The sequence below is a fragment of the Yersinia entomophaga genome, from assembly GCF_001656035.1.
GTDB classification, from domain to species: Bacteria; Pseudomonadota; Gammaproteobacteria; order Enterobacterales; family Enterobacteriaceae; genus Yersinia; species Yersinia entomophaga.
In genome coordinates, this window is the sequence record NZ_CP010029.1 from 3,032,288 (window position 1) to 3,089,958 (window position 57,671).

Here is a 57,671-nt window from a genome sequence, read left to right on the forward strand (position 1 = left end):
CGGATCGTAATCAGGAACAGGACGCCGAAGGTAAATTCAAAGAAGTTAAAGAAGCCTACGAAATCCTGACCGATGCGCAAAAGCGCGCTGCTTACGATCAATATGGCCATGCGGCTTTTGAACAGGGCGGTATGGGCGGCGGCGGCGGATTTGGCGGCGGCGCTGATTTTAGCGATATCTTTGGCGATGTATTTGGTGACATTTTTGGCGGCGGTCGTCGTCAGCAGCGCGCCAGTCGTGGTTCCGACCTGCGTTACAATATGGATTTGACGTTAGAAGAAGCGGTTCGTGGTGTAACCAAAGAAATCCGCATTCCAACGTTAGACGAGTGTGATGTTTGCCACGGCAGCGGAGCAAAACCAGGCAGTTCTCCGATCACTTGTCCGACTTGCCATGGTGCAGGTCAGGTACAGATGCGTCAAGGCTTCTTCACCGTGCAACAGGCGTGTCCTCATTGCCACGGCCGGGGCCAAATTATCAAAGATCCGTGCAACAAATGTCATGGTCATGGCCGCGTTGAAAAATCCAAAACCCTTTCGGTTAAGATCCCGGCGGGTGTGGATACCGGCGACCGTATCCGTTTAGCGGGCGAAGGTGAAGCTGGTGAACACGGCGCACCATCAGGCGATTTGTACGTTCAGGTTCAGGTGAAAGCTCACCCGATCTTCGAGCGTGAAGGCAATAATCTGTATTGCGAAGTGCCAATTAACTTTGCAATGGCAGCGCTGGGCGGTGAAATTGAAGTACCGACGCTGGATGGCCGGGTTAAACTGAAGGTTCCTGCGGAAACGCAAACCGGTAAATTATTCCGTATGCGCGGTAAAGGCGTTAAATCAGTTCGCGGGGGCAGCCAGGGTGACTTGCTGTGCCGTGTAGTCGTTGAAACGCCGGTAAGTTTGAGCGAGAAACAGAAACAGTTACTGCGTGAACTAGAAGAAAGTTTCGGTGGTGCAGCGGGCGAGAAAAACAGCCCACGCTCTAAAAGCTTCCTCGACGGTGTGAAAAAATTCTTTGATGATTTGACCCGTTAATCATAGAACCTATGATTAGGTAGTGGAAACTAAATCCCTGGTATATACCGGGGATTTTTTTCGCCAATACTTGCAGCTGCAACGTGATGTTAATCATTAATTGCTCGGTTTATACGAGTGGTTAATGCAATAAAAACGACTATTTTCGAGTTAATAATTAGCCTAGAATTTGTAAATTATTTGCCAATCTCTTTGGTTGGTTTCTCTGTCCGATGTAGGGAGTATTCATTGTGACAAATATTATTCGCCAATTCTTACGACTAGAAGCGGCCGGGGGCATGATTTTGATCGTGGCCGCGGTGGTTGCTTTACTGATGGCTAACAGCCCACTACAGGGTATTTATCAAACGTTCTTAGACATTCCGGTCGCGGTAAAAATTGCGTCATTGGATATCAGTAAACCGCTATTGCTGTGGATTAATGATGGTTTAATGGCCATCTTCTTTTTGGTCGTTGGGCTGGAAGTTAAGCGCGAACTGATGGAAGGTTCTTTGGCTGGCCGTGATAAAGCGGTATTTCCGGCTATCGCGGCATTAGGCGGGATGTTGGCTCCGGCGTTGATTTATCTGTTATTTAACGGTGCAGATGAAGTTACCCGTCAGGGGTGGGCTATTCCAGCGGCAACGGATATTGCCTTTGCGCTCGGTGTGATGGCGCTATTGGGTAACCGCGTTCCAACCAGTTTGAAAGTGTTTTTACTGGCGCTGGCGATTATTGACGATCTGGGCGTCATTATTATCATCGCATTTTTTTATACTCAGGATGTTTCTCTGGCCGCATTGGGCGCGGCAGCCGCAGCGATTGCGCTCTTGGCTTATATGAACTGGCGCGGAGTCGGGAAAACCTCGGTTTATCTACTTGTCGGCCTGATTCTGTGGGTGAGTATTCTGAAATCCGGAGTTCATGCGACGCTGGCCGGTGTGATTGTCGGCTTTATGATTCCGTTGCATACCAAAGATAAGTCTTCACCTTCCGAATCTTTAGAGCACGGGCTGCATCCGTGGGTGGCTTATCTGATTTTACCGCTGTTTGCTTTCGCTAACGCGGGCGTATCTCTTGAAGGCGTTTCGCTTGCGGGACTGACGTCGTTGCTACCTTTGGGGATTGCCAGCGGGCTGTTTATTGGTAAGCCGTTGGGGATTTTCCTCTTCAGTTGGGTCGCGGTGAAGGTTGGCATCGCCAAACTGCCGGAATCCATTAATTTTAAACAGATTTTTGCAGTGTCAGTGCTGTGCGGTATCGGTTTTACTATGTCTATCTTCATTGCTTCACTGGCGTTCGAAGGTGGAAGCGAAGCTTTGAGCACTTACTCTCGCTTAGGTATATTGCTGGGTTCTACAGCCGCAGCGATTGTGGGATACACACTGCTACGCTTGGTTTTACCGAACAAAACGCCGGCCGTTACCGCAAAATAATTGTCGTAAATCATTAGAAGGAATAGGCCGAACTGCCGATGTAGTGCTCTTTTACAACGTCGGCAGTTTTGCTTGATGGGTTCCCGAGATCGCATTATGTTTTGATCTCAGAACAAAGGAAGTTGATCGCTCGGGAAATTGATCACCCTATCGGGCGATACGTTAAGGAGATCACTGCATGCGAATGTCACATATCAATTTTAACCACCTCTACTATTTTTGGCAGGTGTGTAAGGAAGGCTCGGTAGTTGGAGCGGCGGAAGCATTGTTTCTCACGCCACAGACCATTACTGGTCAGATTAAAGCCTTGGAAGAACGCTTGGGCGGGAAACTATTTAAACGCCAAGGGCGCGGGCTGGTACCTTCAGAGTTAGGCCAGTTGGTTTTTCGTTACGCCGATAAAATGTTCATGCTTAGCCATGAAATGCTGGATATCGTTAATTACCGTAAAGAATCTAACCTGCTGTTTGACGTCGGCGTGGCCGATGCGTTATCCAAACGATTGGTTAGCCGAGTATTAGAAACCGCCGTGGTGGATAACGAGCAGATACATTTACGCTGCTTCGAATCTACCCACGAAATGTTGTTAGAGCAGTTAAGTCAGCACAAGCTGGATATGATCTTGTCTGACTGTCCGGTAGATTCCAGCCAACAAGAAGGGCTGTTTTCCGTTAAGCTGGGCGAGTGCAGCGTGAGTTTTTATTGCCGTCAGCCAATACCGGAAGCGCCTTTTCCTGCGTGTTTGCAGGAGCGTCGTTTGTTAATCCCAGGTCGCCGTTCTATGCTTGGGCGCAAGTTACTGAACTGGATAAACAGCAAAGGAATTCAGGTTGAGATTCTGGGCGAGTTTGATGATGCCGCATTGATGAAGGCGTTTGGGGTCTATCACAATGCAATTTTTGTCGCGCCATCTATGTATGCCGATGATATCTTTTCAAATGAACAGGTTGTGGAAATCGGGCGTTTAGATAATGTGCATGAAGAATATTACGTTATCTTTGCAGAACGAATGATTCAGCATCCTGCGGTACAGCGTGTGTGTAATAAAGATTTCACGTCATTATTTAACAGTTGAAAGCTCAGTGGTTAAAGTTTAATCGCTGGGCATTTAATAGCCGAAAGTTTGACTGTTGATGATTTAACCGCTGAAAGTCGGTTTGATAGATAAGAACGTAGTCAGCAAAGAGGATGCTCTATCAGATTATCGGGTAGGATAAACTGGTAGGGCGACCTAAGATTTGAATCTGTGACCAAATTGCAGATATAAAAAAACCGGCCTAGGCCGGTCTTTTTACAAGCAGTCAACTTAATGCATTACTGCATTGCGTTGATTTGCGCTGTCAGGTTTGACTTATGACGCGCTGCTTTGTTTTTGTGGATCAGACCTTTACAGGACTGACGATCCACAATTGGTTGCATTTCATTAAATGCTTTTTGCGCCGCGTCTTTATCGCCAGCTGCAATTGCCGCATATACCTTCTTAATGAAGGTACGCACCATTGAGCGACGGCTAGCGTTATGCTTGCGGCGTTTCTCAGACTGTACGGCGCGTTTCTTAGCTGATTTGATATTAGCCAAGGTCCAACTCCCAAATATATTCTATTGAGGACAATTCAAAGGCCGAGGAATATGCCCTTTTTGCCTTCGTTTGTCAATGGATTTGTGCAAATAAGCGCCGTTTGTACGGGCGGCACTTGCTACGTTGTGATGGAGCGGGATTTTACCAGCTTCGAGCGGTGGAATACAGTCTTTCGAAAGAAAATTCCACCGGCCTCACCTATTAAGCCTTCGGCGATGGTTTTTGCAAAAGTCTTAACGGGGGGTCTGTATCCAACTGCTCGCGCATTCTACAGGATAAACTGGCGTAAAAGTGTTTTAACTGCGTATTATCGGTAAATTGCTATGACTATTGGAGTAAAGGTGCCAATCGCGGGTTAACCTTAACCGCTGTACAAGGTATAATCCGGCGATTTCCACTGTTTTGAGCCAGCTATGGAGCTAATTCGCGGTATACATAATATCCGGGCACGCCACCATGGTTGCGTGCTAACTATCGGTAATTTCGACGGTGTCCATCGTGGGCATCTGGCATTACTGGAGCAACTCAAGCGCGAAGGTCAGCGCTTAGGGCTACCGGTAATGGTGATGATATTTGAGCCGCAGCCTTTGGAACTATTCGCAGCGGAAAAAGCACCGGCCCGGTTAACGCGTTTACGTGATAAAGCCAAATATTTGGCACAGGCCGGCGTTGACTACTTATTGTGCGTTAAATTTGAACCGCGTTTTGCTGCCAATATGGCCCAGACCTTTGTGGCTCAGTTACTGGTAGAAAAGCTCGGCGTTAAGTTTCTGGCGGTTGGGGATGATTTTCGCTTTGGCGCTGGGCGTCAGGGGGATTTCCGACTGTTGCAGCAGGCTGGTGCCGAGTACGGTTTCGATGTTATCAGCACCGACAGTTTCTGTGACGGTGGCTTACGCATTAGCAGCACGGCGATTCGTCAGGCGCTGCATGATGACGATTTGTCACTGGCAGAAACGTTGCTTGGGCACCCTTACAGCATTTCTGGACGGGTTGTTCATGGTGATGAGCTGGGGCGAACCATTGGTTTTCCTACGGCGAATTTACCGTTAAAACGTTTAGTCGCTCCGGTCAAAGGAGTGTACGCGGTTGAAGTGTATGGCTTGGATCCAGAGCCGTTACCCGGCGTTGCCAATATCGGCACGCGGCCGACCGTTGCCGGCATTCGCCAGCAGCTGGAGGTTCATCTGCTTGATGTAACTATGGATCTTTATGGGCGCCACATTGATGTGGTGCTGCGCGCAAAATTGCGTGATGAACAGCGGTTTGCTTCCCTCGATGCTTTGAAGCAGCAAATCGCCAATGATGTGGTGACGGCCCGAAATTTCTTCGGGCTAAAGACACCGGTTTAATATTTCTAGCCGAAAACGGAACCGAGAATCTAATGAGTGACTACAAGAATACCCTGAACTTGCCGGAAACAGGGTTCCCGATGCGCGGCGATCTGGCAAAACGCGAACCTGAGATGCTGAAACGTTGGTATGAGCAGGATTTGTACGGGAAAATTCGTGCGGCCAAGAAAGGTAAAAAGTCCTTTATTTTGCACGATGGCCCTCCGTACGCGAACGGCAATATTCATATTGGTCACTCGGTTAATAAAATTCTCAAAGACATTATTATTAAATCGAAAGGTATGGCCGGCTTTGACTCGCCTTATATTCCAGGCTGGGACTGCCACGGTCTGCCTATCGAATTGAAAGTTGAGCAACTGATTGGTAAACCGGGTGAAAAAGTCACCGCGGCCGAGTTCCGTGCGGCCTGTCGTAAGTACGCGACAGAGCAGGTAGAAGGCCAGAAAAAGGACTTTATCCGTCTGGGCGTGTTGGGTGACTGGGATCATCCTTACCTGACGATGGACTTCAAAACTGAAGCCAACATCATTCGCGCACTGGGTAAAATCATCGATAACGGCCATCTGCACAAAGGTGCTAAGCCGGTGCACTGGTGTACCGACTGTGGTTCATCTTTGGCCGAAGCGGAAGTGGAATATTACGATAAGACTTCTCCGTCTATCGACGTGCGCTTTAACGCCGCTGATGCAGCCACCGTTGCCGCGAAATTTGGCGTTTCTGACGTTACCGGCCCGATTTCTCTGGTGATCTGGACAACCACGCCGTGGACTCTGCCAGCTAACCGCGCGATTTCACTGAATCCAGAATTTGTGTATCAGCTGGTGAAAGTGGGCGACGAGAATTTGATTCTGGCTGCCGATCTGGTGGAAAGCGTGATGAAACGCGCCGGAATCATCGAGTGGACTGTGTTGGGCAACTGCCAGGGCGCGGATCTCGAGCTGCTGCGTTTCCGTCATCCGTTCCTGGATTTCGACGTGCCGGCAATTTTGGGCGATCACGTGACTCTGGATGCCGGTACCGGTGCGGTTCATACCGCTCCTGGCCACGGCCCAGACGACTTTGTAATCGGTCAGAAATACGGTTTGGAAGTGGCGAATCCGGTAGGGCCAAACGGCTGCTACCTCACCGGCACTTACCCAATGCTGGACGGCGTATTTGTTTTCAAAGCTAACGATATGATCGTTGAGCTACTGCGTGAGAAAGGCGCTTTGCTGCACGTAGAGAAAATGTCTCACAGCTACCCGTGCTGCTGGCGTCACAAAACGCCGATTATCTTCCGCGCGACGCCACAATGGTTCATCAGCATGGATCAGAAAGGTCTGCGTAAGCAGTCGTTGGAAGAAATCAAAGACGTGCAGTGGATTCCAGATTGGGGTCAAGCGCGTATTGAGACCATGGTTGCCAACCGTCCTGACTGGTGTATTTCCCGTCAGCGCACCTGGGGCGTGCCGATGTCTCTGTTTGTACACAAAGAAACTGAAGCCCTACATCCGCGCAGCACTGAGCTGATGGAAGAAGTGGCGAAGCGTGTAGAGCAGGATGGCATTCAGGCGTGGTGGGATCTGGATCCCGCGGAAATTCTGGGTGCGGACGCCGACGATTACATGAAAGTACCAGACACGCTGGACGTTTGGTTTGACTCAGGTTCAACCCATTCTTCAGTGGTTGACGTGCGTCCTGAATTTAACGGCTATGCTCCGGATATGTATCTGGAAGGTTCTGACCAGCATCGCGGCTGGTTTATGTCATCACTGATGATTGCAACTGCAATCAAAGGCAAAGCGCCTTACCGCCAGGTGCTGACTCACGGTTTCACCGTTGATGGCCAGGGCCGCAAAATGTCCAAATCCATCGGTAATACCGTCAGCCCACAGGATGTGATGAACAAATTGGGTGGCGACATCCTGCGTCTGTGGGTGGCTTCGACGGATTACACCGGCGAAATCGCCGTGTCAGATGAAATTCTGAAGCGCTCTGCCGATTCTTATCGTCGTATCCGTAACACCGCGCGCTTCCTACTGGCTAACCTGAACGGTTTCGATCCGGTTCAGCACATGGTTCAGCCGGAAGATATGGTGGTACTGGATCGCTGGGCGGTAGGTCGCGCGCAGGCGGCGCAGGCTGGCATCATCGAAGCTTACGAAAATTATGATTTCCATCTGGTTGTCCAGCGTCTGATGCAGTTCTGTTCGGTCGAAATGGGCTCGTTCTATCTGGATATCATTAAAGACCGTCAGTACACGGCGAAAGGCGACAGCGTTGCCCGCCGTAGCTGCCAAAGCGCGTTGTTCCATATCGCCGAAGCGCTGGTGCGCTGGATGGCGCCGATCATGTCCTTTACTGCCGACGAGATCTGGAACCAACTGCCGGGCGAGCGTCCAGAGTATGTCTTCACTGAAGAATGGTATCAGGGGCTGTTTGGCCTGACCGGCACTGAAAGCATGAACGACAGCTTCTGGGACGAACTGCTGAAAGTCCGTGGCGAAGTGAATAAGGTTCTGGAACAGGCTCGTAGCGATAAGCGCATCGGTGGCTCTCTGGAAGCGGATGTGACTCTGTTTGCCGAACCTGAACTGGCGGCGCGTCTGAACAGCCTGCAAGATGAGCTGCGTTTTGTATTGCTGACTTCCGGCGCTCACGTAGCGGATTACGCTGCAGCAGGGGATGATGCACAGCAAAGTGAACTCATCAGCGGCCTGAAAATCACCTTCAAGAAAGCCGATGGCGAGAAATGCCCGCGTTGCTGGCACTACACGCAGGATATCGGTCTGGTAGCGGAACACGCAGATTTATGTGGTCGCTGTGTTACTAACGTGGCCGGTGACGGCGAAGAGCGTAAGTTTGCCTAATGAGTAAGCCGATTTGTTCGACCGGATTGCGCTGGCTGTGGCTGGCGGTATTGGTGGTGGCATTGGATTTGGGGAGCAAGCAGTGGGTGATGACTCACCTTGCGTTGGGAGAGTCGATCCCTCTGATCCCTTTCTTTAATATGACCTATGCACAAAATCCGGGGGCGGCGTTTAGCTTCCTGGCGGATAAAGATGGCTGGCAGCGCTGGTTCTTTGCGCTGATCGCCGTCGGTATATCGGTGACGCTGGCGGTACTGATGTACCGCTCCAGCGGCAAACAACGTCTGATAAACTGTGCTTATGCGCTGATTATCGGCGGTGCCTTAGGCAATTTATTTGATCGTATGGTACATGGCGTCGTTATCGATTTTATTCATTTCTACGTTAATGACTGGCATTTTCCGATCTTCAATCTGGCCGACACGGCTATTTGTATCGGTGCAGCGCTAGTGGTATTTGAAGGGTTTTTAAGCCCTTCAGAAAAAGCCGCACCAAAGAAAGGTGAGTAATATGTCAGACCGGGTACAGGATAACAGTGCCGTTTTGGTGCATTTTACGCTGAAACTGGAAGATGGCTCTACGGCTGAATCCACGCGCACACACGGTAAGCCTGCGCTATTTCGCTTAGGCGATGGCAGCTTATCCGATCAGTTGGAAGAAGAGCTGCTTGGCCTACAGATTGGTGACAAGCATGCCTTTACTTTGCCACCGGAAGCGGCGTTCGGTCTGGAAAACCCGGATCTGATTCAATACTTTAGTCGACGTGATTTTGCTCAAACCGGCTTGCCGGATGCGGGCACTATCATGCTGTTTACCACCCGAGACGGCAGTGAAATGCCGGGCGTGGTGCGTGAAGTGGCTGAAGAATCCGTCACCGTTGATTTCAATCATCCGTTGGCCGGTCAATCTATCAGCTTTGATATAGAAGTGCTGGAGATTGATCCTCAACAGGAGGAATCTCATGCAAATACTGCTGGCTAATCCACGAGGCTTTTGCGCCGGAGTCGATAGAGCTATCAGCATTGTAGAACGCGCGTTGGAGATGTACGGCGCGCCGATCTATGTTCGTCATGAAGTGGTGCATAATCGCTACGTGGTGGATAGCCTGCGCCAGCGCGGAGCCATCTTTATCGAGGAAATATCGGAAGTGCCAGATGGCTCTATTCTGATATTTTCTGCCCATGGCGTTTCCCAGGCCGTTCGGGCAGAAGCCCGCTCGCGCCAGTTGACGATGCTGTTTGATGCGACCTGTCCGTTAGTGACCAAGGTTCATATGGAAGTGGCTCGTGCCAGCCGTAAGGGCAAAGAGGCGATTCTGATTGGACATGCGGGCCACCCGGAAGTGGAAGGCACCATGGGACAATACAGTAACCCGGAAGGGGGAATGTATCTGGTGGAATCGCCAGCGGACGTGTGGACGCTGGAAGTAAAAAACGAAGATAATCTGTGCTTTATGACGCAAACCACTTTGTCGGTTGATGATACGTCTGAAGTGATAGATGCGCTGCATAAACGCTTCCCTAAGATTATCGGTCCGCGTAAAGATGATATTTGCTACGCTACCACTAACCGACAGGAAGCGGTGCGCAATCTGGCGGATAAAGCGGACGTGGTTTTGGTCGTCGGCTCGAAAAACTCGTCTAACTCGAACCGTTTAGCCGAATTGGCACAACGGATGGGCAAAGCGGCTTATCTCATTGGCTCTGCTGATGATATACAAGAAATTTGGCTGAACAATGTTTCCTGCATCGGTGTGACTGCTGGAGCCTCAGCGCCGGATATTCTGGTACGGCAAGTCATTGCTCGCCTGCAAGATCTGGGGGCGGGTCACTCAATTGAACTGAGTGGCAGGGAAGAGAATATTGTTTTCGAAGTGCCAAAAGAGCTTAGGGTTAACGTAAAGCAGGTCGACTAAGTTAGCCGAATATAAAAAAGCAGCCTTGGGGCTGCTTTTTTTATGGCAAAAGAAAACCCAAGGTAACGGTTTGGATACAGTAATGTTAAATGAGTTTCTTCTGGCTACTCCTTGAAAATGCATGAATATGCGTAAAGATGCAGCGCTGAAAATTTGCCCGTTTTCGGTTTGTTATGCAGAAATTGAGAGAATTCCATCTGATTATCCGATGCGCCGGCGCTTTTTACCTGCAATAGATGAGTAATTAAGTGCTTTCACTGATAAAAATGAGCGGATATCATTTTTTTCTAATACAGCTTAAATAGTCTGGCAGACTCAGTGGCAGACCGCTAATCTGAACCCTGATCAGGGCTGATATAAAACAACAAGAGGATTTATGACTGATTCAGCAATTCGTGTCGCTATTGTCGGTGCCGGTGGCCGTATGGGGCGACAATTGATTCAGGCCGTGCATCAAATTCCTGGAGTAACTCTGGGTGCTGCGCTGGAGCGCAAAGGTTCGTCACTGGTAGGCACTGATGCCGGCGAACTGGCCGGTATAGGGTTGCTAAATATCAAGGTGGCAGATGATGTTGCCGAAGCAATAAACAGCTTTGATATCCTTGTGGACTTTACTCGTCCAGAAGGCTCGTTGGCGCATTTGGCTCTGTGCCGCCAGCACGGAAAAGGTATGGTTATTGGTACGACTGGCTTTGATGAAGCTGGCAAAGCTGCGATTAGCGCCGCGGCGGCAGATATTGCGATTGTTTTTGCGGCCAATTTTAGCGTAGGCGTCAATCTGGTCCTTAAGCTGTTAGAGAAGGCCGCTAAAGTCATGGGTGACTACGCCGATATCGAAATTATTGAAGCTCACCACCGCCATAAAGTCGATGCGCCTTCGGGCACTGCGTTGGCGATGGGAGAAGCGATTGCGGAAACGTTAGGGCGCGATTTAAAAGACTGCGCCGTTTATAGTCGCGAAGGTTATACCGGCGAGCGTAAGGAAGGGACTATCGGTTTTGCTACCGTCCGTGCGGGGGATATTGTGGGTGAGCATACTGCGATGTTTGCAGATATTGGCGAACGGGTTGAGATCACCCATAAAGCGACCAGTCGTATGACTTTTGCTAATGGAGCAATTAAATCCGCAATCTGGCTATCAACTCAGGATAAAGGATTGTTTGATATGCGAGATGTCTTGGGTTTAAACGATTTATAATATGTAATGTACCGCTGTGATGTGGTTATTCCTATCATAACTATCTGATAGTAGAGCGATATTTTTATCGCTCTTTTTTATTTTGTTATTTTAAGTGTTAAGTGGTTATTTTATTATTAGATGGCTGTTTTTGTGTTTTTTAATGTGTTTTTCAGCGTTTTATTGAAATTTTACGACTCCTATCATTGCCAATTTGCCTTTTCTCTCTCCGAATACGTTAAAATTCACTCTATCACCCTCGCAACCGTTTACTATGTTAACTTAGTTTGTATTTTTGCCGCCATAAACCCACTATTTTGGCGAGATGGGCAAAAAACAAAGAAAAAATGGTACTTTGGCTAGACAAGAGCCTAGCTCATCATTAAAATGCGCCCAATTTGCCAAAAATTAGCTTTGAGGGCGGTTTTTGCATTGATTTAGATCGTTAATTCTGAATTAATATGCAGATAATGTGACTGTTTATTCCTTGGAGGGTGTTTTGATTAAGTCAGCGCTATTGGTTCTCGAAGACGGAACCCAATTTCACGGTCGGGCCATCGGGGCAGAAGGTTCGGCAGTGGGGGAAGTGGTCTTCAATACGTCGATGACCGGTTATCAAGAAATCCTCACTGATCCTTCCTATTCCCGCCAGATCGTTACTCTTACTTATCCCCATATCGGCAATGTCGGCACCAACGCCGCCGATGAAGAATCCTCCGCAGTACACGCCCAAGGTCTTGTTATCCGCGACCTGCCACTGATTGCCAGCAACTACCGTAATGAAGAAGGCTTATCCGAATATCTCAAACGCCGCAACATCGTTGCGATTGCAGATATCGATACCCGTAAGCTGACTCGTTTACTGCGTGAGAAAGGCGCTCAGAACGGTTGCATCATCGCTGGCGACCTGACGGATGCGGCTGTGGCACTGGAAAAAGCTAAAGCTTTCCCCGGTCTGAAAGGGATGGATTTAGCAAAAGAGGTCACGACCAAAGAAGCTTACACCTGGCTGCAGGGGAGCTGGACGCTGGAAGGCGAACTACCGGCGGCGAAAAAAGCTGAAGAATTACCTTTCCATGTAGTGGCTTACGATTATGGCGTAAAGCGTAATATTCTGCGTATGCTGGTGGATCGTGGCTGCCGTCTGACGGTTGTTCCAGCGCAGACTCCGGCGGAAGACGTGCTGAAGCTGAATCCAGACGGGATCTTCCTGTCCAACGGCCCGGGCGATCCGGAACCCTGCGACTACGCCATTACCGCGATTAAACGTTTTCTCGAAACCGATATTCCAGTCTTTGGAATCTGTTTAGGTCACCAACTGCTGGCACTGGCCAGCGGCGCAAAAACGGTAAAAATGAAGTTTGGCCACCACGGCGGCAACCATCCGGTGAAAGATTTGGATGGCAACTGCGTGATGATTACCGCACAAAACCACGGCTTCGCGGTGGATGAAACCTCATTACCTGCCACTTTACGTACAACCCACACTTCGTTATTCGATGGTTCTCTGCAAGGTATCCATCGTACTGATAAAGCAGCGTTCAGCTTCCAGGGGCACCCTGAAGCGAGCCCGGGGCCACATGATGCCGCTCCGCTGTTTGACCACTTTATCGAACTGATTGAAGCCTACCGCGCATCATCATCAGCAAGCACTAATAGCAAGTAATCAGGAGCTAAGACCATGCCAAAACGTACAGATATAAAAAGCATCCTGATTCTCGGCGCTGGCCCGATTGTTATCGGACAGGCCTGTGAGTTCGATTATTCAGGTGCTCAAGCCTGTAAAGCCCTGCGTGAAGAAGGTTATCGGGTTATTTTGGTGAACTCCAACCCGGCAACCATCATGACCGATCCGGAAATGGCCGATGCGACCTACATCGAGCCGATTCACTGGGAAGTGGTTCGCAAAATCATTGAAAAAGAACGTCCAGACGCAGTATTACCAACCATGGGCGGCCAAACCGCGCTGAACTGTGCGTTGGAACTGGAACGTCAGGGCGTGCTGGCCGAGTTTGGCGTGACCATGATTGGTGCCACCGCCGACGCCATTGATAAAGCAGAAGACCGCCGTCGCTTTGATATCGCGATGAAGAAAATCGGTCTGGATACGGCGCGCTCCGGCATCGCTCACAATATGGAAGAAGCGCTGGCCGTTGCGGCTGACGTGGGTTTCCCTTGCATCATTCGTCCGTCCTTCACCATGGGAGGCACCGGCGGCGGTATTGCCTACAACCGTGAAGAGTTCGAAGAAATCTGCGAGCGCGGTCTGGATTTGTCTCCAACTAAAGAACTGTTGATTGACGAATCTCTGATCGGCTGGAAAGAGTACGAGATGGAAGTGGTGCGTGATAAAAACGACAACTGCATCATCGTCTGTTCCATCGAAAACTTCGACGCTATGGGGATCCACACCGGTGACTCCATCACCGTTGCGCCAGCGCAGACTCTGACGGATAAAGAATATCAAATCATGCGTAACGCCTCGATGGCGGTACTGCGTGAAATCGGCGTGGAAACCGGCGGCTCCAACGTTCAGTTCTCGGTTAACCCAAAAACTGGCCGTCTGATTGTTATTGAGATGAACCCGCGCGTATCCCGCTCTTCGGCGCTGGCATCCAAAGCAACTGGTTTCCCGATTGCCAAGATTGCCGCCAAGCTGGCGGTAGGTTACACGCTGGATGAACTGACCAACGATATCACCGGTGGCCGTACTCCGGCGTCATTTGAGCCCTCCATCGATTACGTTGTGACCAAAATCCCTCGCTTTAATTTCGAGAAATTTGCCGGTGCCAACGACCGCCTGACGACCCAAATGAAATCGGTCGGCGAAGTGATGGCGATTGGCCGTACTCAGCAAGAATCCTTGCAGAAAGCCTTACGTGGTCTGGAAGTTGGCGCGACCGGCTTTGATCCAAAAGTCAGCCTGGACGATCCGGAAGCGCTGACCAAGATTCGCCGCGAGCTGAAAGACGCTGGCGCAGAGCGTATCTGGTACATCGCCGATGCGTTCCGCGCCGGTATGTCCGTAGACGGCGTTTTCAACCTGACCAACGTTGACCGCTGGTTCCTGGTGCAGATTGAAGAACTGGTTCGTCTGGAAGAGAAAGTAGCTGAATGCGGTATCAACGGCTTGAATTATGAATTCCTGCGCCAGTTGAAGCGTAAAGGTTTTGCTGATGCGCGTCTGGCTAAACTGGTTGGCGTAGCCGAAAGCGAAGTGCGCAAGCTACGCTACAAATTTGACCTGCATCCGGTTTACAAACGTGTGGATACCTGTGCGGCAGAATTCTCTACTGATACAGCCTATATGTACTCAACCTATGAGGAAGAGTGCGAATCTAACCCAACCAGCGATCGTCCGAAAATCATGGTGTTGGGCGGTGGTCCTAACCGTATCGGTCAGGGGATTGAATTCGATTATTGTTGCGTTCACGCCTCGCTGGCGCTGCGTGAAGACGGTTACGAAACCATCATGGTGAACTGTAACCCTGAAACGGTTTCCACGGATTACGATACCTCTGACCGTCTGTACTTCGAGTCAGTGACGCTGGAAGACGTGCTGGAAATCGTACGTATTGAGAAGCCACAGGGTGTTATCGTACAGTACGGCGGCCAGACTCCGCTGAAACTGGCTCGCGAACTGGAAGCTGCCGGCGTTCCTGTTATCGGTACCAGCCCTGATGCCATTGACCGCGCAGAAGACCGTGAGCGTTTTCAGCAGGCGGTGAATCGTCTGGGTCTCAAGCAACCGGCTAACGCCACCGTTGCCACTATCGAACAAGCGGTAGATAAGGCTAGCGGCTTGGGTTATCCGTTGGTGGTGCGTCCTTCCTATGTACTGGGTGGCCGCGCAATGGAAATCGTCTATGACGAAACCGACCTGCGCCGTTACTTCCAGAATGCGGTGAGCGTGTCTAACGATGCACCAGTATTGCTGGATCGTTTCCTCGATGACGCGGTGGAAGTGGATGTGGACGCGATTTGCGACGGTGAGCATGTGCTGATCGGCGGAATTATGGAGCATATCGAGCAGGCAGGGGTTCACTCCGGTGACTCAGCTTGTTCATTGCCAGCCTACACGCTAAGCAAAGAAATTCAGGATGTTATGCGTCAGCAGGTTGAGAAGCTGGCGTTTGAACTGTGCGTTCGCGGTTTGATGAACGTCCAGTTCGCGGTGAAGAACAACGAAGTTTATCTGATTGAAGTGAACCCACGCGCTGCTCGTACCGTACCTTTCGTTTCTAAAGCCACCGGTATGCCATTAGCGAAGATTGCCGCTCGAGTTATGGCTGGCAAATCACTGGCAGAGCAAGGGATAACCGAAGAAATCATCCCGCCATATTACTCGGTAAAAGAAGTGGTACTGCCGTTTAATAAGTTCCCTGGCGTTGACCCGATTCTTGGGCCAGAAATGCGTTCAACCGGTGAAGTTATGGGCGTTGGCCGTACCTTCGCAGAAGCATTTTCGAAGGCGATGCTGGGCAGCCAGTCCGGTATGAAGAAAAGTGGTCGTGCGCTGTTGTCGGTGCGCGAAGGGGATAAAGCTCGCGTGGTTGATTTGGCTGCCAAGCTGCTGAAACAAGGCTTCGAACTGGATGCAACCCATGGTACTGCGGTGGTGTTAGGGGAAGCGGGCATAAATCCACGTTTGGTCAACAAGGTACATGAAGGCCGTCCTCACATTCAGGATCGTATTAAGAATGGCGAGTACACCTACATTGTCAATACCACGGCGGGACGTCAGGCTATCGAAGACTCCAAGCTGATTCGTCGCAGTGCCTTACAGTATAAAGTGCACTATGACACCACGTTAAACGGTGGTTTCGCGACGGCAATGGCGCTGAATGCGGATCCAACCGAGCAAGTGATTTCAGTGCAGGAAATGCATGCCAAGATTAAGCAAATGAAAGGTTAATCTGGGTAAGCGCAAAATTGAAAGGCGATGGAAACATCGCCTTTTTTGTGACTGAAACAAAGTGAATCAACTCAGGGCGACTTTAATACCCAGACCAATCAGTAAACCGCCGAGAACCTTATCCACCAGTTTTTGTGCTTTCGCCAGCCCGCGCCGAACCGGAGCGCTTTGGATCAAAATGACCAGTATTGGCCACCAAACTACTGCTAATCCCAATATGATCGAGGCGTACCACAGTTTTTCGCCGATACCGGAGTTAATCTGAAGTATCTGGGTGAATACCGCGAGAAAGAATAGCGTTGCTTTGGGATTTAGCAGGTTGCAAAGGTAGCCCTGCAGAAAGGCATTCTTCATCTTGATAGTTTGTTGTGGCAAATGGCTGATATTCATTTTGCTTTCTCCGCGTGAGAGAAGCGCCTGAATACCTACCCAAATTAGGTAGACAGCACCGGCATATTTCAGGAAATTAAATAACCACGGGGTAGTGGTAATAACCACCGCCAGGCCTGCTACGCAGTAAGACATGTGAGTCGCCACGCCGCAAATAACGCCAAATGCGGTCATCATGGCGGCAGAACGACGATAGCGAGCGGCATTTTTTATGACCAGAAAGAAATCAGGGCCGGGAGAAAGCATCCCCAAAGTAGCGATAGTGGCAACAAATAATGAAGTTTCGAGCATCAGGGAATTCCGCAATGTAGCAGGGTAATAGGTGAATAATAGCGCTGTCCCAGTTCCCTGACATCACCTTAATGGGTAAGAAATTAAAATCAACGTTTCACTCTTTTGACAGGTATCGATACAGAATGATGAGCCAGGAGAATGCAATTTGTCAGGGTATACCCCATCAGCAGCAGCGGGAGATTACCCGGCTATGTATACAATGTGCCCTGTTATTGTTACAGCATGGCGCAGAAAGCATGTTGGTAGAACAACTCTCCGCTCGTCTGGGGATTGCCTTGGGAATGGATAGCGTTGAAAGCTCGATCTCTGCTAACGCGGTGGTATTAACGACTATTAGCCAAGGGAACTGCCTGACCTCGACCCGAAAAAATACCGATCGCGGCATTAATATGCAGGTTGTGACCGAAGTACAGCATATTGTTATTTTAGCTGAACACCGTTTGCTGGATGCTCAGGATGTTGCAAAACGCTTAGATCATATTCGGCCACTACGTTATCCACGTTGGCTGGTGGTAGCGATGGTCGCTTTGTCCTGCGGGTGCTTTAGTATGCTAAACGGCGGCGGTTGGGATGCCTTTTCTATCACTTTTATCGCCAGCGGCGTGTCGATGTTTGTGCGGCAAAGTTTGACAGCTCGTCATATGAATCCTCTGATTAACTTCTGTATTACGGCATTCGTTGCGACTTCGGCATCAGGTTTGCTGATGCGCTTACCTCAGTTTGAACAGGCTTCCAGCGTAGCAATGGCCGCCAGCGTTTTACTGTTGGTTCCCGGATTCCCGCTGATTAATGCGGTCGCGGATATGTTTAAAGGCCATGTGAATACCGGACTGGCTCGTTGGGCAATGGCCAGCCTGTTGACGTTATCGACCTGTATTGGCGTGGTGATCGCCATGGCACTGTGGGGGCTGCGGGGATGGGCATGAGTTTATTATGGGCTTTGCTGCAAGATATGGCGCTGGCGGCCATTCCGGCATTGGGTTTTGCGATGGTGTTTAACGTTCCGATTCGGGCATTACGTTATTGCGCACTGTTGGGCGCTATCGGTCACGGTTCGCGTATGCTGATGATGCATTTTGGTATGAATATCGAATTGGCGTCGCTGGTGGCTTCAATCCTGATAGGCGTGATTGGTATTAGCTGGTCGCGCTGGCTACTCGCGCACCCGAAGGTATTTACGGTCGCTGCGGTTATCCCGATGTTTCCCGGTATTTCTGCCTATACTGCGATGATCTCGGTGGTAGAAATATCCCATTTGGGATACACCGAGGAGTTGATGTCAACGATGGTTACCAATTTCTTAAAAGCTTCATTTATTGTTGGCGCACTATCGATAGGTTTATCCTTGCCAGGATTATGGCTTTATCGTAAGCGCCCGAGTGTATAGGCTTTTTTTCCGAGGTCAGCAGTCCCATCGCTAAGAGCTGTCTTATATGTGCTGTTAGCCTGATTATGACTATCGACGGCTGATAAGGCTTTACGTATAGTGTGAGCAATTTTTCGGGACTGGCTAACTTAGCCTACAGGGTTTAATAATGATTATCAGCCTGATCGCTGCACTTGCGGCAGATCGTGTTATTGGTATGGAAAATGCCATGCCGTGGCACCTACCGGCTGATTTGGCGTGGTTTAAACGTAACACGCTGAACAAACCGGTAATTATGGGTCGCAAAACGTTTGAATCTATTGGTCGTCCACTTCCTGGCCGTCTGAATATCGTTATCAGCAGCCAGTCGGGCACCGACAGCCGCGTCAGCTGGGCAACTTCAATCGACGAAGCGCTGGCTTTAGCCGGTGACGTTGAAGAAGTGATGGTTATGGGCGGAGGGCGGGTATATAGCCAGTTCCTCGATCGCGCACATCGCTTGTACCTGACACACATCGATGCTGAAGTTGGGGGCGATACACATTTCCCTGACTATGAACCTGATGAATGGGAATCTTCATTCAGTGAGTTCCACGATGCAGATGAAGCTAATTCACATAGCTATTGCTTTGAGATATTAGAGCGTCGCTAGTTTTTACCGAACTGGATTAATTCAATAGGAGGCCTATATGGCCTCCTTTTTTTATCAAAAAATGCCTGTCTATTATTATGGTTCTCGTTATTAAATTAGAAAATGCCAGAGTTCAATCTGGTTGATATATTTATTTTTCCTTTCAATGCTAATTCTTACTTTATATAAATGGGAGTGTTAAATGCGAAAAATAAATATGGTAACGATTCTACCTATTATTCTATATAGCCACCTGTTATCAGCCTCTGTCAATCATTGCCCAGAGCCGAGTGAAATTGATGGGGCTAATGGTATGGGGTTATATTTTACGGCAAATAGTCAGTGGCTTGGAGTATCTCAAGGCGCTGAGAATAATGGAAAAGTTTCTCATTTTTTACGGGCTACCTACCATCCTTATAATAGTAACGCTGAGACTATAGGTATTTTAACTAGCTGTAGCTATGCCCTTGAATCTGGAACTATAGATATGCATATGAAAGATTATGAGTCGATAAAAAACGGTGGCTTTTTTGTTTCTCTGAAAGGGCATGAGCCTTGGGTGAAGACGTCATCGACGTTAACGGGAGATAAATTCGTTTGTCAGTCTGATGATGTGAAATATTGTACTTTTGACCGGTTGGATTATTACCAAATATGCCAGTTTCAGACGGAAAATAATAGCTAGAGTAATGTAATGAATACTAAGAAAGGCTAACTGTTAATCACTATTATTTTGATCTATCTTTTTTGAGAGTCTCCGAGTGTCATTTATTTGTCATAAGTGAGACTTATTATTTCTATGCATCTGCTTTTATCAATTAAAAATAAGGGAAAATACTTATGGTAAATGAAGTTATGCAATTGAATGAAGATCGATTGATCAATCGTGCAGGACGAGAACTGCGTGCAGATAATATTGATAAAATAGGTTTAGTTGGAATTCTTGGCGGCGGAATCTGGCCTGCCTCAATCGAGAGCGACAGCTTCGACAACATGCTTCAAAGCAGTGCGGTTACGGATAGGAATTTTTGGCAAGAGTAGTTCGGTGCGCAATGTCATTCTGAAAAATGAGAAATGGCACAAATAAATACGTGCCATTTCATCATATTAAACGAGGTTAATTAGCCGCTGCGATGCTGACGTCAGTGCCTTTTTCGCGGAAAGATTGCTGAGTGAAATAGCGCTTATCTTCCCAGCGCAGCATAGTCAGCACGCCTCCCCAGCAACAGCCGGTATCCAGCGCGTAAATACCTTCCGGAGCGCCTTTCCCTTCCAGAGATGCCCAGTGACCAAACGCAATGGAATAATCAGGATCAACCAACCGAGGCAAATCAAACCAGGGTTTTAGCGGTGATGGCGCATTCTCTGGCGTATCTTTGCAGATCATGTCCAACTGACCATTTGGGAAGCAGTACCGCATACGGGTTAGAGCATTAGTGCTAAAACGCAAACGAGCCAGACCAGATAGCTCCTGGCTCCAATTGTTTGGCATATCGCCGTACATGGCATCCAGAAATAGTGGATAGCTGTCGCTACTCAGCACCGCTTCGACTTCGCGGGCACAGGTTTGGGCGGTTTCAATATCCCACTGTGGCGTGATTCCTGCGTGGGCCATCACCAGTTTCAATTCCTCATCGACCTGAAGCACCGGCTGGCGGCGTAACCAGTTAATCAATTCATCGGCGTCTTGGGCTTCCAGCAGCGGGGTGATGCGATCTTTGGGCTTATTGCGGCTAATGCCAGCATAAACTGCTAATAAGTGCAGGTCGTGATTGCCTAGCACCATACGTACGGCCGGGCCTAATGCGCGAACATAGCGCAGAACATCTAAAGATGCGGGGCCACGGGCGACCAAATCACCGGTTAACCAAAGAGTGTCTTGCTGAGTATTAAACTCAACTTGCGCCAATAGGGCGCGTAGTTCATCGATACAGCCGTGAACATCGCCAATCAGGTAGGTAGACATATTTTTCGGGGCCGGATTAGTGGATCAGCGTCGGGATAGCCAAACGGAAGACGGGAATTGCCGTACGGAATGCCTGGCCTAGGTGATCAACCATTTCGTAGTGCCCTTCCATGGTACCCAGCGGCGTTTCTAGTACCGCGCCGCTGGTATATTGGAATTCATTGCCCGGAAGAATCAGCGGTTGCTCACCGATAACGCCTTCACCTTGAACTTCGGTCTGACGACCGTTGCTATTGGTGATCAGCCAGTAACGACCAACCAGCTGAACCGTTGAACGCCCCAGATTGCGAATAGTGACGGTATAGGCGAAGACAAAGCGTTCTTCATCAGGTATCGATTGGGTTTCCACATAGATACTTTGTACCTGCACACACACACGGGGCCGTTCAATCATGGCGAACTCCTGTTATTCCTGCGGTGTCGATTGCGCCGAAAGCCAGTTAGCCAGCTTACAGTATTGCGCCACAGAAATGTTTTCTGCGCGAAGCGTCGGATTGACACCTAATTCGGTTAATTGCTCAGGCGTAAACAAATCCCCTAAGCTATTACGTACGGTTTTCCTGCGCTGGTTAAAAGCTTGCGTAGTAATGCGGCTCAGCATACGCACATCCCCAACCGGGTTAGGCATGTTCACATGAGGAACCAGACGTACCACGGCAGAGTCTACTTTTGGCGCTGGGGTGAAGGCCGTAGGTGGCACTTCAAGAACTGGTATCACGTTACAATAATATTGCGCCATGACGGTTAAGCGGCCATAAGCCTTACTGTTTGGGCCAGCAACCAAGCGGTTTACCACTTCTTTTTGCAACATGAAATGCATGTCGCGAATAGCCTGAGTATAGCTGAACAGGTGGAACATTAACGGGGTAGAAATGTTGTACGGCAGGTTACCAAACACGCGTAATGGCTGACCCGCCTGTTCTGCCAGCTCGGCAAAATCAATCTTCATGGCATCTTGCTGGTGGATCGTCAGCTTATCTTTTAGCTGCGGATGGCTGGCCAAACGTGCGGCAAGATCGCGATCCAGCTCGATAACCGTCATGTGATCCATACGTGCAGCAACTGGTTCGGTTAACGCGCCTAAGCCGGGCCCGATTTCCACTACCGCTTCCCCGGGAACAGGGTGGATCGCAGAAACAATACTATCGATGACAAACTGATCGTTTAAAAAGTTTTGTCCAAAGCGTTTGCGGGCAAAGTGCCCTTGGTGGACTCTATTATTCATTGCTGTTATTTATCATTTTAATGGCTAAATTTAATGCCGTTTTGAAGCTGCCCACGTCGGCAGTGCCGGTAGCAGCAAGTTCCAAAGCGGTTCCGTGGTCCACTGATGTGCGGATAAAAGGCAGACCGAGGGTAATATTTACCGCTCGTCCAAAGCCTTGGTATTTTAACACCGGTAGCCCCTGATCGTGATACATGGCTAATACGGCATCGGCATGTTGCAAATATTTGGGCTGGAACAAGGTATCCGCCGGCAACGGGCCAATCAAGGTCACGCCTTGCTGACGCAGCTCGTCTAGCGCGGGAATAATGATATCCAGCTCTTCACGACCCATATGGCCGCCTTCGCCTGCGTGTGGATTTAACCCACAAACATAAATATGCGGCTGTTGGATGCCAAATTTGGTTTTGAGATCCCGATCGAGAATAGTGATAACTTCGTGCAGGTTATCCCGAGTTATAGCGCGAGAAACCTCTGACAACGGTAAATGCGTTGTAGCCAGAGCGACGCGCAGCTCTTCGGTTGCCAGCATCATAACGACTTTTTGGCACAGGCTACGCTCGGCAAAAAACTCAGTATGACCAGTGAAAGGGACGCCTGCATCATTAATAATGCTTTTTTGTACCGGACCGGTGACCAAAGCCGCGAATTCACCCCGCAAGCATCCATCGCAGGCCTGAGCCAGCGTTTCTACCACGTAGGCGCTGTTACTAACCGAAGGAACACCTGCGGTGACCGGAGCGGCGGCAACGGGCAGGATGGTTAAGGTTCCTGCCCGCTGGGCAAGGCCAGCTTCATCGGGTTGATATTCCCGCAATTGCAGAGGGAGCTTCAATTGCTCCGCCCGTTCAAGTAGCAAGGCCGGATCGGCGCACACGACTAACTCAACAGGCCAGTCCTGTTGAGCCAGAGTGATCACCAGATCCGGCCCAACCCCGGCAGGTTCGCCGGGGGTAATGACAATGCGGTTATTTTTGTGCATCGCTACCATCAAGAATCTTCACATAAGAAGCGGCACGTTGTTCCTGCATCCAGGTTTGCGCTTCTTCAGAGAATTTACGGTTAAACAGCATGCGGTAGGCACGATCTTTCTGCGCCGCATCGGTTCGGTCTACCTGACGGGTATCGACTACCTGAATCAAATGCCAGCCGAAAGATGAATGAACCGGCGCACTGATCTCGCCTTTTTTCAGTTTCATCAAGGCATCACGGAAGGCTGGATCGTAGATGTCGGGAGAAGCCCAACCCAGATCGCCGCCTTGTACCGCAGAGCCTGGATCTTCAGAAAGTCGCTTGGCTTCATCGGCAAAGGTTGCCTTGCCGCTTTTGATATCATTCGCCGCTGCCTGTAATTTTGCGCGTGCCTGATCGTCGGTCATCACAACGGATGGTTTAAGCAAAATATGGCGAGCGTGCACTTCTGTAACCGAAACGGTTTGATTTGTGCCGCGAATATCATTCACTTTCAGAATATGGAAACCGACGCCGGAGCGAATCGGCCCAACAACCTGACCTTTGCTGGCCGTTTGCAGTCTTTCAGCAAATAGCGTTGGCAATTCCTGTAGCTTGCCCCAACCCATTTGGCCGCCTTTCAATGCCTGAGAATCGGCAGAGTTTGCGATAGCCAATTTGCCAAAGTCCGCGCCATTTTTGAGTTCCGCGACCAGATTTTTTGCCAAGTCTTCAGCGGTATCAACCTGCTGTTGGGATGGATTTTCCGGTAACGGAATTAAAATGTGGCTCAGGTTTAATTCAGCGTCATCGCCGGTCTGGGCTGCGATCTGTTTGGCCAGTGATTCGACTTCTTGCGGTAAAATGGTGATGCGACGGCGAACTTCGTTATTTCGCACTTCGGAGGTCAGCATTTCTTTGCGAATCTGGGCGCGGTAAGTGTTGTAATCTAACCCTTCAGCGGCCAGACGGCTGCGCATTTGTGCCGTTGTCATACGGTTTTGCGCCGCAATATCAGCAATGGCTTTATCCAGCGCTTCGTCGGAAACGGTAATCCCCATTTTCTGTGCCATCTGCAATTGGATATTATCCATAATCAGGCGTTCCAGAATCTGGTGGCGCAACGTGCCTTCGTCAGGAATTTGCTGACCAGCCTGTTGCGCATTGAGTTTTACCGACTGTAACAAACCGTCGACGTCACTCTGCAAGACCACACCGTTATTAACCACGGCGGCCACTTTATCAACTTCTTGTGGTGCTGCGAACGCGGTATTGGCACCGATCACCAATCCGAGAATAAGCGTTCTCCAGTTCTTCATACCTTTTCCATTATGTAATCCGCAGTTGCGGGTTTAAATTCACTGAATTCAGTGTGTTACTCAGTATCAGAATGCGCTTTGGTAAGGCAGGATACCAGAGCGTAACATCTGTTGGGTACCCAAACTGTGGTTGCTGCTTAAACCACGTAACTCTATGTTAAACGAGATTTTGTTATCATATTTACTGGTATTGTCCAGCGTGTTCCAGCCGTTGATTTTACGCTCATAGCCCAGATTAATCGCCCAACAGCAGGTATTGTACTGTACCCCAACCAGTTGGCTAGCCGGTTGATTGGCCTTAGTGTCGTAATAGTATGACCCGACGATAGCCCAACGGTCGGCCAACGGTAAACTGGCCACTGCACCCACTTGAGAAATACCTTCCTGATAGCCCTGGCTTCTCACCTTAGGTACCGCCGCCTGAATATATTCAGGGCTGGCGTAGCGGTAGTTCAACTGAAGCACCGTTTCGGCATTGTGGCGATATTCCATCACTGTATTACCCTGAGTCAGACTTCCCAAGCGGGTATCGTACTGCGCTCCGCCTCTAAAGCCCCACTTATCGGTAATTTTCCAATAGGTGTCCCCGGCCCATACCAGGCTACCGGTATCATTGCTGTTGTCGATATTGGCTGAGTTTTTATTATTATCACCGGTTCTGGAAGGGGTGAAATAATAGATTTGACCCAAGGAAACGTTAAAACGTTCAACCAGCCCATCATCATAAATGCGAGAAGTTAAACCGGTAGCGATCTGATTGGCCGATGCGATGCGATCCAACCCGCCATATGTACGGTCACGGAACAGGCCGGTATAGTCAGTTTGCAGCAGAGTGGTGTCGTAAAGATAGATGTCATCCTGGTTGCGATAAGGCACATACAAATATTGGGCTCGTGGCTCCAAAGTTTGCGTATAGCCTTCTGCCCAATCCATCTGGCGGTCAAATACCACTTTTCCATCGACTTTAAACTGTGGCAGAACGCGATTGACTGAATCTTGCAGTTCTGGAGCCACACCACCGTTATTCGCCACATAATTACTTGAAAAACCAGTGGGAATATCTTGCTGATAGTGAGTTGCCATCAGCTTGATTTCGGTATTCAGGCTCGCCCAATCGTTCGCCAGAGGAAGATTGATTGATGGCTCAATATGGAAACGATCCGCCTTCGGATTATTCGGATTCACGCTGGTGAATTTAACTGCTTGCCCATACACCCGCATATCGAACGGGCCTACATCGTTTTTGTAATAATTGAGATCTAACTGCGGCTGGGCGCGGTAGGCATTTGAGTCACCGCCACCATTGGCGAATACTTGGAACTGTTTGGATGACAATGTAGCGTCCCAGTTTTTCTGCGCATAGCCCACGCTAAAAATTTGCGTGGCGTAGCCGTCAGTACTGGAACCATAAAGTGAAGTGAAGTCTCTAAAGTAAGTCGGATCGCTGACTTTGGTATAGTCGATGTTAAAGCGCCATACCTGATCCATGACGCCAGAATGGCCCCAGTAGTAGAGCCAACGAGCTTTATCATTATTGGCTTTGTCTGCGCTGGCATATTCGCGGTCGCTTGATAGCCAGTCGAATGCCATGGTACCAGCACCGGGGGCTAGCAAATAGCGGAATTCGTTCTGGAACTGAGTGCCGCGTTTCTCAATGTAGTGAGGTGTAATGGTGGCATCAAAGTTCGGCGCGATGTTCCAGTAGTACGGCAACATGAATTCGAAGCCGTTATTGGTGCTGTAACGCGCATTCGGGATCAGGAAACCGGAGCGGCGTTTATCGCCAACGGGCAGTTGCATATATGGGCTATAGAAAACCGGTACCGGCCCGATTTTAAAGCGTGCATTCCAGATCTCGGCCACTTGTTCTTCGCGATCATGAATCACTTCGCTACCCACTACGCTCCAGCTGTTATCACCGGGCAGGCACGAGGTAAAAGTACCGTTTTCCAGAATGGTATAGCGATTTTGACCGCGCAGTTTCATCAGATCGGCATCACCGCGACCCTGACGCCCTACCATTTGGTAGTCGCCCTTATCCATATTGGTGTCTTTGGTGTTCAGATTTGACCAGGCTTTTGGCCCTTTCAGAATAATCTGCGGATCGTCGTAATTGACATCACCTATAGCGGTGACGGTTCGCACCGGAATCGGCTGGCCGGGTTCCTGTGTCTGGTGTAACTGAACCTCATTGGCCGTTAGGGTGCTGTTACCCTGCTGGACATTAACGTTACCGGTGAAAACCGCACTGTGGGGATAATTGCCTTCGGTTTTATCCGCTTGGATATGCACCGGAAGCTGGTTGGTATCGCCCGTAACCAGCGGTTTGTCATAGGTAGGAACGCCGAACATGCATTGTTCAGCGAGGTCGGCCAGCGATTGCTGACTATAGAGTGCCGTCCATATCAACGTGGCCAGCAGTGTTGGGAATCTTTTTTTCATACGCGCTTTTGGTGTTCCGTCATCAGGGGCAACGTGCCGGCAAACGGTCTGAGACTATCTCACTCATCAGAGTTGCGCTAGTGTTAAATCCGGCCGTTTACACGTCTCGCCGTTAGGCACAGAGCTAAATGCCGAGTATGATAATGCAAAATTTGACTGACGGCATGATGAATTGAGGAGTATATGCAGTATTGGGGAAAACTGCTCGGTCTGATATTGGGATTGATGTCCGGTATTGGTTTCTGGGGTGTAGTACTGGGGTTGATCGTCGGCCATATGGTAGATAAGGCTCGAACCGCGCGACGCCGCGGCTTTTTCGTCGATCAGCAAACGCGACAATCACTGTTTTTTCGCACCACATTTCAGGTTATGGGGCACCTGACCAAAGCCAAAGGACGCGTAACTGAAGTTGATATTCAGCTTGCCAGTCAGTTGATGGATCGTATGCAATTACATGGAAATGCCCGCACGGCGGCGCAGCAGGCGTTCCGTGAAGGTAAGCAAAGCGACTTCCCATTGCGGGAAAAACTGCGTGAATTGCGCAGCGTTTGCTTCGGTCGTTTCGATCTTATTAGGATGTTTCTGGAAATTCAGTTACAGGCTGCTTTTGCCGATGGTTCGCTCCATCCGAATGAACGGCAGGTACTGTACGTTATTGCCGATGAGCTAGGTATTTCCCGCAGCCAGTTCGATCAGTTTCTTCGCATGATAGAAGGTGGTCGTCAGTTTGGTGGGCAGGGTGGTTACTCTCAAGGGGGCTACCAGCAGGCACCGCAAGGGCCAACTCTGGCTGATGCCTGTAAAGTGCTAGGCGTTAATCCGAGCGATGATGCCGTTGCCATCAAGCGTGCTTATCGCAAATTAATGAGCGAACATCACCCGGATAAATTGGTCGCTAAGGGCCTTCCGCCGGAAATGATGGAAATGGCTAAGCAGAAAGCGCAGGAAATTCAGTCCGCTTATGATTTGATTAAGCGAGAAAAGGGATTTAAATAAGATCGGATTTTTATTGAGATGCTTATCGATAAAATTTGCGGTCGCAACTTTTGTGCCATTTCATTCGATATTAAGGAAGGTAGGACGCCTTCCTTAATAATTCATCAAACACGATACTTACTTTACCGTTACTCATCACTTAAAAATCGGCTTCACTGCGGAAATGCATAGGCGTGCCGAATTCTGGATGAGTGATACATAACTCCTGGGCATGTAGCTGTAAGCGCGGAGCCATCGCCTTGGCCTCTGGAGGGGCGTAGAAGCCGTCGCCGAGGATAGGGTGCCCCATCGCCAGCATATGTACTCGTAGTTGGTGCGAGCGGCCGGTGATGGGCGATAATTTCACCCGAGTACTGCCGTCTGCATCCCGGGACAGCACCAGATACTCAGTTTGTGCAGATTTACCGGTTTCATAACACACTTTTTGCTTCGGTCGATTAGGCCAGTCGCAAATCAGCGGCAAATCAATAACCCCTTCGTCCTGCGCCAGATGTCCCCAAACTCGTGCAATATAAGATTTTTTCGGCTCACGTTCGCGAAATTGACGCTTTAATTCGCGTTCGGCGGCTTTGGTGAGTGCCACGACAATCACGCCGCTGGTCGCCATATCCAGACGATGAACGGATTCCGCAGCCGGAAAATCAGCCTGAATACGCGTCATTACGCTGTCTTTGTTTTCCGGTGCCCGTCCGGGTACCGAAAGCAACCCGCTCGGTTTGTTAACCACCATAATATGCTGATCCTGGTACAAAATATGTAGCCAGGGATCGCGCGGGGGGTTATAGGGTTCCATGTTCAATCCGTTACCACCTTGCTGCAATTCGAGGTTTTTTCGATATGGCATATCAGTCTGGATAAAAGAGCCGGAGGTTGCCGGCTCTTTCTTACACAAAAGTGTTACTGGTGAGTGACCACAACCAAGCGGATTGCGTCAAGACGCCAGCCAGCCTGATTCAGGTTTTCCAGCACCATTTTGCGGTTATGCTCCAGCGCTTCGAGTTCGTCATCACGAATATTCGGGTTAACGGCTTTCAACGCTTCCAAACGTGCCAGTTCGGCACTCAGCTTTTCATCGGCTTCTTGCTTGGCGGTTTCGATCAGCGCTTTCGCCTGTTCTTCTACCAGCGCTTCCGCCTGTTGCAGCATGGCGTGAACCTCTTGCTGAACCGCGTTCACCAGCTTGCTTGAGGTGTGGCGATTGACCGCATTCAACTGGCGGTTAAAGCTTTCAAACTCTACCTGAGCCGCCAGATTGGTGCCTTTGCGATCCATCAGCATACGTACCGGCGTCGGTGGCAGGAAGCGGGTCAGTTGCAGATGCTTAGGTGCCTGAGCTTCTACCACATAAACCAACTCCGCCAGCAGAGTACCTACTGGTAATGCTTTGTTTTTCAACAGAGAAACTGCACAGCTTCCGGTGTCGCCGGACAAAATCAAATCCAGGCCGTTGCGAATAATCGGGTGTTCCCAGGACACAAACTGTGCGTCTTCACGGGATAACGCCTGATCGCGATCGAACGTTACGGTGCAGCCATCCTGCGGCAGACCAGGGAAATCCGGTACCAGCATGTGGTCTGATGGCGTTAATACGATCAGGTTATCGCTGCGGTCTTCCTGATTGATGCCGACAATATCAAACAGGTTCAGCGCAAAGCTTACCAGATTGATGTCGTTATCCTGATTGGCGATAGCCTCGGCCAGTTCCTGACCGTGTTCGCCACCGTTTGAATGCATTTCCAGCAGACGGTCACGACCCTGCTCCAGTTGTTGCTTCAGTTTGTCGTGCTGCTGACGGCAGGTGTGGATAAATTCGTCCAAACCTTCCTGTTCGGCTGGCGTGGCCAGATAGCCGATCAATTCCTGATAGGCGCTGTCATAAATGGTTCGGCCTGTCGGGCAGGTATGTTCGAAGGCATCGAGACCTTCGTGATACCAGCGCACTAAAATCGCCTGTGCAGTATTTTCCAGATAAGGCACCATGATTTGAATTTCACGGTTCTGGCCAATGCGATCCAGACGTCCGATTCGCTGTTCCAGCAGATCTGGGTTAAACGGCAAATCAAACATCACCAACTGGCAGGCAAACTGGAAGTTACGCCCTTCTGAGCCGATTTCTGAACACAACAGCACCTGGGCACCGTCTTCTTCTGAGGCAAAATAAGCCGCTGCGCGATCCCGCTCAATCAGCGATAAACCTTCATGGAACACGGCAGCGCGAATCGCCTCACGTTCACGTAAGACCTGCTCCAGTTGCAGCGCGGTGGCGGCCTGAGCGCAGATAACCAGCACTTTCTCATCGCGGTTGGCGATCAGGTAGTTCAGTAGCCATTCAACGCGAGGATCAAAATTCCACCAGGTGGCATTTTCCCCTTCAAATTCCTGATAAATCTGCTCGGGATAAAGCATATCTTTGGCGCGAGCTTCCAGCGATTTCTTCGCACCCATAATGCCAGAGACTTTGATCGCCGTTTGATACTGGGTTGGCAATGGCAGTTTTATTTCGTGCAGTACGCGGTGCGGGAAACCTTTCACGCCGTTACGGGTGTTACGGAACAGAACTCGGCTGGTACCGTGGCGATCCATCAGCATGTCGACTAGCTGGCGGCGCGCCGCTTCGCTGTCTTCTCCGTCGCTGTTTGCCGCTTTCAGCAGCGGTTCGATATCCTGCTCGGCAATCATTTCACCCAGCATATTCAGCTTGTCGTCCGCCAGACGCTCGCCGCCCAGCAGTAGCGTCACTGCGTCAGCGATAGGACGATATTGCTGTTGTTCGCTGACAAAATCTTCGTAATCGTGGAAGCGATCCGGATCCAGCAGGCGCAAACGGGCAAAGTGGCTCTGTTGGCCCAATTGCTCAGGGGTTGCGGTCAGCAGCAGTACGCCAGGGATATTTTCCGCCAGTTGCTCAATAACCTGATATTCGCGGCTCGGGGCTTCTTCGCTCCAGGCCAGATGGTGGGCTTCATCCACCACTAACAAATCCCAGGATGCGTCGGCCAGTTGCTCTAAACGTTGCTTGTTACGACGTACGAAATCTAATGAGCAGATAACCAACTGTTCGGTTTCAAATGGGTTGCTGCTGTCTTGCATCGCTTCGGAATAACGACTGTCGTCAAACAGTGAGAAGCGTAGGTTAAAGCGGCGCAGCATCTCAACCAGCCACTGGTGTTGCAGGCTTTCCGGCACCACGATCAGCACGCGCTCAGCGCGACCAGCCAATAATTGCTGATGGATAATCATCCCGGCTTCAATGGTTTTACCCAAACCAACTTCATCGGCCAACAGTACGCGTGGAGCGTGACGCTGACCGACTTCGTAAGCGATATGCAACTGATGAGGAATCAGGCTGGCGCGAACGCCGCGCAGACCGCTCCACGGTAAACGGAACTGCTCGCTTTGGTATTTACGAGCGCGGAAACGCAGGGCAAAACGATCCATTCGATCGATCTGACCGGCGAATAGGCGATCTTGCGGCTTGCTAAAAGTGAGTTTGCTATCCAGCAACACTTCACGCATTGCTACGCCGGTTTCCTCGGTATCCAAACGGGTGCCGATATAGGTAATCAATCCGTTTTCGTGGGTGACTTCTTCCACTTTCATTTGCCAGCCTTCGTGGCTGCTGATGGTATCACCGGGGTTGAACATCACGCGGGTGATTGGAGAGTCATTTCTGGCATAGAGGCGGTTTTCACCGGTTGCAGGGAACAGCAAGGTGACCATGCGTACGTCGATGGCTACGACAGTACCCAGTCCAAGTTCGCTTTCTGTATCGCTGATCCAGCGTTGACCAAGTGTAAAAGGCATAAATTATCGGCTCGATTTTGGGTTGGGCAGTTATTTGTTTAACTAGTCTGTGTGTTTGATAAGGTTGGCTTTATTCACTATAAATTTAATTTTATTGTCGACGAATGACGCCAACCCTTATCAACTAACTGGCAATAGTTTACCGTCCGCGCAGGCTGATGGCCTAAGAATCTGCCTGAAAAAACGTGACAACCTGTGTGACGTAGGTGGCAGAGTCCGTTTGCACGGATAAATAACGACATTATGATTGATGCGCGATTTGGCAAGGGCGCTATGGTAATGGAAGGCGCGCCCGTCGTCACCTGTAAAACCACGGAAAAGTGATTAAAAAAGTCCCATTTGACCAGTAATCAACGTTGTAAAATCATCCTGCAGAAAGGGTAGTATAGCCTCGGCTACGGGTTGTAGCTGGCGGGAGAGGTAATGATCGTAATCAATGGGGGAATGACGAATTTCCAGCGGCTCCGGGCCAGACGTGGTCATCACATAGCTGATCCAGCCGCCGTTTTGGTATTGCAAAGGGCGTCCTTGCTGACGATTAAACTCATCGGCCAGACGAGCCGCACGGGCATGAGGTGGCACATTGCGCTGATAATCATCCAGCTTTCTTCGCAGCCGTTTCCGATAAACCAGCAGATGATCCAGCTCGCCGTTCAGGGTTTGCGCCACGTAATCGCGAATGTAGTCCTGATAGGGTTGCTGTTGGAATATACGTTGATAAAGTTCTTGCTGAAAAGTCTGAGCCAGCGGCGTCCAATCGGTGCGCACGGTTTCTAACCCTTTGTACACCATACGATCGCCTTCGGGCGTGGTGACCAATCCAGCATAACGTTTTTTACTGCCTTGCTCTGCGCCGCGGATGGTGGGCATCAAAAAGCGCCGATAGTGAGTTTCAAACTCCAGTTCTAATGCGCAGGACAGGCCAAACGTCTCGTGCAAATGTCGTTGCCACCATGCGTTCACGTATTCCACCAATTCTTTGCCAATCTGGCTGGCTTGCTCGTCGCTATGGGCGTGTTTCAGCCAGACAAAGGTGGAGTCGGTGTCGCCGTAAATGACCTGATAACCGCGATCTGCGATTAATTCACGCGTTTGGCGCATGATCTCGTGACCACGCAGTGTGATCGAAGAGGCCAGCCGAGGATCGAAGAAACGGCAGCCGCTGGAGCCCAATACGCCGTAAAACGCATTCATAATGATTTTCAACGCTTGAGATAACGGCTTATTTTTCTGTTGTTTAGCGGCTTCTCGGCCTTGCCAGATTTGTTTAACAATGGCGGGTAGGCAGTGTTTCTCGCGAGAAAACCAGGCGTTGCGAAAACCGGGCACTGAATGCGCAAGCGTTGGCTGATGCATGCCTTCGACTAAGCCAACAGGATCTATCAGGAAAGTTCGAATAATCGACGGGTACAGGCTTTTGTAGTCCAGCACCAGCACCGAGTCGTACAAACCGGGCTGAGAATCCATCACGAAGCCGCCGGGGCTATGTTCTTCCGGTAACTCCCCTAAATTCGGCGCGACATAACCGGCCCGGTGCATGCGCGGCAAATACAGATGAGTAAAGGCCGCGACCGACCCGCCGCTGCGATCGGCGGCCAGACCGGTTACGCTGGCTCTTTCCAGTAAGAAGCTGAGCAATTCGGTTTTGGCAAAAATCCGCGTTACCAACTCGCAGTCTTTCAAGTTATAGCGCGCTAGCGCAGGTTTATCCTCAGCAAAGCGACGATTGATTTCATCCATTCGTTGATAGGGGGAATCGCTATCTTTGCCTTCGCCCAGCAAGGTTTGCGCGACGGATTCCAGACTGAAAGAGGGAAAATTCCAGGTGGCTGATTTGAGCGCTTCAATGCCGTCGATAATCAGCCGCCCAGCGGCTGAGGCAAAAAAGTGCCCCTGTTTAAAACCGTGCTCGCGCCATTCCAGTGGGTTACCGCCACGACCAAAACGCAGTGGAATCTGATAGCGATCCGCATGTTTTTGCAGTACCCGCAGATCAAATTGCACCAGATTCCAGCCGATAATGGCATCGGGATCGTATTGTTCCAGCCATTGATTCAGTTTTTCCAGTAGCTGCGGACGGCTGGCAACGTATTCCAGATTGAAATCCAACGGTTGCTCATCCCCATTTTGCGGCCCCAACATATAAACTTGACGCTGGCCGCAGCCTTCCAGTCCAATACTGTACAACTCACCGTGCTCGCTGGTTTCTATATCCAGAGACAGCAGTTTTATTGGTGGACGATAATCTTCGGCTGGTTTCATTCGGGTGGACAATAACGTGCCGTTTTTATCCGGTAGTCCGCTAAACCACACTGGTGCGGTAATAAAACGTTCCATCAGGTAGCGTTCCGGCGGGCGAATGTCCGCTTCGTAGACATTCACTCCGCCTTCTTTCAGCAGCTTTTCCAGCCGCATCAGCTGACGATGTTGTTGGCAATACAGCCCTAAAACCGGGCGGCGGTGAAAATCCGTCAGGGAAAGCGGCCGTAACTGATAGCGGCGCTCATCCCGCAGGATTTGCTCTGCCAACGGCGCTTGCTCTGCGGGAATAAAGGCCACGGAAGGCTGAGGCGGCAGCCGAACCAACTGTGGCCCATTATCGGTTGCCAACCAGAATTCAACTTCAGTGCCTGCCGCTGTATCCCGCCAATGGCGGGTGAGCAGGAAACCTTGGCGCGCTTGATCCACCGGATTACCTTTAATGAATGCTACCTTTAATTCATGATGCTATGAATGAGTGTTAACTGCCGTGTCTTTTAGTATGGTTTTTTATACAGTCATTGTCTATTTGAATGGTTGCCAGATAGCTTCCGTATGTTTCCAATAGATTTCGTCGCAAACACTCAATCAGTTGAATCACAGTGAATTCAGCAGCAGTACGGAAATAGCCCGGAAAAAATCATTGATTGACGGGACTATGAGGTAGCTGGACAATCCCTCGCGCTTTATACAATGGATAAATTTATGGAAGCCTATTTAGAACACCTTTTGACACAATCACTGGCTTTCACGCTATTTGTCGTCATGTTTGTCACATTTATCGAATCTTTAGCGCTGGTTGGCCTTTTGTTGCCGGGAACGGTGATGATGGCGAGCGTGGGGGCGTTAATTGGAAGCGGTCAGGTTGGATTTTATCCGGCGTGGGCGGCGGGGATTGTCGGTTGCCTGTTAGGAGATTGGATTTCCTACTTTATCGGGCGGGCGTTTAAACAGCCGCTGCACCGTTGGTCATTTCTGAAAAAGCATAAAACTATGCTGGATAAAACCGAGTATGCGCTGCATCAGCACAGCATGGCGACGGTGTTGATCGGCCGCTATATTGGCCCCACTCGGCCATTGGTGCCGATGGTCGCCGGTATGCTGGATCTGCCGCCACTAAAATTCGCTTTGCCAAATATTATTGGTTGCCTGACTTGGCCGGCGGTGTATTTCTTCCCCGGTATTTTGGCTGGAGTGGCGATTGATATCCCGCCCAGCGCCAATAGTTTCATGTTTAAGTGGCTGTTAGTCTTAGTGGCGGTAACCGTTTGGCTGGCGGGATGGTTGGGCTGGCGCTGGGTTCGCTACGGCAAGCGTAAGCCAGATCGTCTGAGTCGTTGGCTGCCGCTGGCGCGTTTACGCGGGTTAACCATATTGATGACGCTGGCGGCAATCGGCAGCTTTATCTGGCTGCACGTACAGCCGATTATGCCGATTTACCGCCATTTGCTGTGGAAAGTGTTAGCCGGTTAAAGTTGAGGTAATGCCCAGTACGCAGGCCTCAGCCACCGAACCTTCCACCAATGCCTGAGTCGGGCCATCGTAATAGATGCGCCCGTCCACTATCAGTAACGTTCGTTCCGCAATCCGCGCGGCATCGTCCAGATTATGGGAAACCATAAGCAAAGTCAGTTGGCGACGGTCGCAAACCTGTTCCAGCAGTTGCAGCATTTCGGTGCGTAATGCCGGATCGAGTGCAGAAAATGGCTCATCCAATAACAGGATCGGCTGGCTGCGAACCAGACACCGCGCCAGCGCCGCTCGTTGCCGCTGGCCACCGGAAAGCTGTGCTGGCAAGCGATCCAGACAGTTCTCCAATCCTACCTGTTGAGCAATTTGCTGCAATAACTGGCGTTGTTGGTTATTCAGCTTTAATCCCGGATTTAGCCCCAGCCCGATGTTTTGCTCAACTGTCAAATGTGAGAATAAATTGTTTTCCTGAAACAGCATGGAAACCGGTCGCTTAGCTGGAGGGCTACCGCTGTGCTCTTGGTTATTCAATAGCATACGACCACTGACTGGCGTAAGGAACCCGGCGATTAGGCTAAGTAAGGTGCTTTTACCTGCTCCGCTGGGGCCAAGAATAGCCACGCGCTCGCCCGGATTAATTTGCACATCAAAGCGCATAGGCAAGTGGTCATATAAATAGGTAATTTTCTCAAGCTTTAGCATGGCGGCCCGGCAATTTCTCAATAAGGGTAAACAGGAGGAAACACAATAACAGTAGCAGTAGGGCGGTTACCGCGCCGTCGTTGCTGCGATAGGCACCAATTTGCTGATAAAGATAGAACGGCAGGGTACGGAAATGCTCGTTGCCAAATAGCGCGACGACGCCAAAATCACCGATAGATATCACGCTGGCGAAGGCGAGTGCCTGAGCTAATGGACGTTTTAAGGCGCTAAATTCCACCCAGCGCAGTCGGTGCCAACCACGGATATCCAGCGACAGGCATAGCGGGCCGTAGCGTTCAGCCAAATCGCGCATCGGGTTATCCAGTACTTTCAGCGCATAAGGCACTGCAATCAGCGCGTTGGTGAGAATCACTAGCGCGTAGGGGGATTGGGGTAAACCTATGGTGTCATTGAGCAACAGGAAGAAACCGGTGGCTAAAACAATGCCCGGCATCGCCAATATCACCATTCCGCTCATTTCCATTGCCTGGCCGAATACCATTTTATCTCGCAACTTTAACTCTCGGCTGCTCCACAGCAACATCATGGTCAGCAGTACGCAGAGCAATCCAGCAGCCACGGCGATAGTCAGCGAGGTCGTTAAAGCCTGCCATAGCGCCGGTTGTTGTAATACGCTAAATAGGGTTTTATTAGTGCCGTCAATGACCACTGCCAGCAGAGGTGGTAACAGCAATAATAGCGTGCCGATGATGAGTACGCTGTCGCTAACCCGTTGCCACAGGCTGTCTTGCGGGTTACGCCAGCTTTGAGCATGAGTGTTTCCCACCGCTAGCGCGCTATTTAGCCGCTGGCTCAGTAGCACCAACCCCAGACAGCAACCGAGCTGAATCAGCGCCAGCAGCGCCGCTCGGCCTAAATCGTAGTCGTAGCTAAGCGCCTGATAAATAGCCAGCTCAATGGTTGTCGCCTGTGGCCCGCCGCCAAGAGACAGCACGGTAGCAAAACTGGCGAAGCACAACATAAAGATCAGCGCGGCAGTAGGCAGAATCTGGCGGCGCAAATAAGGCCATTCCACCCAGCGGAAATGCTGCCAACCGTTCATTCCCAACTGAGCGGCCAATTGGCGCTGTTCCACCGCAATACTTTCCAGTGATTGCAGTAACAGGCGGGTAGCCAGCGGTAGATTGAAAAAGACATGAGCCAGCAGAATGCCTTGCAAACCATAAGGGGAAAAATGGTAATCCAGCCCTAGCCAGCCGAAAAGTTGCGCTAACCAGCCTTGGCGCCCATAGACGCTCAAAATACCAAATAGCGCCACCAATACCGGCAGAACTAAGGTCATGGCGCATAATCGCAGCAACAGTTGACGGCCGGGAAAGCGGCGGCGATACAGAGCGCGAGCCAGCAGAATAGCGGGAGCCACCGAGAACAGGGCCGATAAAAAAGCCTGCCAGAAGGTAAAGCGCACCACGTGCCACAAATAGCTGTCCTGCCATACTCCGATCCAGTCGGCTTCTGGGGCATGACGCCAGATGGCGCTAAATGCCAGCAGCGCCACCCCAACCAGCAGGAATGAAGCAACTAGTCCCGGGCAGAGCCAAGCGGGGATTAGCGGCTGACGGCGGATTGCCATGCCTGAATCCATTTGCTGCGGTTATCGGCTACTTCTTTCGCGCTGAATTCCAACGCTTTTTTGGGCACGGTCAGAGTGTTAAACCCGGCCGGAAGATCCATTTTAATCACGGGATACATCCAGTTTCCGGTAGGAATATGGTTTTGGAAAGCCGGAGAAACCATAAACTGCATGAATTTCTGCGCCAGCTCCGGTTGTTTGCTCGAGGCTACCTGCGCTGCGACTTCCACTTGCAAATAATGGCCTTCACTGAAATCAGCAGCAGCGTATTGATCTTTCTTTTCTTCAATCAAATGATAAGCCGGAGAAGTGGTATAGCTCATGACAAAATCCGCTTCGCCTTTCAGGAACAGGCCATAGGCTTCACTCCAGCCTTTGGTCACGGTCACGGTTTTTTTCGCCAGTTTTTGCCATGCCAGCGGCGCTTCGTCCCCGTAGACTTTCTGCATCCATAACAGTAGCCCCAGCCCCGGCGTGCTGGTGCGCGGATCTTGATAAATAACCTTCCACGGCGAGTCATTTTCGATCAGTTCATGCAGACTTTTCGGCGGGTTTTTTATTTTTTCCTTGTTATATACGAAGGAGAAATAGCCGTAGTCATACGGAATAAATGTGCTGTTATGCCAGGCTTCGGGGAGCGCCAGCTTGCTGGTATCTATCTGACTTGGCGTAAATAATCCGGTTTTCTCTGCGGATTGCACCAGGTTGTTATCCAACCCTAATACTATGTCCGCCGGACTTTTCTTTCCTTCCATTCGCAGGCGATTTAACAGAGAAACGCCGTCTTCCAGTGCGACGAATTTCAGCTCGCAGTTGCATTCTGCTTCGAAGGATTTTTTGATAGCAGGACCCGGTCCCCAATCAGCGGCAAAGGAATCGTAGGTGTAAACCGTCAGGACAGGTTTGGTGGCTTCAGCCGCGGTGGCGGCGGCTGAAATCAGCAGCAGACAGGGAAGAATTCGTTTAAACACTTTGCACTCCTCAAAAAGAAAGGTGGCAAAGGTATCTGAGGCATTGGTCAATATCCGCAAGTTCATCATATTGCTGAATGACGCTCTCAAATCCCTTCGCCGGTATTAACCGGATCAGGTTCGACGGGTTTACTCTCAGCGAATATTGGCCGCGGTTTGCCGCTAAACAATTTTTCGCACCCCGTTGAGACGGCGCTATTGTAGAGGGATAGCCAGACTAGTGAAAGTCTGTTTATTCCTCCGGCGGCGTAAACCAGGCCGATTTGAAATCAAACCAGCCTAGGGTATTCATCCGCACGCCACGCATGCTGTGCTGTCCAAACAATTCTAGCCAGTGATGGAATAACGGGTGAAATTGATGATTGCTGACCAATCGTTGGCTCCATTCCGCCATGGGCAACCGGTTATTGCGCCACTGCGCGACGTCTTGATACAACTCTTCACTCAAACAGTGTTGCAAAAGAGGAAGTTCATATAAGGTGGCAAAAATGGAAAATTCCACCGGCAGATAGAAGTTGGCGCTACCTAGCCAGATATCGCTTTTGGCTTCCCCCCGATACCAGCTGGCGTAATCCAGTTCTTGTACCACCAGTTTCACGCCTTGCGCGGCCAGTACGTCTCTCAGCGTTTGGCTAATGGCGTTGAATTCAGGATGTTCGGTAAAACAGGTTACGGTGAGCTCAGTTAATTCGAGGGGTTTGGCAGAAGGTGGGTTCAGACGATTATGGTGCCAGCGCGGCAAAATACCGTAGGCTGGCGACCAGTAGCGCTGATACAACGCATCGGCATGGCTGAGTAAAGCCACCGGTGTGATCAGTTCACATAGCCAGCGTCTCACGTCCGGTTGGCTGGTGAGCGGGGAGCGTTGATCGAAAAGGAGAAAGTAGCAGCCTTCTTCCAGCCGACTTTCCAATTCGTTGCGGCTGGTATCATCCGCCTGTAAATGAACGCCAGAAGACACTAAATCTTCTGACAATTCAGGTAACACCCAAATATTGACCTCATCAATGAGTGCGCGAAAACCGAAGTAGTTATCGAAAGCCTGAATTTTAAATTGATTTTGCCGGTTGCGAATCACCGAGTAAGGGCCGGTGCCGATAGGATAACGCGAAAAATCAGGTAGTTCAGGCCATTCCTGCGGCAAAATCATGGCGTGAACGCTGCCCAGTAGCCAAGGGAGCCAATAGTCTGGCGTATTAAGTTTTACATCAATGACATAAGGCGTAGGAGAGGTGATTTCCGTGATGTGGGAAAACAGCGGCTGTGTGGTCAAACGCTTTAATGACGTAATCACATCCTGCATTTCTAATTCACGGCCGTGATGGAAGTGAATCGCTGGACGTAAATAAAAGCGCCAATGCAAGGGGGTTAGCGTTTGCCAGTGATGAGATAAATCTGGCTCGGCTTCCCCATTTTCCTCATTTATGCGGGTTAAACCATTAAAAATCTGCCGGACAATATGGGTTTCTGAACGGCGCAGAGCGGAACCGGGCAATAGGTTTTGTAGTTGACGGTAGTAAAGCACTCTAAGTATATGTTTACCTTGTCTAAAACTCCTCCCTAGCTGTGAAAGAAGCATCTGGCGAACCGCCTGTTTATCTCCCACCAATTGCACGAGCTGATCGATATGATCCTGCTCCAGCAACTCCTCTGCCCGTTGCTGTTGCAGGGCCAGACCGGTGTACAAAAAGGTGAGCTGCGAGCGTTTTCCTCGACCAGCCTCTGCCTGCCAGCTTAGCCAACCCGCTTGCTGCATATTACCTAGTAACGAACGAACGTGGCGACGCGAGCAATTTAGCACTTCCGCCAATTGTTGCAGGGTGGTTTCCGTCGGTTTACCGCCGTAATGTTGCCACAAACGGATGAACTGGTGTTGCAGGCGAGAAGTAGACATAAAAGAGGAACTCCACGGCAAAATGCATCAATTTATCTTTCCCTATATTACGCAGATAATTATCAGTAATGAAAGGGGAGGAGCATGATGAAAAAGTGCTTAACCAGACAGTTTTATCAGCGCTATTTTAGACACGTCAGACAGCAGCAGGCCGATTGGTTGAGCTGGGTACCGATGGAATGGCGGTTAAGGATGCTGGCAGATGTCACCCAATGGGACATTCAGCACATGCCGGAAAAAGAATACCGCAAACATATTTAGTTCGAACCGGGTTAGTACCGATGGAATTTGGATTTAACTTTCATCGTTCGGCAGGGACGCTGCCTATTATCAAAAATTTCTGAGTAATGGTGCAATTCACCAGCCAGTGGGGCAACCTGCTGGCTTTTTTATTGCCGAGTAATTTTTATCTATAGAGTTATTGTTGCTGTTCACCGCAATGTGCCTTCTGTAGCATATGAATCTAAAGTGGTTTCTGGCGATGGAGCCTGTAATGAAATCTGCTCTGACGTATTCCCGGCGGATTAATCCCGTCTTTATTGCTTTTTTTGTGGTGGCTTTTCTTTCCGGCATCGCCGGTGCGCTGCAGGCTCCAACCCTCAGTTTGTTTTTAACTACAGAGGTCAATGTACGCCCTCTATGGGTTGGGCTTTTTTATACCGTTAACGCTATCGCCGGAATTACGGTGAGCTTTGTGCTGGCGAAACGCTCGGATCTGCGTGGCGATCGCCGCAAGTTAATCATGCTGTGCTACCTGATGGCGGTGGGTAACTGCCTGCTATTTGCCTTTAATCGTGATTATCTGACCCTGATTACCGCTGGCGTGCTATTAGCCTCAGTAGCCAATACGGCCATGCCGCAGATTTTTGCTTTAGCGCGGGAATATGCCGATAACTCGGCGAAAGAAGTGGTGATGTTTAGCTCGATAATGAGAGCACAATTATCATTGGCTTGGGTTATTGGCCCGCCGCTATCGTTTATGCTGGCATTGAACTATGGCTTCACTTTGATGTTCAGTGTTGCCGCCGGAATATTTGTATTAAGCGGTATCCTGGTATGGTTCTTATTGCCATCGGTACCGAAAGCTGAAGTGCCGAAAGACGCGCCGGTAGTGATTAATGCAAAGCTTTTTGCCGATAAAAACGTGCTGTTGCTGTTCATTGCCTCGATGCTGATGTGGACCTGTAACACCATGTATATCATCGATATGCCGTTATACATCACTTCAGATCTCGGTTTGCCGGAACGTTTGGCCGGTTTACTGATGGGAACCGCCGCTGGGCTGGAAATCCCTATTATGCTGCTCGCGGGTTACTCGGTTAAACGCTTTGGTATGCGTAAAATTATGCTGTTTGCCGTGGCCGCAGGCATCGTGTTTTATGTTGGATTGATCCTGTTTAAATTCAAAACTGCGCTGATGTTATTGCAGATTTTCAACGCCGTGTTCATCGGTATTGTCGCCGGTATCGGTATGCTCTATTTTCAGGAATTGATGCCGGGCAGGGCCGGTGCCGCAACGACGCTGTTTACCAATAGCATATCAACCGGCGTAATTTTAGCCGGGATACTACAGGGCGTGCTGACGGAGAATCTGGGGCATTACGCGGTTTATTGGATGGCTGCGTTACTGGCGACAGTGTCATTGGGGATATTTAGCCGAGTCAGGGCTATCTAAATCCTCTGCATCTTTCACTCCACCGCGGTGTTACTGCCTTCAGTCGTCTCGGTCACTTGGTTGCGCGCCAAGTGACCGAGCGTAGCTTGCTGAAAATTAACGTAAAAATTCGGGTTGCTGCTGCTCATAGGCCGAAATATTAGCCTCGTGCTGCAATGTCAAACCGATACTGTCCAGCCCATTCATCATGCAATGACGGCGGAAACCATCGATCTCAAAGGCATAACTTTTGCCTCCGGCGCTGACGGTTTGCTTTTCTAAATCCACGACGAACTCGATACCTTCCTGACTTTCTACCAACTGGAATAAAGTATCAATATCCGCTTCGCTTAAAGTCACCGGTAATAATTGGTTATTGAATGAGTTACCGTAAAAGATATCGGCAAAACTTGGGGCGATAACCACCTTAAAACCGTAATCGGTCAGTGCCCAAGGGGCATGCTCGCGAGATGAGCCGCAGCCAAAATTTTCGCGCGCCAGCAAAATAGTCGCCCCCTGATAGCGCGGGTGATTCAGCACAAATTCAGGGTTAGGCACCTGACCGGCATCGTCCAGAAAACGCCAATCGTTAAACAAATGTTGGCCGAAGCCAGTGCGCGTCACTTTTTGCAAAAACTGCTTAGGAATGATGGCGTCGGTATCGACATTCGCTGCATCCAACGGAACGACCAAACCTGTGTGTTGAATAAATTTTGCCACTATGGTGTCTCCGATTAATGTGTGGACGCGGATAAATCGCGCACGTCTGCAAAATGGCCGCTCACCGCCGCCGCTGCCGCCATTGCAGGGCTGACTAAATGGGTGCGCCCGCCTCGGCCCTGGCGACCTTCAAAGTTACGGTTACTGGTAGAAGCGCAGCGCTCGCCCGGTTCCAAACGGTCGTTATTCATCGCCAAACACATGGAACAGCCCGGCAAGCGCCATTCAAAACCAGCGTTGATAAAGATCTGATCCAAACCTTCGGCTTCCGCCTGCGCTTTGACCGGCCCAGAGCCAGGAACCACGATAGCTTGTACGCCCTGAGCTACTTTTCTGCCCTGTGCGATAGCCGCCGCAGCCCGTAAATCTTCAATACGTGAATTGGTACAGGAACCGATAAATACTTTATCGATAGGCACGTCAGTCAACTTAATGCCCGGACGCAAGTCCATATAAGCCAAAGCTTTTTCAGCCGACGCGCGCTCAACCGGATCGCTGAAAGACTCAGGTGCTGGAATAATCTGGTTAACGGCAATGACCTGACCTGGGTTGGTGCCCCATGTGACCTGCGGTGCAATATCCGCTGCGTTCAATGTCACCACGGTGTCAAATTTGGCATCGGCATCGGATTTCAGCGTGCGCCAGTAGATCACGGCGTGCTCCCAATTCGCACCGGTTGGCGCAAACTGGCGGCCTTTCAGGTAGTCAAAAGTGACATCATCCGGCGCGACCAAACCCGCTTTAGCACCCATTTCTATTGCCATATTGCATAAGGTCATTCGACCTTCCATGCTCAAGGCTTCAATCGCGCTGCCGCAGAATTCCACTACGTGCCCAGTTCCGCCTGCGCTACCGGTTTTACCGATGATCGCCAATACGATGTCTTTAGCGGTAATACCTGCGCCAACTTCACCGTTAACTTCAATTTTCATGGTCTTGGCGCGACCCTGCTTCAGCGTTTGCGTCGCTAAAACATGCTCAACTTCCGAAGTACCGATACCGAAAGCCAAAGAGCCAAAGGCACCGTGAGTTGCGGTGTGAGAATCGCCGCATACGATGGTCATTCCCGGCAACGTCATGCCTTGTTCCGGGCCGATAACGTGGACGATACCTTGGTAAGGATGGTTCAAGTCATATAAAGAAACGCCAAATTCGGCACAGTTCTTGATTAATTCCTGCATCTGAATTCGCGCCATTTCACCGCTGGCATTAATGTCTTTGGTTTGGGTAGAAACGTTGTGATCCATGGTAGCAAAAGTCTTACCCGGCTGACGTACCGGACGGCCCATAGCACGCAGGCCGTCGAAAGCCTGTGGTGAGGTGACTTCATGCACCAAATGACGGTCGATATACAGCAATGGCGTTTCGTTCGGGGCTTCACGGACGATATGCGCATCGTACAATTTTTGGTATAAGGTCTTGGCCATGTTAAATCCCCTCAGCGATAAAGGATGCGATGATATCGCCCATTTCATTGGTGCCAATAGCTTCCCCATCACCCGCCAAATCAGCGGTACGATAGCCTTGTTCAAGCGCCAGATTAACTGCGCGCTCAATGGCGTCGGCGGCATCGTCTTCGCCTAAACTGAAGCGTAACAACAGTGATGCCGATAAAATTTGCGCAATCGGGTTGGCGATATTTTTCCCGGCGATATCCGGCGCGGAGCCGCCCGCTGGTTCATACAAACCAAAGCCCTGCTCGTTCAGACTGGCAGAGGGCAACATGCCCATAGAACCAGTAATCATGGCGCACTCATCGGATAAAATATCGCCAAACAGGTTGGAACACAGCAATACGTCGAACTGGGATGGATCTTTAATCAACTGCATGGTGGCGTTGTCGATATACATATGGGACAGCGCGACGTCCGGATAATCTGCGGCAATGGCATTCACCACTTCGCGCCACAGAATAGAACTTTGCAATACGTTGGCTTTATCAATCGAAGTGACTTTACTACGACGCTTGCGCGCGGATTCAAAGGCAATACGGGCGATTCGCTCAATTTCAAAACGGTGATAAACCTCGGTATCAAAGGCGCGCTCATACATGCCTTGGCCGTCGCGACCTTTCGGTTGGCCGAAATAGATTCCGCCGGTTAATTCACGTACGCACAGAATATCGAAGCCGCGGGCAGCAATATCGCTGCGCAATGGGCAAAACTCTTCCAGACCCTGATACAAACGGGCAGGGCGCAGGTTGCTGAATAACTTGAAATGTTTACGCAAAGGCAACAAAGCGCCGCGCTCAGGTTGTTCGTCCGGCGGCAAATGTTCCCATTTGGGGCCGCCGACGGAGCCGAATAAAATTGCGTCAGCCTGCTCGCAGCCGTTAATGGTTGTCGTAGGCAAAGGGCAACCCTGACGATCGATAGCAGCACCGCCGACATCATAAACGCTGGTGGAAATTCGCATGTTAAAGCGCTGGCGGACTGCGTCTAACACTTTGTTTGCCTGTGCCATCACTTCTGGACCAATGCCGTCTCCGGGTAAAACGGCAATATGATAAATTTTCGTCATGTTCACACCATTTCCTGAGTATTTTGTTGCAAGCGCTGTTTTTCTATTTCTACCTGCTGAGCGCGCCAGATGTTATTTAATACGTGAACCAATGCCTTAGCGGAAGATTCAACAATGTCAGTGGCCAATCCGACGCCGTGGAAACGGCGGCCTTGATGTTCCACCACGATATCCACCTGACCCAGCGCATCTTTACCCTGACCTTTGGCAGATAATTGATATTTCACTAATTCAATCGGATATTCGGTAATGCGGTTAATTGCCTGATAAACGGCGTCTACCGGGCCGTTGCCGGTAGCAGCTTCGGATTTTATTTCTTCGCCACACACCAATTTCACTGACGCCGTGGCCATCACGCTGGAGCCAGATTGAACGCTGAAATAGTCCAAACGGTAATATTCCGGTTCTTCCTGTTGTTTATTAATAAAGGCCAGAGCTTCTAAATCGTAATCAAATACCTGGCCTTTTTTATCCGCCAGTTTCAGGAAAGCGTCATATAAGGAATCCAGATCGTAATCCTTATCCTGATAGCCCATTTCTTCCATACGGTGTTTTACTGCGGCGCGGCCAGAGCGGGAGGTCAGGTTTAACTGAACTTCTTTCAAGCCAATGGATTCCGGCGTCATGATTTCGTAATTTTCACGATTTTTCAGGACGCCATCCTGATGAATACCGGAAGAGTGAGCAAAAGCATTGCTACCAACAATGGCTTTATTGCCAGGAATTGGCATATTGCATAATTTACTGACCAACTGGCTGGTGCGGTAGATCTCCTGATGATTGATATTGGTATGCACACCCAGCATTTCGTGGCGCACTTTTATCGCCATAATCACTTCTTCTAATGAACAGTTACCGGCGCGTTCGCCCAAACCGTTAATCGTTCCTTCAACCTGACGCGCACCAGCCTGAACGGCGGTGATGGAGTTCGCGACCGACATACCCAAATCGTCGTGGCAATGAACTGAAATAATGGCTTTATCGATGTTTGGAACACGATCATACAAATTACTGATTATTCCGCCGAACTGATAAGGCGTGGTGTAACCCACGGTATCAGGGATGTTGATCGTGGTCGCCCCAGCGCCAATCGCGGCCTCGACAATCCGGCACAAGTTATCGATTGGCGTGCGGCCTGCATCTTCACAGGAGAATTCAACGTCATCGGTATAATGACGAGCACGTTTGACCGAGTGAACGGCCATCGCCATAACGTCTTCAAACGTGCGCTTTAATTTGGATTCAATATGTAACGTCGATGTGGCTAAAAATACGTGAATACGGAAAGCCTCGGCGATACGCAAGGCTTCGGCGGCTACATCAATGTCTTTATCGACACAGCGCGCCAAGGCGCAGACTCTGCTGTTTTTGATTTCACGGGCTATGGTATGCACCGATTCGAAATCGCCAGGGGAAGAAACGGGAAAGCCAACTTCCATAACATCGACGCCCATCCTTTCCAGCGCCAGCGCAATCTGTAATTTCTCTTTCACGCTCAGGCTAGCCTGTAACGCCTGTTCGCCGTCACGCAAGGTGGTATCGAAGATAATGACTTGTTGGCTCATCGGGTAATTCCTTATTTTTCTGAGTAACTTTTTTATTTAGCGCGCGACGGGTAAAAAAAAACCCGCGCATTTGCGCGGGTTTCTGAATCTTGATGGCTGAATCAGTTCTGATTTCCGTCCACCAACATACCGCGCAAGTAAGATGCGTTTAGTAGTAGGCCTAGTAGACGGTTGGAGTAGAACATAATTATCAGTTTCTCATCGGTTAATTGTTTCGCTTCCTAATTTGATACGTTATTTCAACAGGAGTGTCAACTTTTGTTTGAAGTGGCGACTTAAACTGGTTTGAGGTTTTTGTGCGTCTTGTTTTTAGCATTAAATACTATACTGATTAATATTTTGGATTTATATTTTGCTTGGTTGTTTTTGGTGTTATTGATTGTTTCACGAGTGTGATTAAAAGTGGGTGATTATGCTTAACATTAATGCTCCGTTCGATTCCTGCCTCTTAGATGAATAGTTAACCTTTGTTTAAGTAAAATTATCCTCTGACAAACTTGATAAGGTGGATAAAAATGACAGATAGCATTAATGTAATAAGGCATCTTACGACGTCCGCTATTAGCGTTACTTAATTACCATAAATATATTTATATATAATGAGAGTTAGCATACACAGCGTTTATATTTGTCAACCTTTAGTTTATTAATTCACACTTAATGTTTATTATGTCAATGTAAAAAACTTAACCATTTAACTGTTGTTAGCTTATTTTAAGAACTAATAAGGTTTAATTTATGAAATTATTATTTAATAATGGCATGATTATGAATCATTGTATCTTATAAGGTGAGTGTTTGTATGTCACTTGGAGGTTAATCATCACATTTCTGGAAATTAGTGATTCCAGTGATAACATGCCACGTTCCACTTTTTATTTATCTATGGAAACTATTCTGACAATAGGATGCGTTAGATGTGATACGTGGTTTCACATTTTATACAAGGACGAGACTCAGTGGTTATCTTTCCTAACGATAACAATTGAGATCATTGGTTATATTAATTGTGAGACATCTAATATATCAGTAATTAACTTACTGCTGTTAAAAGATAGTCATACACCTAATAGAACCATCTGCATAAAGCTTAGTGGAGTTAAGCATGTCTGAACACAACTTGGTAACTGCAAATCCAGTAACTCAAAAAGAATCGTTTGATGTCCATTTGCGTAGCGTTGATCTTAATTTACTCACGGTTTTTGATGCCGTTATGCAAGAGCAGAACGTGACCCGCGCGGCGCAATCTTTGGGGATGTCACAACCGGCGGTCAGCAACGCCGTAGCTCGTTTAAAGCTGATGTTTGATGACGAACTCTTTTTCCGTAGCGGTCGAGGTATTCAGCCGACAGTCCGAGCCAAACAGCTGTTTGGACCGGTTCGCCAGGCATTACAATTGGTCCATAATGAATTGCCCGGCGTTGGGTTTGAGCCAAAAAGTAGCGAACGTTTGTTTAATCTCTCCATTTGTAGTCCGCTTGATGTTCGCCTTACCGCCGAAATAGTGGGGCGAGTAAAACAGTGCGGCCCACACGTACAGTTATCAATTAAGTCATACTTAAATGATGATATTGAACATCAGTTGCGCTATCAGAAAACCGACTTTGTGATCGGTTATACCGAATTTGAACGGCCTGAATTTAAACGCACACTTTTATTTAATGATGAATTGGTATTGGCTGTTTCAAAAGATCATCCGCGAATAAACGAATCTATTACTTCAGAGCAACTTTTTGAAGAGCAACACGCCGTGGATTCTTTGGATAAAGTGGGTTCATTTAGCAAGAACTATTATGAGGCTAATGACTTGTCCCATACTATTTCCTATGAAAGCACGGATATGAATAGCGTTCTTAACGTTGTATCTAAAACAAATTACGTGGCTATTGTTCCTCGCTGGTTAATTAATATATGTAGTGAGGAATCTAAGCTAAAACTTATTGAATTACCTTGGGCGAATACTACACGAGCCTGTTATCTAACCTGGCATGAATCTACCGATCGCGATAAAGGTCATCAGTGGATGAAAGCCTTATTAAGCCAATTTAGCCTTTCAATTTAAACTTTATTAACGGCTACTGGCGGTGTTACTACTGGGGTACTATGTACCTCAGTAGTTTTGTTACGTAGCGGCACTCATTAAAATTTTATCTCCGTTATTCTGTGTTTATTCTCGCAATATTTCCCTCAGATGCCAGTCTGCCATTTGGGATAGACCTCACCAATTTCACTGAAATCCGCTGTTAAATCAGTTTCACCTCACATTCTTACGCCGAAATTTGTTTGCCATAGGGCTAAGAGTGAGTAGACTGCGCGAAAAAAGTGAACACCTGTAAGCCGAAACTTTGGTCAAAGGGGAGCTTCATCCTATGCTTTACGTATTCACTACATTTTTTTATTTCAACCCTGGGCAGCATTTCTATGATAGATAAATTGCAGCAATACCACTTGGTGCGTCGATTGCATCAGCAAATTAAACATCGTGCTGATCAGACGGCCTTCCGCCAGTGGTCTCCCGCAGCAGAAACTCAACTTAGCTGGCAGCAAGTAGGCCATCAGGTTCAACGCATTTCTGCTGCGCTGCTGTCTAAAGGTGTAGCGGTGCAGGACAAAGTGGGTATTTTTGCTAATAACAGCATGGCGTGGTCTTTAGTTGATTTGGCTATTTTGCAAATCCGTGCGATCAGCGTTCCACTTTATGCGACCAATACGTCGGCGCAGGCGGCCTTTGTCGTCAATGACGCCGATATCCGCATTCTGTTTGTCGGTGAGCAGTCGCAGTATGATGTGGCGATAACGCTGAAAAGCCTGTGTCCGCAGTTGGAAACTATCGTAGCGCTGGATCCGACGGTTGATTTACGTGGCTGCGAGTATGCTCAGCACCTTGCTTCATTCGACATCGCTCCCGATGAAACACTGCAGTTTTTGCTGAATATGCGTATCGATAGCTGTGATTTAGACGATCTGTTTACCCTAATTTATACCTCGGGAACCACCGGTGAACCTAAAGGGGTGATGCTGGACTACCGTAATATGGCGGCGCAGCTATATTTGCATGATGAGCGCTTAACGCTAACTACCGATGATGTTTCCCTGAGTTTCCTGCCGCTTTCTCACGTTTTTGAGCGCGCGTGGAGTTTCTACGTGATGCATACCGGCGCGCAAAATGTCTACATCAGTAATACTGACTGGGTTCGTCAGGCAATGCAGGCCGTTAGCCCAACCGTCATGTGTGCCGTTCCTCGTTTCTATGAAAAGGTTTTTTCGGCGATTCATGAGAAAGTCGCGCAAGCCAAACCGCATCGCCGGGCGTTGTTCCACTGGGCGGTAAGTTGCGGTGAGAAACAATTCCGCCGTCAGCAGGAAGCACGCAAATCCTCATGGTTTTCCGATCGTTTGTTCGCTTTGGCCGATCGCTTAGTGCTGCAAAAGTTGCGTAATGTGCTCGGTGGTCGCGTGCGATTTTTACCGGCAGCCGGTGCGCGCCTAGATGACAATATCATTTTGTTTTTCCAGTCCATTGGAATCAATATCAAATATGGCTACGGCATGACGGAAACCTGCGCTACGGTTTCCTGCTGGGAAGAAAATGATTTCCGCTTTGGTTCAATCGGCAAGCCGTTGCCGGGTATTGAAGTGCGTCTCGGCGCGGAAAATGAAATTCAGGTTCGTGGGCCAATAGTGATGCGTGGCTACCTGAATAAGCCGGGAGAAACGGCGGCGACCTTTACTGAAGACGGCTGGTTAAAAACCGGCGATGCGGGTGCCATTGATAGCGCAGGTAACCTGTTTATCACCGAACGGTTGAAAGATTTGATGAAAACATCGGGGGGCAAATACATTGCTCCGCAGATGATCGAAGGCACCTTGGGTCAGGATCGTTTTATAGAGCAAATTGCCGTGATCGCCGATACGCGCAAATTCGTCTCTGCATTGATCGTGCCTTGTTTCGAATCATTGGAAGAATATGCCAAATCGATCAATTTAAAATATCACGATCGTCTGGAACTGCTGCGTCATAGCCACATTGTGGAAATGTTTGAACAGCGTTTGAAAGATATGCAGAAAGAGTTGTCGAAATTTGAGCAGGTAAAGCGCTTTACGCTGTTGCCAAAGGCTTTCTCAATGGAGTCTGGCGAGTTGACGCCAACGCTTAAACTGCGTCGCAAAATTATTTCTCAACGCTATCAGTTTGAGATTGATTCTATGTATCGTGATTAATATGCTGACCCATTAATCGGATGAGCGATGGTTATCTACAAGCCCTGCGGGCAGCATCTGGAAACCAGGTGTAGCACGCGGGGCTTGGTGTTTTTTGACGCCAGCTTGCTCTTCCCATCGTTCTTGTAGCGCGAATCACGGTTTTGCTCAATATTCCGGCAAAAGTCATTACCTCATTTAGTTCTGTTATTGATTCACCCTCCGACACAATCCCGACAAAATGTACGGTCTTGCTAGTGTTTTATTTTTGTAAAATTAATGAATACAGCGTGTCACAGATTGAACCTCCTCTTAGCACCTGATTTGCCGTTTGCCTGCTAGAAATTCTGACGTTATGTTAATTAATCCTATTCGAAAAATAACCAGAGTTGGGCCTCGTGCCTTTCCTACAGGACGACGTAGAAATGTTTTTCTGTTGTCCAAAAAAGTAAAACTAAGCCCGGAGGCAAAACCATGGAGATGTTGTCAGGAGCCGAGATGGTGGTCCGATCGTTAATCGATCAGGGCGTAAAACATGTATTCGGTTATCCCGGCGGGGCCGTACTTGATATCTACGATGCCCTGCACACGGTTGGGGGAATCGATCATATTCTGGTTCGTCATGAACAAGGTGCAGTACACATGGCCGATGGCTATGCTCGTGCCACGGGCGAAGTCGGGGTTGTGCTGGTGACTTCCGGCCCCGGTGCGACCAATGCCATAACCGGGATTGCTACAGCCTATATGGATTCTATTCCAATGGTGGTGCTGTCAGGGCAGGTGCCTAGCTCGCTCATTGGCTATGATGCTTTTCAGGAATGCGACATGGTCGGTATTTCCCGTCCAGTGGTAAAACACAGTTTTCTGGTTAAGCGCACCGAAGATATTCCTTCCGTGCTGAAAAAAGCCTTTTATCTGGCCTCAAGTGGACGCCCTGGTCCAGTAGTGATTGATTTGCCGAAGGATATTGTCAGCCCGGCGCTGAGACTGCCTTATGCCTATCCAGAGCAAGTTAGCCTGCGTTCATATAATCCAACGGTACAAGGCCATCGCGGGCAGATTAAACGCGCATTGCAAACCATTCTGGCTGCCAGAAAACCCATTATGTACGTGGGCGGTGGGGCGATAAACGCCGCCTGCCACGAAGAATTGCTCACTCTGGCAGAGAAACTGAATCTTCCGGTGACGACGTCGTTAATGGGGTTAGGTGGTTTCCCAGGGACACATCGCCAAAGCGTAGGCATGCTTGGAATGCACGGTACTTTTGAAGCCAATATGGCGATGCACAACGCGGATTTGATCTTTGCCGTAGGGGTACGTTTCGATGATCGTACTACGAATAATTTGGCTAAATATTGTCCGAATGCCACTGTTCTGCATATTGATATCGACCCAACTTCTATTTCGAAAACGGTAAATGCCGATATTCCTATTGTTGGCGACGCCAAACAGGTGCTGAAGCAAATGCTGGAGCTGGCGACACAAATCGACTGTGCGCAGGATTTCGATGCGCTTCGCGATTGGTGGCAGTCTATCGAACAATGGCGCGCTCGTGATTGCCTGGGTTACAACAAAGAAAGCGGCAGTATTAAGCCTCAGGCGGTAATTGAAACTCTGCATCGTTTGACCAAAGGTGATGCTTATGTGACTTCTGATGTCGGGCAGCACCAGATGTTTGCTGCACTGTACTATCCGTTTGATAAACCGCGCCGTTGGATCAACTCTGGCGGTTTGGGAACCATGGGCTTTGGCCTACCGGCGGCGCTGGGCGTCAAGCTGGCGTTACCGGATGAAACCGTGGTTTGCGTAACCGGTGACGGGAGTATCCAAATGAATATTCAGGAGTTATCGACGGCATTGCAGTATAACCTGCCGGTGTTGGTGCTGAACCTGAACAACCGTTATCTGGGCATGGTGAAACAATGGCAGGATATGATTTACTCTGGCCGCCATTCGCAATCCTATATGGAATCTCTGCCTGATTTTGTCAAACTGGCTGAAGCCTACGGACATATCGGGATCGCCATTCGTACCCCAGGCGAGCTGGAGGCAAAACTGGCCGAAGCATTAACGCTGCTTTCCGAAACCAATCGTCTGGTATTTGTGGATGTCACCGTTGATGAAACTGAGCACGTTTACCCGATGCAAATTCGCGGTGGCGGTATGGACGAAATGTGGTTAAGCAAAACGGAGAGGACCTAATGATGCGCCGGATTTTATCAGTATTATTGGAAAACGAATCAGGGGCGTTGTCTCGGGTTGTCGGCCTATTTTCGCAGCGCGGATATAACATTGAAAGCTTGACCGTGGCACCTACAGACGATCCAACTCTGTCCCGTATGACCATCCAAACCGTGGGTGACGAAAAAGTACTGGAGCAGATTGAGAAACAACTGCATAAGCTGGTGGACGTATTGAGAGTCAGCGAACTGGTGCCCGGTGCGCACGTTGAGCGCGAAATCATGTTGGTGAAACTACAGGCTAGCGGTTACGGACGTGAAGAAATCAAACGTTGCACCGAGATTTTCCGCGGCCAGATCGTTGACGTTACCGCGACGCTGTACACCGTTCAATTAGCGGGAACCAGCGACAAACTGGACGCATTTCTTAATGCGGTGCGGGAAGTGGCTGAGATTGTTGAAGTTGCTCGCTCCGGCATTGTTGGCGTTTCTCGCGGTGAAAAAATTATGCGTTAAGCCGAAATCAGGCATATAAACGAGATAAATCTGAGGCTCTGCTTTGAAGCAGAGCTTTTTTTTTGCATTTTTAAGCCTGATAGTGACATCCTAAGGTGAAAGCGGTTGCTCAATGGAGTGTTCTGCGGTTAGATCTATCATGGGTTATATCCATAGTTAAATTATGTATATAAAACCCGGCAGACAGATCTGCTTTTCATAACTTTACAGGGTTTATAAGGGGTTAACGTGAAACTGGATGAAATCGCGCGTCTCGCGGGTGTTTCGCGCACAACGGCCAGTTATGTCATTAATGGCAAAGCGAAGCAGTACCGGGTCAGCGATAAAACAGTAGAAAAAGTGATGGCTGTGGTACGTGAACACAATTATCACCCTAATGCCGTAGCGGCAGGTTTGCGCGCGGGCAGAACCCGATCCATTGGTCTGGTGATTCCGGATCTTGAAAATACCAGTTATACACGTATTGCGAATTATCTTGAGCGGCAGGCGCGTCAGCGCGGCTATCAGCTCTTGATCGCCTGTTCTGAAGATCAGCCTGATAACGAGATGCGTTGTATTGAGCATCTGTTACAACGTCAGGTTGATGCGATTATCGTTTCGACGGCGCTGCCGCCAGAACATCCGTTTTATCAACGCTGGGTAGATAAACCCTTACCTATCATTGCGTTAGATAGAGCGTTGGATCGCGAGCACTTTATTAGCGTTGTGGGGGCCGATCAGGACGATGCCTTGATGCTGGCGCGAGAGCTACGCACTTTCCCTGCGGAATCCGTTCTGTATCTCGGTGCTTTACCGGAGCTTTCGGTGAGCTTCCTACGTGAACAGGGTTTCCGCGAGGCCTGGCAGGACGATCCGCGTAAAGTGGATTATCTGTATGCAAATAGCTATGAGCGGGAAGCTTCCGGAGTGAAGTTTGCCGAATGGCTGAAAACTCACCCAATGCCGCAGGCGTTGTTCACCACTTCCTTTCAATTGCTACAAGGCGTGCTGGATGTCACTTTGCAGCAAAGTGGCCGCCTGCCCACCAATCTGGCTATCGCCACCTTTGGTGATAATGAGCTGTTGGATTTTCTGGAATGCCCAGTGTTGGCGGTGGCGCAGCGTCACCGTGACGTGGCGGAAAGAGTATTGGAATTGGTGCTGGCCAGTCTGGATGAACCGCATAAACCGAAACCGGGCTTGACGCGTATTCGTCGTAATCTGTTCCGTCGCGGTAGTTTAAGCCGCAAATAACGCGCTGAATACTTTCGCTAAAATGCAATCGGGCACCTTAATCGGTGCCCGAATCATATTTGTCGCTGTTACTTCAATGCTTGTCTCACACGTACCCGGCTACGCGGAACAGGCGGCGGCAATATTCCAGAAAATAGCCGTAGGCCACGCCCATAACCATAGAAACGACCGCATTACTGGCTACTGCCGTGACGATCTGCTGGAAATCTGCACCGACCGTCCACAGAATAATGGCGTAAACCGGAGACTGAAAACTGACGTAGGCCAGTAGGTCGGCCAGATTTTTCGCCCAAAAATGTTGTCCCGCGCATCGTTGAGCGAAACGGATAAAACTGTCCCGATACATGCCGTAAGGCCAAGCAATCAGGATGTTAACCGGTATGGAAAGCAAGCGTGAAGAAAGCGACTGCTCAAAGGTCATACCTGAAATCAGTATTTCAATCGCCATACCGGTGATAAAGCAATACACCACAAGAGCAAAGGTATCTGCAACGGCGCTACGTAAGCGAGAATCAGTAGAAAACATCGTCATTACCTCCCAGATTGGGGGAAAATCCGTTAATAGGTTAAATATGCACAGCTATTATTGGTGGTATGTTTCTATTTTTTGTTGGTTTATGGGGTATTATTTGGTGTTTTGTTTTTACTGTAGTTTACATGACTGCTTTGTTTAATATAACTAGCTGAAAATTTCTATTTTTAACATTTGTCTGATTTTTATACTTCCAACTGACCTGTAAAGACTTTTTTATGGTGAATTACGCGGAGGGTTGAGTGTTTATTATTTAAAAACAATGAATTAAGTTCGCTGGTGGTTTTAAGCGTCAATGGGGAATTTGATTAGCGCTTAATAGCCATATTGAAAGGCGGGAAAAATACATTGGCGCTGCGCTACTAATTTGGGACTTTTCTTAAGATGCATTCTCTTATTAAAAAGCGGCGGGTAATCAGCGGCTAATAATTTATTTCAAAATAGATTCATATTCCTCTGAGTAATTGAAGTAAAATGCGCCCACGGTGAACGCCTGGTAATTTTAATGGGTATTATTTACGAAGATTATCCGCAGGAATGTTCTGCATTAACATTCCCCGGCGCAGCCAGTCACTGCGGGAGATAGGCCTAATTCCTAATATTTTGCATTGTGCAATTTTTATACTGGAAATGAGACATCCCTTGCAGAAGGAATTAATGTGACAATTAATTGCTAAATTAATCGTTATTTAATCAGTAAAATCATCCGGCGGAAAAATAGCCCGTTTATCATGACGTTAATTTCCACGCTACTTGCTGAAAACGCCCCTTCTACAAGATATATCTCAAAATACACCCATAAATATTGCCAAACCGCATCTGCTCTGGCTTGACAAGGTTTTCATACCATCCGTAAACTCTTTAATGTGGGGATTTGTGGGATAAAGTGGCAAATAAGGCCATGAAGGGGTGACTCAACGATGTTTCGTGGGGCAACGATGGTTAACCTCGACAGCAAAGGGCGGCTTGCCGTACCTACCCGTTATCGGGATTTGCTGAACGAGGAATCGCGAGGACAGATGGTCTGCACTATCGACCTTCACCAACCATGCCTGTTGCTTTATCCTTTGCCCGAATGGGAAATCATTGAACAAAAACTTTCTCGTCTGTCGAGCATGGTTCCTGCCGAGCGCCGTATTCAGCGTTTGCTGTTGGGGCATGCTAGCGAATGCCAGATGGATGGTTCCGGGCGTTTGTTGATTGCAAATACGCTGCGTCAACACGCCGGGCTGAGTAAAGAAGTGATGCTGGTTGGGCAGTTCAACAAGTTTGAACTGTGGGATGAACAGACCTGGTATCAACAAGTCAAGGATGACATAGACGCACAACAGTCGACTCAGGAACCTTTATCTGAGCGGCTACAGGACTTATCGCTATAAGCATGGTAGATAATTATAAGCACACAAGCGTGCTGCTGGATGAGGCAGTTAACGGCCTGAACATTCGCAGTAACGGCATTTATATCGACGGAACTTTTGGTCGTGGTGGCCATTCACGTCTGATTCTGTCTCAACTTGGGCCGGAAGGGCGTTTGATAGCAATTGACCGCGACCCGCAAGCTATTGAAGCAGCGAAATCCATTACCGATCCGCGTTTCTCAATCGTACACGGTCCGTTTTCTGAATTAGCAGATTATGTGCGGGAATTGGACTTAGTCGGGAAGATCGATGGCGTACTGTTGGACCTGGGCGTTTCTTCACCGCAGTTAGACGATCCAGAACGCGGTTTTTCCTTTATGCGTGACGGGCCGCTGGATATGCGCATGGATCCTTCGCGTGGCATTTCTGCCGCCGAGTGGTTGATGAAAGCTGGCGCTGACGACATTGCCTGGGTATTGAAAACCTTTGGTGAAGAGCGCTTTGCCAAACGTCTGGCTCGCGCCATTGTTGAGCGCAACCTGACCCAGCCGATGACTCGCACCACTGAGCTGGCTAATTTGATTGCTAACGCCAGCCCATTCCGCGAAAAGCACAAGCATCCGGCCACCCGCAGTTTCCAGGCGATTCGCATTTATATCAACAGCGAACTGGAAGAAATCGAACGA

Annotated in this window: 47 protein-coding genes and 1 riboswitch (2 of these 48 running past the window's edge); of the genes, 27 read left to right on the forward strand and 20 right to left on the reverse strand. The window is 49.4% G+C overall.

Going from position 1 to position 57,671, the window contains the following annotated elements; translation table 11 throughout:
* The 3 genes from dnaJ to nhaR form a co-directional block, all read left to right on the forward strand.
* Positions 1-1,031, forward strand: the 3' portion of a protein-coding gene (dnaJ, locus tag PL78_RS13755) for a molecular chaperone DnaJ (protein ID WP_064516337.1). Its footprint begins 100 nt before the window's first position; 1,031 of the gene's 1,131 nt are visible here — the last part of the coding sequence; its start codon lies off the left edge, out of view; it ends in the stop codon at positions 1,029-1,031.
* Between the two features lie 230 nt (positions 1,032-1,261).
* Complete coding sequence (gene nhaA / locus PL78_RS13760; protein WP_064516339.1) at positions 1,262-2,446, forward strand: Na+/H+ antiporter NhaA; 1,185 nt, start codon at positions 1,262-1,264, stop codon at positions 2,444-2,446.
* Positions 2,447-2,624: 178 nt separating this feature from the next.
* The gene (nhaR, locus tag PL78_RS13765; protein ID WP_049598937.1) at positions 2,625-3,521 is read left to right on the forward strand and encodes a transcriptional activator NhaR; all 897 of its coding nucleotides are present in this window, start codon (positions 2,625-2,627) and stop codon (positions 3,519-3,521) included.
* Between the two features lie 239 nt (positions 3,522-3,760).
* On the opposite strand, the gene rpsT is transcribed toward nhaR, so the two are convergent.
* A complete protein-coding gene (gene rpsT, locus PL78_RS13770; RefSeq protein WP_049598935.1) occupies positions 3,761-4,024 on the reverse strand; it encodes a 30S ribosomal protein S20 in 264 nt (87 codons plus the stop codon).
* Between the two features lie 414 nt (positions 4,025-4,438).
* Between rpsT and ribF the strand changes: the two genes are divergently transcribed.
* From ribF to carB, 8 genes are all read left to right on the forward strand, one after another.
* Positions 4,439-5,377 (forward strand): bifunctional riboflavin kinase/FAD synthetase, encoded by a 939-nt coding sequence (gene ribF / locus PL78_RS13775; RefSeq protein WP_064516341.1) that lies wholly within the window; start codon positions 4,439-4,441, stop codon positions 5,375-5,377.
* Between the two features lie 32 nt (positions 5,378-5,409).
* Complete coding sequence (gene ileS, locus PL78_RS13780; RefSeq protein WP_064516343.1) at positions 5,410-8,226, forward strand: isoleucine--tRNA ligase; 2,817 nt, start codon at positions 5,410-5,412, stop codon at positions 8,224-8,226.
* Positions 8,226-8,735 (forward strand): signal peptidase II, encoded by a 510-nt coding sequence (gene lspA / locus PL78_RS13785; RefSeq protein ID WP_064516345.1) that lies wholly within the window; start codon positions 8,226-8,228, stop codon positions 8,733-8,735. Before ileS ends, lspA begins: the two co-directional genes overlap by 1 nt.
* 1 nt (position 8,736) lies before the next feature.
* Positions 8,737-9,207: an FKBP-type peptidyl-prolyl cis-trans isomerase gene (fkpB, locus tag PL78_RS13790; RefSeq protein ID WP_064516347.1), complete on the forward strand. Its 471-nt coding sequence runs from the start codon at positions 8,737-8,739 to the stop codon at positions 9,205-9,207.
* Complete coding sequence (gene ispH / locus PL78_RS13795) at positions 9,188-10,141, forward strand: 4-hydroxy-3-methylbut-2-enyl diphosphate reductase (protein WP_064516348.1); 954 nt, start codon at positions 9,188-9,190, stop codon at positions 10,139-10,141. The genes fkpB and ispH overlap by 20 nt, the downstream gene beginning before the upstream one ends.
* Before the next feature lie 376 nt (positions 10,142-10,517).
* Positions 10,518-11,339, forward strand: a complete 822-nt coding sequence (gene dapB / locus PL78_RS13800; protein ID WP_064516350.1) for a 4-hydroxy-tetrahydrodipicolinate reductase — start codon at positions 10,518-10,520, stop codon at positions 11,337-11,339.
* A 478-nt stretch (positions 11,340-11,817) separates the two neighbouring features.
* Positions 11,818-12,984: a glutamine-hydrolyzing carbamoyl-phosphate synthase small subunit gene (gene carA, locus PL78_RS13805; protein WP_064516352.1), complete on the forward strand. Its 1,167-nt coding sequence runs from the start codon at positions 11,818-11,820 to the stop codon at positions 12,982-12,984.
* A gap of 15 nt (positions 12,985-12,999) precedes the next feature.
* The gene (gene carB / locus PL78_RS13810) at positions 13,000-16,233 is read left to right on the forward strand and encodes a carbamoyl-phosphate synthase large subunit (protein WP_064516354.1); all 3,234 of its coding nucleotides are present in this window, start codon (positions 13,000-13,002) and stop codon (positions 16,231-16,233) included.
* A 66-nt stretch (positions 16,234-16,299) separates the two neighbouring features.
* On the opposite strand, the gene PL78_RS13815 is transcribed toward carB, so the two are convergent.
* Entirely contained in the window at positions 16,300-16,914 is a 615-nt protein-coding gene (locus PL78_RS13815) for a LysE family translocator (protein ID WP_064516356.1), read from the reverse strand.
* A gap of 128 nt (positions 16,915-17,042) precedes the next feature.
* Here PL78_RS13815 and PL78_RS13820 point away from each other — a divergent pair, with 128 nt between their 5' ends.
* The 5 genes from PL78_RS13820 to PL78_RS13840 all read left to right on the forward strand — a co-directional run bounded on the left by PL78_RS13820 (position 17,043) and on the right by PL78_RS13840 (position 19,955).
* Positions 17,043-17,843, forward strand: coding sequence for a threonine/serine exporter family protein (locus tag PL78_RS13820; RefSeq protein WP_064518439.1), 801 nt, complete (start codon positions 17,043-17,045; stop codon positions 17,841-17,843).
* Positions 17,840-18,304, forward strand: coding sequence for a threonine/serine exporter (locus PL78_RS13825; protein ID WP_064516358.1), 465 nt, complete (start codon positions 17,840-17,842; stop codon positions 18,302-18,304). Before PL78_RS13820 ends, PL78_RS13825 begins: the two co-directional genes overlap by 4 nt.
* A gap of 148 nt (positions 18,305-18,452) precedes the next feature.
* A complete protein-coding gene (gene folA / locus PL78_RS13830) occupies positions 18,453-18,935 on the forward strand; it encodes a type 3 dihydrofolate reductase (RefSeq protein ID WP_064516360.1) in 483 nt (160 codons plus the stop codon).
* Between the two features lie 181 nt (positions 18,936-19,116).
* A complete protein-coding gene (locus tag PL78_RS13835) occupies positions 19,117-19,599 on the forward strand; it encodes a DUF3757 domain-containing protein (protein WP_064516362.1) in 483 nt (160 codons plus the stop codon).
* Between the two features lie 155 nt (positions 19,600-19,754).
* Positions 19,755-19,955 carry a hypothetical protein gene (locus PL78_RS13840; protein ID WP_064516363.1) on the forward strand — a complete coding sequence of 67 codons (201 nt, stop codon included), beginning with the start codon at positions 19,755-19,757 and terminating at the stop codon, positions 19,953-19,955.
* Positions 19,956-20,031: 76 nt separating this feature from the next.
* On the opposite strand, the gene apaH is transcribed toward PL78_RS13840, so the two are convergent.
* The 6 genes from apaH to lptD all read right to left on the reverse strand — a co-directional run bounded on the left by apaH (position 20,032) and on the right by lptD (position 26,817).
* Positions 20,032-20,880 carry a bis(5'-nucleosyl)-tetraphosphatase (symmetrical) ApaH gene (gene apaH, locus PL78_RS13845; protein WP_064516365.1) on the reverse strand — a complete coding sequence of 283 codons (849 nt, stop codon included), beginning with the start codon at positions 20,878-20,880 and terminating at the stop codon, positions 20,032-20,034.
* Positions 20,881-20,896: 16 nt separating this feature from the next.
* Positions 20,897-21,274, reverse strand: coding sequence for a Co2+/Mg2+ efflux protein ApaG (gene apaG / locus PL78_RS13850; RefSeq protein WP_049598893.1), 378 nt, complete (start codon positions 21,272-21,274; stop codon positions 20,897-20,899).
* A 12-nt stretch (positions 21,275-21,286) separates the two neighbouring features.
* A complete protein-coding gene (rsmA, locus tag PL78_RS13855; protein ID WP_049598890.1) occupies positions 21,287-22,105 on the reverse strand; it encodes a 16S rRNA (adenine(1518)-N(6)/adenine(1519)-N(6))-dimethyltransferase RsmA in 819 nt (272 codons plus the stop codon).
* On the reverse strand, positions 22,098-23,087 hold the full coding sequence (gene pdxA, locus PL78_RS13860) for a 4-hydroxythreonine-4-phosphate dehydrogenase PdxA (protein WP_064518441.1): 990 nt from the start codon (positions 23,085-23,087) through the stop codon (positions 22,098-22,100). Before pdxA ends, rsmA begins: the two co-directional genes overlap by 8 nt.
* Positions 23,074-24,375, reverse strand: coding sequence for a peptidylprolyl isomerase SurA (gene surA / locus PL78_RS13865; protein WP_064516367.1), 1,302 nt, complete (start codon positions 24,373-24,375; stop codon positions 23,074-23,076). The genes pdxA and surA overlap by 14 nt, the downstream gene beginning before the upstream one ends.
* Positions 24,376-24,441: 66 nt before the next feature.
* Positions 24,442-26,817: an LPS assembly protein LptD gene (lptD, locus tag PL78_RS13870; RefSeq protein WP_064516369.1), complete on the reverse strand. Its 2,376-nt coding sequence runs from the start codon at positions 26,815-26,817 to the stop codon at positions 24,442-24,444.
* A 183-nt stretch (positions 26,818-27,000) separates the two neighbouring features.
* Here lptD and djlA point away from each other — a divergent pair, with 183 nt between their 5' ends.
* The gene (gene djlA / locus PL78_RS13875) at positions 27,001-27,813 is read left to right on the forward strand and encodes a co-chaperone DjlA (RefSeq protein ID WP_064516371.1); all 813 of its coding nucleotides are present in this window, start codon (positions 27,001-27,003) and stop codon (positions 27,811-27,813) included.
* A gap of 139 nt (positions 27,814-27,952) precedes the next feature.
* Here the strand turns inward: djlA and rluA are convergent, their stop codons facing one another.
* The 3 genes from rluA to PL78_RS13890 all read right to left on the reverse strand — a co-directional run bounded on the left by rluA (position 27,953) and on the right by PL78_RS13890 (position 34,305).
* Positions 27,953-28,606, reverse strand: coding sequence for a bifunctional tRNA pseudouridine(32) synthase/23S rRNA pseudouridine(746) synthase RluA (gene rluA, locus PL78_RS13880; RefSeq protein ID WP_064518443.1), 654 nt, complete (start codon positions 28,604-28,606; stop codon positions 27,953-27,955).
* A gap of 104 nt (positions 28,607-28,710) precedes the next feature.
* Positions 28,711-31,617 (reverse strand): RNA polymerase-associated protein RapA, encoded by a 2,907-nt coding sequence (gene rapA / locus PL78_RS13885; RefSeq protein ID WP_064516373.1) that lies wholly within the window; start codon positions 31,615-31,617, stop codon positions 28,711-28,713.
* A gap of 324 nt (positions 31,618-31,941) precedes the next feature.
* Positions 31,942-34,305: a DNA polymerase II gene (locus PL78_RS13890; RefSeq protein WP_064516375.1), complete on the reverse strand. Its 2,364-nt coding sequence runs from the start codon at positions 34,303-34,305 to the stop codon at positions 31,942-31,944.
* Positions 34,306-34,581: 276 nt separating this feature from the next.
* On the opposite strand from PL78_RS13890, the gene PL78_RS13895 reads away from it, so the two are divergent.
* Positions 34,582-35,349 carry a DedA family protein gene (locus tag PL78_RS13895; RefSeq protein WP_064516377.1) on the forward strand — a complete coding sequence of 256 codons (768 nt, stop codon included), beginning with the start codon at positions 34,582-34,584 and terminating at the stop codon, positions 35,347-35,349.
* Here PL78_RS13895 and thiQ read toward each other — a convergent pair.
* The 4 genes from thiQ to sgrR form a co-directional block, all read right to left on the reverse strand.
* Positions 35,338-36,048 (reverse strand): thiamine ABC transporter ATP-binding protein ThiQ, encoded by a 711-nt coding sequence (thiQ, locus tag PL78_RS13900; RefSeq protein WP_064516379.1) that lies wholly within the window; start codon positions 36,046-36,048, stop codon positions 35,338-35,340. The genes PL78_RS13895 and thiQ overlap by 12 nt on opposite strands.
* Positions 36,035-37,642, reverse strand: a complete 1,608-nt coding sequence (gene thiP, locus PL78_RS13905; protein ID WP_064516381.1) for a thiamine/thiamine pyrophosphate ABC transporter permease ThiP — start codon at positions 37,640-37,642, stop codon at positions 36,035-36,037. The genes thiQ and thiP overlap by 14 nt, the downstream gene beginning before the upstream one ends.
* Entirely contained in the window at positions 37,618-38,613 is a 996-nt protein-coding gene (gene thiB, locus PL78_RS13910; protein ID WP_143711274.1) for a thiamine ABC transporter substrate binding subunit, read from the reverse strand. Before thiB ends, thiP begins: the two co-directional genes overlap by 25 nt.
* 73 nt (positions 38,614-38,686) lie before the next feature.
* Positions 38,687-38,807, reverse strand: a riboswitch (TPP riboswitch).
* 38 nt (positions 38,808-38,845) lie between these two features.
* On the reverse strand, positions 38,846-40,507 hold the full coding sequence (sgrR, locus tag PL78_RS13915) for an HTH-type transcriptional regulator SgrR (RefSeq protein WP_064516383.1): 1,662 nt from the start codon (positions 40,505-40,507) through the stop codon (positions 38,846-38,848).
* 84 nt (positions 40,508-40,591) lie between these two features.
* Here sgrR and sgrT point away from each other — a divergent pair, with 84 nt between their 5' ends.
* Entirely contained in the window at positions 40,592-40,768 is a 177-nt protein-coding gene (sgrT, locus tag PL78_RS19675) for a glucose uptake inhibitor SgrT (protein WP_084414337.1), read from the forward strand.
* Between the two features lie 232 nt (positions 40,769-41,000).
* The gene (locus tag PL78_RS13920) at positions 41,001-42,182 is read left to right on the forward strand and encodes an MFS transporter (RefSeq protein ID WP_064516387.1); all 1,182 of its coding nucleotides are present in this window, start codon (positions 41,001-41,003) and stop codon (positions 42,180-42,182) included.
* Between the two features lie 96 nt (positions 42,183-42,278).
* Here PL78_RS13920 and leuD read toward each other — a convergent pair whose 3' ends face one another.
* From leuD to leuA, 4 genes are read right to left on the reverse strand one after another with little or no spacing between them, the layout of a single operon-like run.
* On the reverse strand, positions 42,279-42,881 hold the full coding sequence (gene leuD / locus PL78_RS13925; protein WP_064516389.1) for a 3-isopropylmalate dehydratase small subunit: 603 nt from the start codon (positions 42,879-42,881) through the stop codon (positions 42,279-42,281).
* A 14-nt stretch (positions 42,882-42,895) separates the two neighbouring features.
* Entirely contained in the window at positions 42,896-44,308 is a 1,413-nt protein-coding gene (leuC, locus tag PL78_RS13930; RefSeq protein ID WP_064516391.1) for a 3-isopropylmalate dehydratase large subunit, read from the reverse strand.
* Between the two features lies 1 nt (position 44,309).
* Positions 44,310-45,401: a 3-isopropylmalate dehydrogenase gene (gene leuB / locus PL78_RS13935; RefSeq protein ID WP_064516393.1), complete on the reverse strand. Its 1,092-nt coding sequence runs from the start codon at positions 45,399-45,401 to the stop codon at positions 44,310-44,312.
* A 2-nt stretch (positions 45,402-45,403) separates the two neighbouring features.
* Positions 45,404-46,966, reverse strand: coding sequence for a 2-isopropylmalate synthase (gene leuA, locus PL78_RS13940; protein ID WP_064516395.1), 1,563 nt, complete (start codon positions 46,964-46,966; stop codon positions 45,404-45,406).
* A gap of 1,105 nt (positions 46,967-48,071) precedes the next feature.
* Between leuA and leuO the strand changes: the two genes are divergently transcribed.
* From leuO to cra, 5 genes are all read left to right on the forward strand, one after another.
* A complete protein-coding gene (gene leuO, locus PL78_RS13945; RefSeq protein WP_064516397.1) occupies positions 48,072-49,028 on the forward strand; it encodes a transcriptional regulator LeuO in 957 nt (318 codons plus the stop codon).
* A 359-nt stretch (positions 49,029-49,387) separates the two neighbouring features.
* Positions 49,388-51,187, forward strand: coding sequence for an AMP-dependent synthetase/ligase (locus tag PL78_RS13950; RefSeq protein ID WP_064516399.1), 1,800 nt, complete (start codon positions 49,388-49,390; stop codon positions 51,185-51,187).
* 453 nt (positions 51,188-51,640) lie between these two features.
* Positions 51,641-53,368: an acetolactate synthase 3 large subunit gene (gene ilvI, locus PL78_RS13955; protein ID WP_064516400.1), complete on the forward strand. Its 1,728-nt coding sequence runs from the start codon at positions 51,641-51,643 to the stop codon at positions 53,366-53,368.
* A gap of 2 nt (positions 53,369-53,370) precedes the next feature.
* Positions 53,371-53,862, forward strand: coding sequence for an acetolactate synthase small subunit (gene ilvN / locus PL78_RS13960; RefSeq protein ID WP_049599104.1), 492 nt, complete (start codon positions 53,371-53,373; stop codon positions 53,860-53,862).
* A gap of 228 nt (positions 53,863-54,090) precedes the next feature.
* Positions 54,091-55,095 carry a catabolite repressor/activator gene (gene cra, locus PL78_RS13965; RefSeq protein ID WP_064516402.1) on the forward strand — a complete coding sequence of 335 codons (1,005 nt, stop codon included), beginning with the start codon at positions 54,091-54,093 and terminating at the stop codon, positions 55,093-55,095.
* 85 nt (positions 55,096-55,180) lie between these two features.
* Here cra and PL78_RS13970 read toward each other — a convergent pair whose 3' ends face one another.
* Entirely contained in the window at positions 55,181-55,621 is a 441-nt protein-coding gene (locus tag PL78_RS13970) for an L-alanine exporter AlaE (RefSeq protein ID WP_064516406.1), read from the reverse strand.
* Between the two features lie 926 nt (positions 55,622-56,547).
* On the opposite strand from PL78_RS13970, the gene mraZ reads away from it, so the two are divergent.
* Positions 56,548-57,006, forward strand: coding sequence for a division/cell wall cluster transcriptional repressor MraZ (gene mraZ / locus PL78_RS13975; protein WP_064516409.1), 459 nt, complete (start codon positions 56,548-56,550; stop codon positions 57,004-57,006).
* Positions 57,007-57,008: 2 nt separating this feature from the next.
* On the forward strand, positions 57,009-57,671 hold the 5' portion of the coding sequence (gene rsmH, locus PL78_RS13980) for a 16S rRNA (cytosine(1402)-N(4))-methyltransferase RsmH (protein ID WP_064516413.1). It continues 279 nt past the right edge of the window; only the first 663 of its 942 coding nucleotides appear in the window; it begins with the start codon at positions 57,009-57,011; the stop codon falls past the right edge of the window.

Excerpts from the sequence above, each read along its gene's own strand:
- nhaR (WP_049598937.1), top strand. The coding sequence starts at position 2,625 with ATGCGAATGTCACATATCAATTTTAACCACCTCTACTATTTTTGGCAG.
- ribF (WP_064516341.1), top strand. The coding sequence starts at position 4,439 with ATGGAGCTAATTCGCGGTATACATAATATCCGGGCACGCCACCATGGT.
- ileS (WP_064516343.1), top strand. The coding sequence starts at position 5,410 with ATGAGTGACTACAAGAATACCCTGAACTTGCCGGAAACAGGGTTCCCG.
- lspA (WP_064516345.1), top strand. The coding sequence starts at position 8,226 with ATGAGTAAGCCGATTTGTTCGACCGGATTGCGCTGGCTGTGGCTGGCG.
- fkpB (WP_064516347.1), top strand. The coding sequence starts at position 8,737 with ATGTCAGACCGGGTACAGGATAACAGTGCCGTTTTGGTGCATTTTACG.
- ispH (WP_064516348.1), top strand. The coding sequence starts at position 9,188 with ATGCAAATACTGCTGGCTAATCCACGAGGCTTTTGCGCCGGAGTCGAT.
- dapB (WP_064516350.1), top strand. The coding sequence starts at position 10,518 with ATGACTGATTCAGCAATTCGTGTCGCTATTGTCGGTGCCGGTGGCCGT.
- carB (WP_064516354.1), top strand. The coding sequence starts at position 13,000 with ATGCCAAAACGTACAGATATAAAAAGCATCCTGATTCTCGGCGCTGGC.
- PL78_RS13815 (WP_064516356.1), bottom strand. The coding sequence starts at position 16,914 with ATGCTCGAAACTTCATTATTTGTTGCCACTATCGCTACTTTGGGGATG.
- PL78_RS13820 (WP_064518439.1), top strand. The coding sequence starts at position 17,043 with ATGAGCCAGGAGAATGCAATTTGTCAGGGTATACCCCATCAGCAGCAG.
- PL78_RS13825 (WP_064516358.1), top strand. The coding sequence starts at position 17,840 with ATGAGTTTATTATGGGCTTTGCTGCAAGATATGGCGCTGGCGGCCATT.
- folA (WP_064516360.1), top strand. The coding sequence starts at position 18,453 with ATGATTATCAGCCTGATCGCTGCACTTGCGGCAGATCGTGTTATTGGT.
- PL78_RS13835 (WP_064516362.1), top strand. The coding sequence starts at position 19,117 with ATGCGAAAAATAAATATGGTAACGATTCTACCTATTATTCTATATAGC.
- PL78_RS13840 (WP_064516363.1), top strand. The coding sequence starts at position 19,755 with ATGGTAAATGAAGTTATGCAATTGAATGAAGATCGATTGATCAATCGT.
- apaH (WP_064516365.1), bottom strand. The coding sequence starts at position 20,880 with ATGTCTACCTACCTGATTGGCGATGTTCACGGCTGTATCGATGAACTA.
- apaG (WP_049598893.1), bottom strand. The coding sequence starts at position 21,274 with ATGATTGAACGGCCCCGTGTGTGTGTGCAGGTACAAAGTATCTATGTG.
- rsmA (WP_049598890.1), bottom strand. The coding sequence starts at position 22,105 with ATGAATAATAGAGTCCACCAAGGGCACTTTGCCCGCAAACGCTTTGGA.
- pdxA (WP_064518441.1), bottom strand. The coding sequence starts at position 23,087 with ATGCACAAAAATAACCGCATTGTCATTACCCCCGGCGAACCTGCCGGG.
- surA (WP_064516367.1), bottom strand. The coding sequence starts at position 24,375 with ATGAAGAACTGGAGAACGCTTATTCTCGGATTGGTGATCGGTGCCAAT.
- lptD (WP_064516369.1), bottom strand. The coding sequence starts at position 26,817 with ATGAAAAAAAGATTCCCAACACTGCTGGCCACGTTGATATGGACGGCA.
- djlA (WP_064516371.1), top strand. The coding sequence starts at position 27,001 with ATGCAGTATTGGGGAAAACTGCTCGGTCTGATATTGGGATTGATGTCC.
- rluA (WP_064518443.1), bottom strand. The coding sequence starts at position 28,606 with ATGGAACCCTATAACCCCCCGCGCGATCCCTGGCTACATATTTTGTAC.
- rapA (WP_064516373.1), bottom strand. The coding sequence starts at position 31,617 with ATGCCTTTTACACTTGGTCAACGCTGGATCAGCGATACAGAAAGCGAA.
- PL78_RS13895 (WP_064516377.1), top strand. The coding sequence starts at position 34,582 with ATGGAAGCCTATTTAGAACACCTTTTGACACAATCACTGGCTTTCACG.
- thiQ (WP_064516379.1), bottom strand. The coding sequence starts at position 36,048 with ATGCTAAAGCTTGAGAAAATTACCTATTTATATGACCACTTGCCTATG.
- thiP (WP_064516381.1), bottom strand. The coding sequence starts at position 37,642 with ATGGCAATCCGCCGTCAGCCGCTAATCCCCGCTTGGCTCTGCCCGGGA.
- sgrR (WP_064516383.1), bottom strand. The coding sequence starts at position 40,507 with ATGTCTACTTCTCGCCTGCAACACCAGTTCATCCGTTTGTGGCAACAT.
- sgrT (WP_084414337.1), top strand. The coding sequence starts at position 40,592 with ATGATGAAAAAGTGCTTAACCAGACAGTTTTATCAGCGCTATTTTAGA.
- PL78_RS13920 (WP_064516387.1), top strand. The coding sequence starts at position 41,001 with ATGAAATCTGCTCTGACGTATTCCCGGCGGATTAATCCCGTCTTTATT.
- leuC (WP_064516391.1), bottom strand. The coding sequence starts at position 44,308 with ATGGCCAAGACCTTATACCAAAAATTGTACGATGCGCATATCGTCCGT.
- leuB (WP_064516393.1), bottom strand. The coding sequence starts at position 45,401 with ATGACGAAAATTTATCATATTGCCGTTTTACCCGGAGACGGCATTGGT.
- leuA (WP_064516395.1), bottom strand. The coding sequence starts at position 46,966 with ATGAGCCAACAAGTCATTATCTTCGATACCACCTTGCGTGACGGCGAA.
- leuO (WP_064516397.1), top strand. The coding sequence starts at position 48,072 with ATGTCTGAACACAACTTGGTAACTGCAAATCCAGTAACTCAAAAAGAA.
- PL78_RS13950 (WP_064516399.1), top strand. The coding sequence starts at position 49,388 with ATGATAGATAAATTGCAGCAATACCACTTGGTGCGTCGATTGCATCAG.
- ilvI (WP_064516400.1), top strand. The coding sequence starts at position 51,641 with ATGGAGATGTTGTCAGGAGCCGAGATGGTGGTCCGATCGTTAATCGAT.
- ilvN (WP_049599104.1), top strand. The coding sequence starts at position 53,371 with ATGCGCCGGATTTTATCAGTATTATTGGAAAACGAATCAGGGGCGTTG.
- PL78_RS13970 (WP_064516406.1), bottom strand. The coding sequence starts at position 55,621 with ATGTTTTCTACTGATTCTCGCTTACGTAGCGCCGTTGCAGATACCTTT.
- mraZ (WP_064516409.1), top strand. The coding sequence starts at position 56,548 with ATGTTTCGTGGGGCAACGATGGTTAACCTCGACAGCAAAGGGCGGCTT.